The 57671-nt window shown below is 69.1% G+C and carries 46 protein-coding genes and 1 pseudogene (1 of these 47 running past the window's edge); 15 read left to right on the top strand and 32 right to left on the bottom strand.

Annotation, left to right across the window (positions count from 1 at the left end):
- Positions 1-231: 231 nt before the first annotated feature.
- The 4 genes from map to FZ029_RS22500 are packed head-to-tail and all read left to right on the top strand — an operon-like array spanning position 232 to position 2716.
- Entirely contained in the window at positions 232-1053 is an 822-nt protein-coding gene (gene map, locus FZ029_RS22485) for a type I methionyl aminopeptidase (protein ID WP_149272017.1), read from the top strand.
- The gene (locus FZ029_RS22490) at positions 1050-1640 is read left to right on the top strand and encodes an NUDIX hydrolase (RefSeq protein ID WP_149272018.1); all 591 of its coding nucleotides are present in this window, start codon (positions 1050-1052) and stop codon (positions 1638-1640) included. Before map ends, FZ029_RS22490 begins: the two co-directional genes overlap by 4 nt.
- A gap of 37 nt (positions 1641-1677) precedes the next feature.
- Positions 1678-2271: a Uma2 family endonuclease gene (locus FZ029_RS22495; RefSeq protein WP_149272019.1), complete on the top strand. Its 594-nt coding sequence runs from the start codon at positions 1678-1680 to the stop codon at positions 2269-2271.
- A complete protein-coding gene (locus FZ029_RS22500) occupies positions 2264-2716 on the top strand; it encodes a cupin domain-containing protein (protein WP_149272020.1) in 453 nt (150 codons plus the stop codon). Before FZ029_RS22495 ends, FZ029_RS22500 begins: the two co-directional genes overlap by 8 nt.
- Before the next feature lie 292 nt (positions 2717-3008).
- On the opposite strand, the gene FZ029_RS22505 is transcribed toward FZ029_RS22500, so the two are convergent.
- Together FZ029_RS22505 and FZ029_RS22510 are read right to left on the bottom strand one after the other, a co-directional pair.
- Complete coding sequence (locus FZ029_RS22505) at positions 3009-4592, bottom strand: multicopper oxidase domain-containing protein (RefSeq protein ID WP_149272021.1); 1584 nt, start codon at positions 4590-4592, stop codon at positions 3009-3011.
- A 71-nt stretch (positions 4593-4663) separates the two neighbouring features.
- Positions 4664-4891 (bottom strand): hypothetical protein, encoded by a 228-nt coding sequence (locus tag FZ029_RS22510; RefSeq protein WP_149272022.1) that lies wholly within the window; start codon positions 4889-4891, stop codon positions 4664-4666.
- Positions 4892-5176: 285 nt separating this feature from the next.
- On the opposite strand from FZ029_RS22510, the gene FZ029_RS22515 reads away from it, so the two are divergent.
- Positions 5177-5449 carry a hypothetical protein gene (locus FZ029_RS22515; RefSeq protein ID WP_246457480.1) on the top strand — a complete coding sequence of 91 codons (273 nt, stop codon included), beginning with the start codon at positions 5177-5179 and terminating at the stop codon, positions 5447-5449.
- Positions 5450-5454: 5 nt separating this feature from the next.
- Here the strand turns inward: FZ029_RS22515 and pbpC are convergent, their stop codons facing one another.
- The 5 genes from pbpC to cutA form a co-directional block, all read right to left on the bottom strand.
- Positions 5455-7524 carry a penicillin-binding protein 1C gene (gene pbpC / locus FZ029_RS22520; protein ID WP_247892448.1) on the bottom strand — a complete coding sequence of 690 codons (2070 nt, stop codon included), beginning with the start codon at positions 7522-7524 and terminating at the stop codon, positions 5455-5457.
- A gap of 18 nt (positions 7525-7542) precedes the next feature.
- Positions 7543-12756 carry an alpha-2-macroglobulin gene (locus FZ029_RS22525; RefSeq protein WP_149272023.1) on the bottom strand — a complete coding sequence of 1738 codons (5214 nt, stop codon included), beginning with the start codon at positions 12754-12756 and terminating at the stop codon, positions 7543-7545.
- Positions 12757-13185: 429 nt separating this feature from the next.
- Positions 13186-14094, bottom strand: a complete 909-nt coding sequence (locus FZ029_RS22530; RefSeq protein WP_149272024.1) for a LysR family transcriptional regulator — start codon at positions 14092-14094, stop codon at positions 13186-13188.
- Positions 14091-15329: a gephyrin-like molybdotransferase Glp gene (glp, locus tag FZ029_RS22535; protein WP_149272025.1), complete on the bottom strand. Its 1239-nt coding sequence runs from the start codon at positions 15327-15329 to the stop codon at positions 14091-14093. Before glp ends, FZ029_RS22530 begins: the two co-directional genes overlap by 4 nt.
- Positions 15330-15635: 306 nt before the next feature.
- Positions 15636-15980: a divalent-cation tolerance protein CutA gene (gene cutA / locus FZ029_RS22540; protein ID WP_149272026.1), complete on the bottom strand. Its 345-nt coding sequence runs from the start codon at positions 15978-15980 to the stop codon at positions 15636-15638.
- Between the two features lie 129 nt (positions 15981-16109).
- Here cutA and FZ029_RS22545 point away from each other — a divergent pair, with 129 nt between their 5' ends.
- On the top strand, positions 16110-16427 hold the full coding sequence (locus FZ029_RS22545) for a hypothetical protein (RefSeq protein WP_149272027.1): 318 nt from the start codon (positions 16110-16112) through the stop codon (positions 16425-16427).
- Positions 16428-16461: 34 nt separating this feature from the next.
- On the opposite strand, the gene FZ029_RS22550 is transcribed toward FZ029_RS22545, so the two are convergent.
- The 5 genes from FZ029_RS22550 to FZ029_RS22570 form a co-directional block, all read right to left on the bottom strand.
- Entirely contained in the window at positions 16462-17676 is a 1215-nt protein-coding gene (locus FZ029_RS22550) for a hybrid sensor histidine kinase/response regulator (RefSeq protein WP_149272028.1), read from the bottom strand.
- 314 nt (positions 17677-17990) lie between these two features.
- Entirely contained in the window at positions 17991-18203 is a 213-nt protein-coding gene (locus tag FZ029_RS33115) for a DUF1127 domain-containing protein (protein ID WP_188052019.1), read from the bottom strand.
- A gap of 208 nt (positions 18204-18411) precedes the next feature.
- Positions 18412-19413 (bottom strand): class II fructose-bisphosphatase, encoded by a 1002-nt coding sequence (glpX, locus tag FZ029_RS22560; protein ID WP_174757304.1) that lies wholly within the window; start codon positions 19411-19413, stop codon positions 18412-18414.
- Between the two features lie 106 nt (positions 19414-19519).
- On the bottom strand, positions 19520-20824 hold the full coding sequence (locus tag FZ029_RS22565; protein WP_149272030.1) for a homoserine dehydrogenase: 1305 nt from the start codon (positions 20822-20824) through the stop codon (positions 19520-19522).
- Positions 20824-22098: an LL-diaminopimelate aminotransferase gene (locus FZ029_RS22570; RefSeq protein WP_109151472.1), complete on the bottom strand. Its 1275-nt coding sequence runs from the start codon at positions 22096-22098 to the stop codon at positions 20824-20826. Before FZ029_RS22570 ends, FZ029_RS22565 begins: the two co-directional genes overlap by 1 nt.
- 303 nt (positions 22099-22401) lie before the next feature.
- Here FZ029_RS22570 and FZ029_RS22575 point away from each other — a divergent pair, with 303 nt between their 5' ends.
- Positions 22402-24477 (top strand): nitrate- and nitrite sensing domain-containing protein, encoded by a 2076-nt coding sequence (locus FZ029_RS22575; protein WP_149272031.1) that lies wholly within the window; start codon positions 22402-22404, stop codon positions 24475-24477.
- Between the two features lie 165 nt (positions 24478-24642).
- Here FZ029_RS22575 and FZ029_RS22580 read toward each other — a convergent pair whose 3' ends face one another.
- Positions 24643-25710, bottom strand: coding sequence for a response regulator (locus FZ029_RS22580; protein ID WP_149272032.1), 1068 nt, complete (start codon positions 25708-25710; stop codon positions 24643-24645).
- Between the two features lie 167 nt (positions 25711-25877).
- Between FZ029_RS22580 and FZ029_RS22585 the strand changes: the two genes are divergently transcribed.
- From FZ029_RS22585 to FZ029_RS22600, 3 genes are all read left to right on the top strand, one after another.
- On the top strand, positions 25878-26450 hold the full coding sequence (locus tag FZ029_RS22585; protein ID WP_149272033.1) for a peroxidase-related enzyme: 573 nt from the start codon (positions 25878-25880) through the stop codon (positions 26448-26450).
- A 72-nt stretch (positions 26451-26522) separates the two neighbouring features.
- Positions 26523-28274, top strand: coding sequence for a signal peptide peptidase SppA (gene sppA / locus FZ029_RS22590; protein WP_149272034.1), 1752 nt, complete (start codon positions 26523-26525; stop codon positions 28272-28274).
- 176 nt (positions 28275-28450) lie between these two features.
- Entirely contained in the window at positions 28451-30007 is a 1557-nt protein-coding gene (locus FZ029_RS22600) for an MDR family MFS transporter (RefSeq protein WP_149272035.1), read from the top strand.
- Between the two features lie 19 nt (positions 30008-30026).
- Here the strand turns inward: FZ029_RS22600 and FZ029_RS22605 are convergent, their stop codons facing one another.
- From FZ029_RS22605 to FZ029_RS22625, 5 genes are all read right to left on the bottom strand, one after another.
- Positions 30027-31115, bottom strand: a complete 1089-nt coding sequence (locus FZ029_RS22605) for an AI-2E family transporter (RefSeq protein WP_149272036.1) — start codon at positions 31113-31115, stop codon at positions 30027-30029.
- Positions 31116-31342: 227 nt separating this feature from the next.
- The gene (locus FZ029_RS22610; protein WP_149272037.1) at positions 31343-32773 is read right to left on the bottom strand and encodes an ATP-binding protein; all 1431 of its coding nucleotides are present in this window, start codon (positions 32771-32773) and stop codon (positions 31343-31345) included.
- Between the two features lie 16 nt (positions 32774-32789).
- Positions 32790-33470, bottom strand: coding sequence for a response regulator transcription factor (locus FZ029_RS22615; protein WP_149272038.1), 681 nt, complete (start codon positions 33468-33470; stop codon positions 32790-32792).
- 205 nt (positions 33471-33675) lie between these two features.
- On the bottom strand, positions 33676-35271 hold the full coding sequence (locus FZ029_RS22620; protein WP_149272039.1) for a DegQ family serine endoprotease: 1596 nt from the start codon (positions 35269-35271) through the stop codon (positions 33676-33678).
- A gap of 157 nt (positions 35272-35428) precedes the next feature.
- Complete coding sequence (locus tag FZ029_RS22625) at positions 35429-35848, bottom strand: secondary thiamine-phosphate synthase enzyme YjbQ (protein WP_149272040.1); 420 nt, start codon at positions 35846-35848, stop codon at positions 35429-35431.
- A 154-nt stretch (positions 35849-36002) separates the two neighbouring features.
- Between FZ029_RS22625 and FZ029_RS22630 the strand changes: the two genes are divergently transcribed.
- Positions 36003-36476, top strand: a complete 474-nt coding sequence (locus FZ029_RS22630; RefSeq protein WP_149272041.1) for a carbon monoxide dehydrogenase subunit G — start codon at positions 36003-36005, stop codon at positions 36474-36476.
- Between the two features lie 109 nt (positions 36477-36585).
- On the top strand, positions 36586-37194 hold the full coding sequence (locus FZ029_RS22635) for a nitrogen fixation protein NifQ (protein ID WP_247892449.1): 609 nt from the start codon (positions 36586-36588) through the stop codon (positions 37192-37194).
- Between the two features lie 20 nt (positions 37195-37214).
- Here FZ029_RS22635 and FZ029_RS22640 read toward each other — a convergent pair whose 3' ends face one another.
- The 13 genes from FZ029_RS22640 to FZ029_RS22700 all read right to left on the bottom strand — a co-directional run bounded on the left by FZ029_RS22640 (position 37215) and on the right by FZ029_RS22700 (position 53659).
- Positions 37215-37553, bottom strand: coding sequence for a hypothetical protein (locus FZ029_RS22640; RefSeq protein ID WP_136705415.1), 339 nt, complete (start codon positions 37551-37553; stop codon positions 37215-37217).
- A complete protein-coding gene (locus tag FZ029_RS22645) occupies positions 37550-37954 on the bottom strand; it encodes a response regulator (RefSeq protein WP_149272043.1) in 405 nt (134 codons plus the stop codon). Before FZ029_RS22645 ends, FZ029_RS22640 begins: the two co-directional genes overlap by 4 nt.
- A 135-nt stretch (positions 37955-38089) precedes the next feature.
- A complete protein-coding gene (locus FZ029_RS33335) occupies positions 38090-39508 on the bottom strand; it encodes a response regulator (RefSeq protein WP_211104193.1) in 1419 nt (472 codons plus the stop codon).
- An 18-nt stretch (positions 39509-39526) separates the two neighbouring features.
- Positions 39527-40930 carry a diguanylate cyclase gene (locus FZ029_RS22655; protein ID WP_149272044.1) on the bottom strand — a complete coding sequence of 468 codons (1404 nt, stop codon included), beginning with the start codon at positions 40928-40930 and terminating at the stop codon, positions 39527-39529.
- A 12-nt stretch (positions 40931-40942) separates the two neighbouring features.
- Positions 40943-41380, bottom strand: coding sequence for a response regulator (locus FZ029_RS22660; protein WP_149197249.1), 438 nt, complete (start codon positions 41378-41380; stop codon positions 40943-40945).
- On the bottom strand, positions 41380-43041 hold the full coding sequence (locus tag FZ029_RS22665) for an ATP-binding protein (RefSeq protein WP_149272045.1): 1662 nt from the start codon (positions 43039-43041) through the stop codon (positions 41380-41382). Before FZ029_RS22665 ends, FZ029_RS22660 begins: the two co-directional genes overlap by 1 nt.
- Entirely contained in the window at positions 43038-45560 is a 2523-nt protein-coding gene (locus FZ029_RS22670) for a PAS domain S-box protein (protein WP_149272046.1), read from the bottom strand. Before FZ029_RS22670 ends, FZ029_RS22665 begins: the two co-directional genes overlap by 4 nt.
- A gap of 211 nt (positions 45561-45771) precedes the next feature.
- Positions 45772-48255 carry a methyl-accepting chemotaxis protein gene (locus tag FZ029_RS33970; protein WP_149272047.1) on the bottom strand — a complete coding sequence of 828 codons (2484 nt, stop codon included), beginning with the start codon at positions 48253-48255 and terminating at the stop codon, positions 45772-45774.
- Between the two features lie 499 nt (positions 48256-48754).
- On the bottom strand, positions 48755-50095 hold the full coding sequence (accC, locus tag FZ029_RS22680) for an acetyl-CoA carboxylase biotin carboxylase subunit (RefSeq protein WP_149197676.1): 1341 nt from the start codon (positions 50093-50095) through the stop codon (positions 48755-48757).
- A gap of 19 nt (positions 50096-50114) precedes the next feature.
- Positions 50115-50564: an acetyl-CoA carboxylase biotin carboxyl carrier protein subunit gene (locus FZ029_RS22685; RefSeq protein WP_109151492.1), complete on the bottom strand. Its 450-nt coding sequence runs from the start codon at positions 50562-50564 to the stop codon at positions 50115-50117.
- 22 nt (positions 50565-50586) lie between these two features.
- Complete coding sequence (gene aroQ / locus FZ029_RS22690) at positions 50587-51036, bottom strand: type II 3-dehydroquinate dehydratase (protein ID WP_149197253.1); 450 nt, start codon at positions 51034-51036, stop codon at positions 50587-50589.
- A 152-nt stretch (positions 51037-51188) separates the two neighbouring features.
- Positions 51189-52079, bottom strand: coding sequence for a transporter substrate-binding domain-containing protein (locus FZ029_RS22695; RefSeq protein WP_247892450.1), 891 nt, complete (start codon positions 52077-52079; stop codon positions 51189-51191).
- Positions 52080-52186: 107 nt separating this feature from the next.
- Positions 52187-53659 carry a dynamin family protein gene (locus tag FZ029_RS22700; RefSeq protein WP_149272048.1) on the bottom strand — a complete coding sequence of 491 codons (1473 nt, stop codon included), beginning with the start codon at positions 53657-53659 and terminating at the stop codon, positions 52187-52189.
- 208 nt (positions 53660-53867) lie between these two features.
- On the opposite strand from FZ029_RS22700, the gene FZ029_RS22705 reads away from it, so the two are divergent.
- Together FZ029_RS22705 and FZ029_RS22710 are read left to right on the top strand one after the other, a co-directional pair.
- Positions 53868-54548: a hypothetical protein gene (locus tag FZ029_RS22705; protein WP_247892451.1), complete on the top strand. Its 681-nt coding sequence runs from the start codon at positions 53868-53870 to the stop codon at positions 54546-54548.
- A 542-nt stretch (positions 54549-55090) separates the two neighbouring features.
- Positions 55091-55342, top strand: a pseudogene (locus FZ029_RS22710) (helix-turn-helix transcriptional regulator); the annotation flags it as partial.
- Between the two features lie 620 nt (positions 55343-55962).
- Here the strand turns inward: FZ029_RS22710 and FZ029_RS22715 are convergent.
- Entirely contained in the window at positions 55963-56607 is a 645-nt protein-coding gene (locus tag FZ029_RS22715; RefSeq protein ID WP_149272049.1) for a DUF882 domain-containing protein, read from the bottom strand.
- Positions 56608-56987: 380 nt separating this feature from the next.
- Between FZ029_RS22715 and FZ029_RS22720 the strand changes: the two genes are divergently transcribed.
- Positions 56988-57671: the 5' portion of a L,D-transpeptidase family protein gene (locus FZ029_RS22720; RefSeq protein WP_149272050.1), read on the top strand. The gene runs 636 nt beyond the window's last position; only the first 684 of its 1320 coding nucleotides appear in the window; the start codon lies at positions 56988-56990; the stop codon falls past the right edge of the window.

Genomic DNA, 57671 nt, shown 5'->3' on the forward strand with positions numbered 1-57671 from the left:
GGTGTTTTTGTCAGGTGGGCGGGGGGGGGGGGGGCGGGAGGGTGTGAAGATGGAGGAGACCATGGGGGGGGGGCCCCCCCCCCCCCCGGGGGGGGGGGGGGGGGGGGGGGGGGGTCGCGCGGCGGCCCTTTACCGAGAATCCACCCTGTGCTTCCCCCTCACCCCGACCCTCTCCCCGGGGGGGAGAGGGGGGTAAGTGAAAAGAGGATTTACGTGACGGATGAAGGTCTGATGGACAGGGAAGGACGGCGGATCGTGCTGCACGGTCCGGAAGGGTTCGAGGCGGTGCGGAAGGCCTGCCGGCTGGCGGCCGAGACGCTGGACTACATCGCGCCCTTCGTGGTGCCGGGGGTCAGCACCGGTCGGCTCGACACGCTGATCGAGGAATTCCAGCGCGACCGCGGCGGCATTCCAGCGACGCTGGGCTATCAGGGCTATCCGGCCAGCAGCTGCATCTCGCCCAACCATGTCGTCAACCACGGCATCCCCAGCGACGACAAGAAGCTGGTCGAGGGCGACATCGTCAACATCGACGTCACGGTGATCCTCGACGGCTGGTACGGCGACAGCAGCCGCATGTATTTCGTCGGCGAGAAGATCGGCGTGAAGGCGCGCAAACTGGTCGACCTGACCTATCGCTGCATGATGGCCGGCATCGCCCAGGCCAAGCCGGGCAATCATCTGGGCGACATCGGCCATGCCATCCAGACGATGGCGGAGGCGGCGCGCTGCTCCGTCGTGCGTGATTTCGGCGGGCACGGCATCGGTCAGGTCTTCCACGGCGCCCCGCATGTCGACCATTTCGGCAAGCCCGGCACCGGTGTGGAACTGCGCCCCGGCATGATCTTCACGGTGGAGCCGATGATCAACGCCGGCCGGCCGGAGGTGAAGATCCTCTCCGACGGCTGGACCACGGTCACCCGCGACCGTTCGCTGTCGGCGCAGTTCGAGCACCAGATCGGCATCACCGAGGACGGCTGCGAGATCTTCACGCTCTCCCCCGCCGGCTTCACCCAACCTCCTTATGGGCCGCCCTATGGGAACGCCGCATGAGCGACGACCAGAAGCCGTGGGAGGTGGTGGACAGCCGCGAGTTGCTGGACGCCAGCCCGTACCTGAAGGTGCGGGCGGAGACGGTGCGGCTGCCGGACGGGCGGACGGTGGAGAATTTCTATCAGCTGGACCAGCCCGACTTCGCGCTGATGTATGTCGAGACCGAGGACGGCCGGGTGGTGATGCTGCGCACCTACAAGCATGGGGCGCGGCGCGTCAGCCTGACCTTCCCGGCCGGCGCCATCGACCCCGGCGAGGAGCCGCTGGAGGCCGCCAGGCGCGAACTGCTGGAAGAGACCGGCTATGTCGCCGACGACTGGACGGCGCTGGGCGGCTTCGTCGTGGGGGCGAACTCCAAGGGCAGCACCTGCCACATGTTCCACGCCAGGGGCGCCCGCAAGGTGGCGGAACCGGATCTGGGTGACCTGGAGGACATGCGGATCGAGCTGCACAGCGCCCGCGATCTGATCGACGCGGCGGCGCGCGGCGATTACGCGGTTCTGCCGGTGATCGCCATGCTGGGGGCGATGCTGATGCCCGAACTGCGCGAGGGGCTGGGCATGGCGGCGCGGACGCGGTCGGTGTAAAAGGAAGGGCGACTTTTCACCGACCGGGAGGGCGGGCATGGCCCTGCGCAAACACCGCCGGATGACACTGGACGAGTTTCTCGCCTGGGAGGAGCGGCAGGACAGCCGCCACGAATTCCTCCAGGGCGAGATCGTCGCCATGGTCGGCGGGACGGTCGCCCACAACCAGATCTCCGGCAACATCTACGCCGCCCTGCGCGCGGCGCTGCGCGGCTCCCCCTGCCGGGCGTTCCAGGAGACGATGCGGATCCTGGCCGACGAGTCGGTGTTCTATCCGGACGTCTTCGTCACCTGCGCTGCGCTGGACGACCGCGACCAGCTGGCGACCGAGCCCATGGTGATCGTCGAGGTGCTGTCGGACAGCACGTCGAGCTACGACCACACCACCAAGAGCGCCGCTTACCGCACCCTGCCCTCCCTGACCCAATATGTGCTGGTCCATCAGCGCGTGGCGGTGGTGGAAAGCTTCCGCCGGGCGGGCGACGGCTGGACGCACGAATTGATCTCCGGGCGGGAGGGCGCGCTGTCGATCCCGGCGCTGGAGGTGACGCTGCCGCTGTCCACGATCTATGAGGACACGCGGGTGACCTTCGACCTGACCATCCATATGGGCGACACCGACGATGCCTGAACACGCCTTGTCCGCCGAGCGGCTGATCGAGTTGTTGGGGCTGCAGCCGCATCCGGAAGGGGGCTGCTACGTCGAGACCTATCGGGCGCCGGGGGATGGCGGGCGCGGGGCGGTCACCGCGATCTATTTCCTGCTGCGGGCGGGGGAGCGGTCGCATTGGCATACCGTTGATGCCGTGGAGATATGGCTCTGGCATGGCGGGGCACCACTGGAGCTTTCGATTTTCGAAGAGGGCGGCGCGGTCGAGCGCCGCAGGCTGGGAATGGACCTCGTCGGCGGCGAACGGCCGCAGGCGGTGGTGCCGGTCGGGGCGTGGCAGGCGGCGCGGAGCCTCGCCGAAGGGCCGGACGGCTGGTCGCTGGTGAGCTGCACCGTGGCGCCGGCCTTCGAGTTCGCCGGGTTCAGGATGGCGCCGGAGGGCTGGGAGCCGGGGGAGGATTTGTGAGGGGCGGATGATCGCCCGCCCTCCCCCGGTGTTCAGGCCGCTACGGCATGCACACATTTCCAATCATTGCTAATCCTCTGGAATAAAAGGAACTTCCCGTCATCCCCGCGGAGGCGGGGATCCAGAGTTTCCAGTGCAAAGGCTTGCCAAGTCTGGATTCCCGCCTTCGCGGGAATGACGGCCGAAGAAGTGATGTTATTCCAACACTTTACATGACGCTGAGATCTGTGCTTGCCATAGGTTCAGGCCGGGAGAGGGGGGCTCGCGGTTCAACGCCGCACGTCAACCCTCCTCAAACGAACCCCTCATAGACCACCTCGGTCATCATTCCCGTCTCCATGTGCAGCAGGTTGTGGCAGTGCAGCGGCCAGCGGCCGGGGTTGTCGGCGTCGAAAGCGACGGTCACGCTGGCCATCATCGGCACCAGAACGGTGTCGCGCACCGCACCCGCCACCGGCCGGCCATCGATCGCCACCACCTGGAAATGGTGGCCGTGCAGGTGCATCGGGTGCGCCATCATCGACGCATTCTCGAAGGTCAGCTCCACCCGCTGGCCCTGGCGGACCAGCAACGGCCGGTGCTCGCCGAAGGTCTTGCCGTCCAGGCTCCAGACATAGGGCATCATCGACCCGGTCAGTTGCATCCGCCGCGTCTGGTCGGCCGCCCGCACCGCCAGCGGCGTCACGGCGCCCAACCGGCGTTCTAGCGACAGGTCCAGCGCATCGGTCACCGCCTGCCCGGTGTCGGCGACCTTCTCCACCGCCGCACCGGGGGTGGCAAGGATGATGCCGGTGCGCTGCACCGCGCCTTCGCGCAGGGCCAGGATCGGGAAGGCGCCGCCGTCGGCGGGTAGGGTCAGGCGGATGTCGAGCCGCTGCCCCATCGACAGGCCGAAACGGCTGCCCGGCACCGGATGCACCGGGTTGCCGTCGGCGGCGATCACCTGTCCGCTCAGGCGCCCGAGGTCGAGATGGAAGGCAGTGGAGGTGGCGCCGTTGATCACGCGCAGCCGCACCCGCCCGCCCCGCTCCACCCGCACCACCTGCGGATCGGCAAGGGTGCGGTCGTTGGCGAGATAGGCGTCGTAATCGATGTCGTTCAGGTCCATCGCCATGCCGCCGGACATGCCGACCATGTCATGGCCGTTGCCCTGCGCCGGGGAGCCGTGACCCATGGAGCCGTGGTTCATAGAGCCGTGGTTCATGGCCCCCTGCCCCATGCCGCCAGTACCATGCCCGCCATGCCCTCCATGCGCCATCCCGCCGGACGACCCGCCCAGCGACGCCAGAAGCTCGGCCGGGTCGCGGAAGGTGAAGTCGTGCAGCAGGATGACCACCTCCTGCTCGTCGGCGCGGAGATCCTCGTCGCTGCGGACCACCAGCGGGGCGGCCATCAGCAGCTGTTCCTGCATCCCGTGGTGGGAGTGCATCCAATGGGTGCCGGTGCGCGGCGCGAAGTCGTAGCGGACCGTCAGGCCATCGCGGATCGTCGGCCGGTTCATGTCGGCGACGCCGTCCTGGACATAGGGCGGGGTCTGGCCATGCCAGTGGATGACGGTGTCCTCCCCGGCCCTGTTCGTCAGGTCGACCAGGAAGCGCCGGCCGGGATCGAGGGTCAGCCCATGCGTGCCGTCGGGCTGGCGGATGCCGAACATGCTGGCGGCCTTACCGTTCACCTCCAGGGTGCGGCGCTCGACGGTCAGGCGGACGGCATCGCCGGCAGTTGGGCCGGCGGTGGGGCCGGCGGTTGGGCCGGCGGCAGGGTCGACAGCCGGGCCGGCAGCCAGGACGGAGCGGGGAAAGGCGGGCAGCAGGGCGGCACAGCCGCCGGCCACCGCCGTGGACAGCAGACGGCGGCGGGAAAGCGCGAGAGTCATGACGGACTCCGGATGTTCTGGGGAAAATGGGACGGATGGCGGCGCCGCTCAGGACCGGCAACGCAAGGACATCATCCCAGCCGGGGCGGCGGCAGATCGGGCCGCCGGCCCAGCCCCTCGCGCAGCGGCCCGGCGGCCCAGACCAACCGCGGCCCCGCCGATCCGAGCGGCGACGCCAGCTCGGCGCCCGGCAACCCCACCGGCACGGCGGCGCAGGCCATTCCGGCGCAGCAGGGCTGCACCGCATGGTGTGGCCGGCCCGGCGCCTGCCGGCCATGGTCGATCCTGTTCGCGTCCATCGCATGCGAATTGGCGCGCGACGTGACAGCAGCCGGTGAACCCGGCCGCTCGTGCGGGCACGCGGCGGCGGCGGCACCCGACCACAACAGAAGGCCGAGCATCACGAGGACCATCGCCCCCGCGACACCGCCCAACCTCCGCATCCAGTCGGCGACGCGCATCGGCACCGCACCGCTCCCGCTTGTTGTCAGCCTTTTCAGATAGGCCCGAGGGCCGAACCGGTCAACCACCCCCGACCGCAGGACAAGCCCTCTACCCCTTCGGTCCTAGGCGCTTTCCCGAGCATGGAACTGCAACACACCGCCCCTATATTGGCGCTCACCCGAAACCAGCCCGAACTCTTCCAGATGTCCGCCCCCGCCCGTCCGGCCAATTTCCCGCACACCGCGACCCGCCAGCTGCATTGCGCCTGCTGCGGCCGTCCCTTCGTCCGTCCGTCCACGCGGGGACCGGCGCCGCTCTATTGCTCGGTGGATTGCCAGAAGCAGATGCGGGTCCGCACGCGGGTGTGGAGCCAGCGCGACGACGCCCCCTTCGGCCTGCGCCGCGCGTCCTAGCCCGTTTATCTTATCTCGACGGTCGCGCTGTCGCTGCGGCCGTCGGCGTCCAGCACGGTCACCCGCACCACCCCCGGCCCCGCCGGCCGCCACAGCACCTCGCGCGCGATGGGCGACTGGGCGATGCGCCGGCCGTCGATCAGCCAGGACAAAGGGCGCCGCCCGCCGCTGGCGGTCAGGGTCATCGGCTCCCCCCTGCCGTCCGGCCCCAGCGCCTCCAGAACCATGTCGCTGACCGGGAAGGTCAGGCGCAGCCGGTCGGTCTGTCGCGGTCCCGCCAGTTCCACCTCGCCCGGCCGCAGGCGGCGCAGCAGTTCCGGCGGCGCGTCGTTGCGCACCGGCCCGGCGGGGCGGCCGCGCTCGGCCGGCAGCAGGTCGAACACCTCGAACAGCAGCGGGGCGGCGGTGTTGCGGCCGTAATGGTCGGGGCTGGGCGTGCCGTCCGGCCGGCCGACCCACACCCCCACCGTGTAACGCCCGGTGACACCGAAGGCCCAGGCGTCGCGGAAGCCATAGCTGGTACCGGTCTTCAGCGCCACCGGCCCGCTGCCGCGCAGCTCCTGCGCCTGCACCACGCCCGGCGGCGGCGGGGAGCCTTCCAGGATCGCCCGCACCTGCTGCGCCGCAGTCGCCGACAGCAGCCGATGGTCCGGCCCGCCCTGCTGCTCCACCAATGTGCGCAGCGGCGCCACCATCCCGTCGCGCGCCAGCCCGCTGTAGAGAGTCGTCATGTCCCACAGGCTGATCGACGCCCCGCCGAGCGCCACCGGCAGCCCCGGCAGCGCCGCGCCGCTCGGCAGCACCAGCCGGGATCCTGCCTTGCGCAGCGCCTCGGCGAAGCGCAGCGGCCCGACGCGGTCGAGCACCAGCACCGCCGGCACGTTCAGCGAGCGCTGCAACGCCTCCATCACCGTCAGGTCGCCGGTGAAGCTGCGGTCGAAATTGCGCGGCGCCCAGTCGCCGAAGCGGGTGGAGACGTCGGCGATCTGGGTCAGCGGGTGGATGATGCCGTCGTCGAAGCCCAGCCCATAGATGAAGGGCTTCAGCGCCGACCCCGGCGAGCGCACCGCCCGCACCATGTCGATCGGTCCCTGCCGGGTCTCGTCCAGCGCGTCGGGACTGCCGAGATAGGCCAGGACCGAACGGTCGCGGTTGTCCACCACCAGCACCGCCAGCCCGGCCTGCGGGTTCAGCGTCTCCGCCGCCCGGCGGGCCATCGCTTCGATGGCGTGCTGCAGCGTGCCGTCGATGGTGGTGGCGACCACCGGCCGGTGGGGATCGGCGTTGCGCAGCCGGTCGGCCAGATGCGGGGCCGAGGCCGGCAGGGACAGGCGGGCCGCGGGCACCGGCAGGGTCTTCGCCTCCGCCACCGCCTTGGGCGGCAGCGCGCCGGCTTCCGCCACCCGGTCCAGCACCTTGTCGCGCGCCGCCTGCGCCCGCGCCGGATAGCGGTCCGGCCGCAGGCGGGAGGGCGATTGCGGCAGCGAGACCAGCAGCGCCGCCTCCGCCGCGTCCAGCTCCACCGGCGCCTTGCCCAGCAGCATCAGCGAGGCGGCGCGGATCCCCTCGATGTTGCCGCCATAGGGGGCGAGCGTCAGGTACATGCCGAGGATGTCGCGCTTGCCGAAGCGCCATTCCAGCTGCGCCGCCCGCGCCGCCTCGATCAGCTTGGCGGTGAAGGTGCGCGGACGCGGCTCCAGCAGGCGGGCGACCTGCATGGTGATGGTGGAGGCGCCGGAGACCACCCGCCCCGCTCCCAGATTCTGTGCCGCCGCCCGCAGCACCGCCAGCGGATCGACGCCGGCATGGCTTTCGAACCGCCGGTCCTCATAGGCCAGCAGAAGCTCGACGAACAGCGGCGACACGTCGTCCACCGTCGCCGGCAGCCGCCACGCCCCCGCGCCGTTGGTGAAGATGCGCAAAGGCTGGCCCTTGCGGTCGGTGACGGTCACCGAAAGGTCGGCCAGCCGGTCCAGCGGCGGCGGGAACAGCCGGTCGAGCGCCAGCGCCGTCCCCATCAGGGCGGCGACGCCCGCCGCGGCAAGCGCCGACCGCCGCACCCAAAGCTTACGCACCCAAACCCGCGCCAATCGTCACTCCGCCGGATGGACCGTGATCCGCCCGGTGGTCTGGCGGGCGAAGAAGCGCGGCTTGTACATGTCCTCCACCGTGGCGCCCGGCAATTCATAGGTGCCGGGGGTGATGGCGCGGACGATGAAGGCCAGCTTGAAGGTCTGCTGATCCTCCGTCAGGTCCACCGCGGCGACATAGCGGTCGTCGCGCGCCTCGGTCGTGCGGGTGTAGCTGAGATCGCCCAGCCACTGCATCTCCTCCGGCGTGCCGCCGCCCAGCTTGGCGTTCTCGATCTCCCAGCCGGCGGGCAGCGCGTGGGTGACCATGCCCTGGTGGAACAGCTTGGTGTTGGCCTCGCCCTCCAGCACGACGACGAAGACGTCGTTCTGCTTGATGCCGTCGAGGTTCAGCACCTCGCCCTTGCGGGTGAAGAAGTTGCGCTTGATGCGCAGCCCCTCGCGCGCTGCCGGCTGCGGCGCCACCGGCACTCCGGACAGCGACACCGCCTGCCACACCGCCGCCTTGCCGGCATTGGCGACCGGAATGCCGGCCTTCAGCTGGGCCAGCGTCGGGGTCAGATCGACCCGCGTCCCGTCCTTCTTCGCTCCGCCCAGCGTCACCTCCACCTTGGCCGGCGCGCCGCGCAGCAGGGCGTCGGCGGCCAGGACCGACCACGCCTTTTCCTGCGTGTTGGTGCGGCCGGCGGCGGTGGCGGAGGCCGGAAGCCGGTCGATCAGCGCCGGGATGCGGGTACCGGCCATGTCGACCTCGGTCATCAGCGCCACCAGCGCCGCGGAGTCGCGGACCGTGGAGCCGTAATCGACATGCCACTCTTCGCGCGCCAGATGGGAGACCGCACTGTCGAAGGCGCTGGCCGCCCGCTCCTTGTCGCCCATGCGGGCGAGCGCGGCGCCGAGTTGGCCCTTGGCGAGCGGGGTCGGCAGCTTCTCCAACGCGGTGTCGTGCAGGTAGCGCGCCGGACCCGGCAGCGACACGCCGGCCAGCGCCAGCGTATGCAGGGCATAGGCGCGCACCGCCAGATCCCCCGGCTCGCTCGCGCTGGCGATGGCGCGCTGGCGCAGCCAGGTCAGCGCGTCGGTCAGCGGCTTGTCCGGCACCGCCTCGCCCTTCTGCTTGGCGCGGACCAGGAACTCGGTGGCATAGGCGGTCAGCCAGCCGTCGGCCTCGTCATGGGCGCCCCACAGGCCGAAGGCACCGTCGAAGCGCTGCTTGTCGAGCGTGCGGGAAATCGCCTGCTGGACGCGAGCCTCCAGTCCGTCGTCCGGCTTGCGGTCCTTGCCCAGCGCCAGTTCGACGTCGCGCACCACCAGCAGCGGCAGGGCACGGCTGACCGTCTGTTCCAGGCAGCCGAACGGATAGCGGTCGAGCGCCCGCAGGATGCCGCCGACATCGAAGGGCGGCGCGGTGGTGAAGCTGGCCGACCAGTTGGCCGTCCCCGGCAGAAAGGTCGCCAGTTCCGCCCCGTCGAAGCGGACGCTCTCGCCGGGGGCGATCTGGCGGGTGAGGAACTGCGTCTCCACCGCGCGGGCCGGGCGGACGGTGATGCCGTAGTCGTGGCTCAGCGCCAGATTCTCCGGCCCTTTCACCGCCACGGCGACATGGCCGATGCCGGCGGCGACGCCCTTCAGCGGCACCACCAGCGTCTTGCGCTCGCCCTTCGCCAGCGGGACGGAGAGGGTGCCGCCCTCCACCGCCACTGCGTCCTGCGCGGTCACCGCCACCTCGTAGGTGCCGGCCGCCGCTTCGACATTGTGCAGCGACAGGGTCACGCGGCTGTCGTCGCCGGGGGCGAGGAAGCGGGGCAGGATGGCGTCGGCCACCAGCGGATCGCGCACCGTCACCGGCCCGGCGGCGGAGCCGACCCGGCCGCGGCTGTAGGCCACCGCCATCAGGCGAAGCTCGCCGTTGAAGTCCGGCACGTCGAAGCCGATCCGGGCGGTGCCGTCGGCGCCGACCTTCACCGGCCCGTGGAACAGCGAGACCACGGTGAAGGGCACCACCGGCAGCCCGGCGCCGCTGGAATCGCCGCCCTGGCGCATGGCGCCATAGGGGCCGTCGAGCGGGTCGATCAGCCGGCCGTAATCGTCGCGGATGTCCAACCCCAGCCGGCGCTTGCCGAAATAATGCTTTTCCGGCTGCGGGCTGGCGAAGTCGGTCAGCCGCAGGATGCCCTCGTCCACAGCGGCCAGCGTGACATAGGTGTCCTCGATCTTCCCGCCATCGGCGGCGGCGACCTTCACCCCGACCTCCAGCCGGCTGCGCGGGCGCATCACCTGCGGCGCGTCGAGCGCGACGGTCATCGTGCGCACCGACGGATCGACACCGACCCAGGCGACGCCCATGGCGCGCACCGGCTGGCGCTCCCGCCCCTTGACCGGCGGGCGGTAGGCGGTGGCGGTGACGTAGGCGCCGGGGCCCCAGGCGGCATCGACCGGGATTTCCACCGTCGCCCCTTCGGCCGGGACCGACAGGGTGCGGACGTCGAAGATGCGGTCGGTCGCCACCGTCACCAGCAACTCGCCGGCAAAGGGCGGCGCGATGCGGATGCGGGCGGTCTCGCCCGGCTTGTAGGACTGCCTGTCGGTCGAGACCTCCAGCTTGTCCGGGATGTCGGCGGTGTCGTCGCCGCTCGCCCAGCCGGAATAGAAGCGGTAGGAGCTGGCGACACCGGCCGCCTTGTCCGTCACCTCCAGCCGGTAGCGGCCGAAGTCGCGCTTGCCCAGCGCAACCTGCGCCGGCTTGTCGGCGCCGACATCGACGGTGCCGGAGGCCAGCGGCACGTCGCGCACCGAGGCGTTGTAGCTGTAGCGGCCGTCGCGGCGGAACCAGACGAAGGAAACCCGTTCCTCCACCAGCTCCCATTTGACGCCGGGCTTGGCGATGGCGCTGCCGTCCGGCGCCACGGCGACGAGGTCGAAGGCGGCCTCCGCCCCCTCGCCGATGCGGCCGTCGGAAAAGCGCGGGCGCAGGCCCAGCGCATAGGTCTTCGGCCGCACCGGGACCGAGACCGACTTCTTCACCGGGCGCCCGCCCGGCTCCGACAGGGTGACGCGGATGTCGGCGCGCAGCGGCTTGCTGGTGTCCGGCACCTCCGGCAGCGTCACGGCGACGTGCGAGACGCCCTGCTCGTCGGTGGTCGGGAACTCCAGCGGGTCGAGCCGCTCGGTCGGGTTGTCCTGCACCCGGCCGAAACGATAGTCCTTGAAGGCGGGATAGGGCATCGGGTCGGGCTTCAGCGCCACCTCGGCGGTGCCGTCCAGCCCGGCGGCCGGCGGGCCGTAGAGGAAGCGGCCCTGCGCCGTCACCTCGAAGGGCTGGCCCGGCACCAGGATCGGCGCGCTGGCGGTCACATCGAGCGCCAGCTTGACCGGCACGAAATCCTCGACCTGGAAGGAGCCGCGGCCGATCGGCTCGCCCTTCGGGTCGCCATAGACCAGCACCTCCCAGCCACCGAGCGGCGCGGTGCGGGTCAGGCTCAGCGGCAGGAAGAATCCGCCGGCCTCCTGCCCCTTCAGGGCACCGCTGTAATACTCGGTGCCGCTGGGGCGCAGGACCTTCACCGTCAGCGGGAAATTGTCGACCGCCTCCGTCTTGTCGTCGCGCAGCAGGATCGACAGGTTGACCGTCTCGCCCTGGCGGTAGACGCCGCGGTCGGAATAGACGAAGGCATCCATCGGCCCCGGCGTCGGACGCCCGCCGACCCCGCGGTCGCTGAGGTCGAAGGCGGCGCCGGTCAGGTCCTGCATGGCGAAGTCGGTGCCGAGATAGGCCATCACCATCTCGGGCGCGTTGCCGCCGGTCTTCAGCAGGCCGGGCGCGAAGCGGGCGCGGCCGAACTCGTCGGTCTTCACCCGCGCCAGTTCGGTGTTGTTGCGTGCGACCAGCGCCACATCCACCCCCGGCAGCGGCTTGGCATTGCCGAAGGAGCGGGCGAACACGGTCAGCCCGTCGGCGCCGCGGAAGCTGGTCAGGCCGATGTCGGACAGCAGGACCCACTGGGTCGCCAGCGCGTCCCAGCGGTCGGCATCCTCCGTGTCATGCGGACGGGCGGTGACGACATAGAGGCCGGCCTTGGGATCGTCGCCCACCGCCTGGCGGAAGGGGATCGCGGCGGTGGTGTCGCGGTTGCGCTCGCCCTTCACGTCCAGCGTGCCGGTCCACACCAGTTCGCCATTCTCCTGGGCCAGCCGGTCGGCGGTATAGCCGGTCAGCTCGCTGAAGAGGCTGGCATCATATTTGTTGGAGACCAGCGCCCGGTCGGCGATGCGGTAGACCGAGACGTCGAGCCGGTCGGTGTTGACGCTGACCACCGGGATGCCGTCGGCACCCTTGCGCGGCAGGATGTAGGCGGACCCGCGGAAGGCCGCCATCGCCGGCCGGTCGGGCACGCGCACGCGCTGCGTCTCGTCCGCCTTCAACGCCACGCCGTCCTCGCCGGGCAGGCCCTGGCGCAGGGTGACGGTATAGCCGTTGCCATGGGTGACGCCGCGCAGGCACAGGCTGTTCTCGCGCGCCTCGATGGCAGTCTTGGTCGGCGGCTCCACCCGGACATAATCGTCGAAGCGCACGCCCTGCTTGCCGCTCAGCCGGTCGTTGAACTGGAAGCAGACGCGCGGGCTGCTGCCCTCGGCATTCACGGTGACGCCGGTCATCGCCAGCCCGGCCTTGCGGCGCATGGCGACGATGCGCTCCTCCAGTTTCGGCGCCTGGGTGTCGAGCGTCGCCACCTCCATCTTCGGCGCGATCTCCTGGATCGCCTTCAGCGCCTTCACCGCCTCGTCCGGCTTGCCGAACGCCTCGTCCATCAGCGTGGCGATGCGCCAGAGGATGGCGACGCGCTCCTCGTCCTTCGGGTTGAACTGCCCGGCCATGACGGCGCTTTGCAGCGCGCGGTCCTTGTTCGGCGGAGTGGCGGACATCCAGGCCGCGCTCAGCTCCAGCCAGACCGACGGCGAGCCGCCGCCCTGGGTGATGGTCTTCTCATAGGCCTGGATGGCGCCGGCCATGTCCTTGCGGTCGCGGGCGGCACGCGCCTGCTTCAGCAGGTCGGCGATCACCTGCGGCTTGGGCTGCGGCGGCGATTTCAGCAGAAGCCCGTTGGCATAGGCGGTGGCGTCCGACAGCGCCCCCGGCGGCGTGTAGTCGGCATGGACCGGACCGGCCGCAAAAACCATCACCACGAGGACCCAAAGCAGCGTCAGCAGCCGTGCCATCTTGTCGCCTTACAACCGGAAACCGAATCGAACCGGTTATAGCGCCGATAATCAGGCTGTTGCGATAGGCCGAACCGCCGATGCCACTTCTCGATAGGCAGCCAGATCCCCCTCTCCCCCCGGGGAGAGGGTCGGGGTGAGGGGGATGCATAGGGTGGAGTCGGTGGGGAACGGAGAGTGCGCGATCCTTGAAGTTCCTCGCCGCGCGTCCCCCTCACCCTCTCCCCGGGGGGCTATGGCATTCACACAATTCCAAGTATTGCTAAGCGTCTGGAACAAAAGGAGCTTTGCGTCGTCCCCGCGAAGGCGGGGATCCAGGAAACTCCGGAGATCAGCGGCGGATGTGGCTGGATTTCCGCCTTCGCGGGAATGACGGCCGACAAAATCGTTTTATTCCAATGTCTTACGTGACGCTGAGATGTGTGAATGTCATAGCCCCCGGGGGGGAGAGGGAATGTCGTCCACCGCCACGCGCACGAAGGCGCGCTCGGCAAGGCTGCGGTGGCGGTCGCGGTGGCGCAGCAGATGGAAGGGGCGGGACGGCAGGTCCAGACCCTCCAGCGCGACGATGCGGCCGGTGGCCAGATCGTCGGCCAGGATCAGGTCCGACAGCACGCTCGCCCCCACCCCGGCCAGCAGGGCCGCGCGGATGATGCAGCCGCCGGGCAATGTCATGGCGACATCCAGCCCGCCCGGATCCAGCCCAACCCCGCGCACCGCCGCCTCGAACAGCGCGCGGGTGCCGGAGCCGGGTTCGCGCAGGATCCAGCGCCCGGCCGCCAGCTCGTCCCGCCCCACCCGGCCAAGCCCGGCCCAGGGATGGCAGCCCCCCACCACCAGCCGCAGCCGGTCGCCCTCGACCGGCTCGCTGACCAGAGCCGAATCGGTCACCACCCCCTCGGCGATGCCCAGCTCGGCCCGGCCGTCGCGCACTGCCTCGGCCACCTGCTCGGTGTTGCCGATGGACAGGTCGACCCGGATGCCGGGATAGGCGGCGGCGAAGCGCAGCAGCCGCGGCGGCAGCCAGTGATTGCCGACCGTCTGGCTCGCCGCCAGCCGCAGCGCGCCGCGCGACAGGCCCGACAGCTCGGCCAGCATGGTCCCGGCCTCTTCCACCTTCGCCAGGATGGCGCGGGCCTGACCGTGGAGAAGCTGGCCGGCGGCGGTCAGTTCCACCCGCCGGCCGATGCGGTCGAACAGGCGCAGGCCATGCTCCGCCTCCAGCGCGGCGATGGCGGCGCTGACCGCCGGCTGCGACAGGTGCAGCACCTCGGCGGCACGGGTGAAATGCAGCATCTCCGCCACCGTGGCGAAGATGCGCAGCTGTTCCAGCGTCACGCGAACAGACCGGTGAAGGGCAGGAAATCGACCAGATCGCCGGGATTGACCGCGGTGGCCTCCGCCGGCATGTCGACCAGCCCGTCGGCCTCCACCATGGAGGTCAGCACGCCGGAGCTGTTGCTGGGGAACTTCACGGCGACCGGGCGCCCGTCGGCGCCGCGCTCCAGCCGGGCGCGCAGGAATTCGCGGCGGCCGGGCTTCTTGGTGAAGGTGAAGTCGGCGACCACCAGACTGCGCGGCGTGGCGATGCCGGTCGCGCCGGACAGGCGCAGCACCAGCGGCCGGCCGACCAGCAGGAAGGTCACCATCGCCGACACCGGGTTGCCGGGCAGCCCCAGGAAGGGCGTATCGCCGACGCGGCCCAATGCCAGCGGCTTGCCCGGCTTGATCGCCAGCGTCCACAAATCGATGGATCCCAGCGCGTTCACCGCCGCCTTGACATGGTCCTCCTCGCCCACCGAAACGCCGCCGCTGGTGACGATCAGGTCGCCACTGCCTGCCGCCTCGGCCAGGGCGGCGCGGGTGGCGTCCGACCGGTCGGGCAGGATGCCGAGGTCGCGCACCTCCACCCCCAGCGCATCGAGCTGGGCGGCCAGCGTGTAGCGGTTGGCGTCATAGATGGCATGGTCGGGCTTGGGCGTCCCCGGCTCCCGCAACTCGTCGCCGGTGGAGAACAGCACCACGCTCAGCCGCTTGCGCACGGTCAGGCTGGAGCGGCCGACCGCGGCGGCGAGCCCGACCTCCTGCGCGCGCAGGCGTTGGCCGGGATGCAGCACCACCGCGCCGGCGGTCATGTCCTCCCCCGCCGGACGCACGTTGGAGCCGCGTTTCAGCGCGCCCGGGACCAGCACGGCGTCGCCGTCGGTCCGACAATCCTCCTGCATCGCCACGGTGTCGACCCCGGCGGGGACCGGCGCGCCGGTGAAGATTCGCACCGCCGTTCCGGCCGCGACGGTCCCCTCGAACCGGGAGCCGGCCGGCACGCGCCCGACGACGTCCAGCCGCCGGAAGCCCTCCCCCGCCTCGGCGGCGTAGGCCCAGCCATCCATGGCGGAGACGTCGGCCGGCGGCACATTCACCGGCGCCACCACCTCCTCCGCCAGCACGCGGCCGAGCGCCTGGCGCAGCGCCACCTCCTCCGTCCCGGTCACCGCGCCATAGCCCTGCGCGACGCGCGCGACCGCCTCGTCCAGCGACAGGGGAATGGGGCCGTGTGCGGAGCAATCGTCCATGATCTCGGTGTCCTTAAAAAAGGTGTGGCGGCGCCCTTCCTATCGCCAACTGCAGCCCGCGACTTTGATCGGCGTCAAGGCTCTGTTTGGACATGGCGGCAATTCGGCCGATAATCGCCCTCTCCCGCCCCGGGAGAGGGAGGGGACCCACGCCGAAGGCGTGGGGTGGGTGAGGGATGGTCCGGACATGGATCCCATTATCCTTGGATCAACCCTCACCCTTCCCATGCTGCGCATGGGCCCCTTCCCTCTCCCGGGGCGGGAGAGGGAGTATGGTGCGGCGCCCCTGTTTGCGTTGCCGAACTCCTACGCCGTCTCGGCCCGCAGCCAGTCCAGATAGCCGGGATCGCCCCGCCCCAGCGCCAGTTCGACGACGCAAGGGCTGTCGTAGCTGTGCAGCTCGCGCACGCGGGCGGCCAGGCGGTCGAACAGGGAGGATCGCGTCTTGGCGATCAGCACCGCCTCGTCGGCCTGCTCCACCGCGCCGTTCCAGCGATAGACGGAGGTCATGCCGTCCAGCACGTTGGCGCAGGCGGCCAGCCGCTCCTCCACCAGAGCGCGGCCGATGCGCAGGGCCTCCTCCTTCGAACCGGCGGTGATGTAGGCGAAGACCAGATCGTCGTTATGGGTTTCCGCACTCGTTTCCGGCATGGGGAAAGCCACCTCCTTTTCGATGCACCTGTGCGACGCTTTCGCGTAGGATGCCCGCACTTTGCCACAGCCCCCATGGGGGCCGGCAATCCCCTGTCCGATCCCGTATCCGCAAGAGCAGCCCGTCCCATGGCCAAGTCCCGCCGTTCCTCGTCCCGCAGCGCCCCGTCCGACGTTCAGGGGGCATGGCTGCGCCGCGGGCTGGACCAGCCGGGCGGCAAGCTGCCGCTGTTCGACGAGCGCGGCCAGCGGGTGAAGAAGGCGACGGTGGAAGCCTGCCTGAAGGCCGGCTGGGCGGAGCGCTGGTTCGACAATCCGCTGAAGCCCGACTGGCTGGTCTGCCGCCTGACCGAAACCGGCCGCACGGCGCTGGACGGCCATGGCCGCGGCGACGCCGCCCCGGTCGGCGAGCCGCAGGACGACGCGCGGCAAGGCGCGCTGATTTAGAAGAGAAAAGCGGCGATCGGCCCGAAAGCGCCGCCTACTGTGCCGCCGCTTCCGCCAAGCCGTTCCCGCGCTTGATCCGCAACTGCCGGCTCACCTCCGCCTGGAGCTGGCGCGGGGTCACCGGCTTGTGCAGGACGGCGACGCCGTGGGCGGAGGCATCGGCCAGGGTATCGGCGCCGGTCTCGCCGGTCAGGATCAGGGCGGGAACCTCAGCCCCATAGCGTGCGCGCACGCGGCGGATCACCTCGGTGCCGACGCGCCCTTCGCGCAGGCGGTAATCGGCGATGACGATGTCGGGGACCCGCCCCAGCGACTCCAGCCGGTCCATCGCCCGGTCGGCGCTGTCCGCGGCGACGACGCGGAAACCCCATTCGGTCAGCACCGACTGCAAGCCCAGCAGCACCACCGCGTCGTCGTCGACCAGAACCGCCAGCCGCGGCCGGTCGATGGCCGGCGGCCGTTCCGGACCACCCGGCCGTCCGGCCAGGAAGCGGGCCGGGGCCAGCGGCACCAGGACGCGGAAGGCCGACCCCTGCCCGTGCACCGACCGGACCTCGACGGGATGGTCGAGCAATTGCGACAGCCGCCGGACGATGGCGAGCCCCAGCCCCAGCCCGCGCAGCCGGTCGCGCTCCGGATTGCTGACCTGATGGAACTCTTCGAAGATGCGGTCGAGATGTTCGGGCGGGATGCCGATGCCGGTGTCCTGCACCTCGATCGCCAGCCGGTCGCCGCCCGGCGCGGCGTCGATGCGGCAGCGGATGCGGATCGCGCCGGCCTCGGTGTAGCGCAGGGCGTTGTCGACGAGATTGCGCAGCAGCTGCATCAGCAGGCCGCGGTCGCTGCGCAGGACCGCCTCGCAGCTCTCCACCCGCCAGACCAGCCCCTTGGCGGTCGCCTGCTCGCCATAGGCGGCGTCGAGCGCATCGGTGATCTCGCTGATCTCGAAGGTGTCCAGCACCGGCGTCACCACGCCCGCTTCCAGCCGCGACACCTCCAGCAGCCCGTCGAGCAGGCCCTTCATGGTGTCGAGCCCCTGGTCGAGCCGGGACAGCAGATCGCGCCCGTTGTGGTCGCCGACATGGCGGGCGAGTGCGGCGGACAGGAAGAACAGGGCCTGGAGCGGCTGGCGGAGGTCGTGGCTGGCGGCGGCGAGGAACTTCGATTTCGCGAGATTTGCGCGCTCGGCTTCCTCCCGGGCGGCATCGCGCTCCGCTTCCAGCGACTGAAGGCGATGAATGAGACTCATGCTTCGTCCACGGCTCTCACGGAGGATGATGGGGTTCCCGAAGGCGCCCCGTTTCCATTTTCGAACAGAACCGGGGTTAATGTTAAACTGCATTAACCATAATCATGCTGCAGCGCGCAACCCCTCCCAGGCATATGCGCCGCATGGGCAGGGTACATGAAGAAAAGGTTAATGGTGGTTCATATGCGAAAGCCCCGGCATTCTTCCGGGGCTTTCCGCATTCGGGACTCGTTCGGCCGCCCTGCGCCAAACGCCATGGGCAAACCTTTCGATATCCGCGCCTTCCGATTTTCGGGCCAGCTGGCGCCGCGTCCTCAGAACCCCCGGCGAACCGCCATGTGGATTTCGCCGCGGGTCAGTCCGATGTCGGACAGTTCGGCATCGGACATATGGTGCAGCTCATCTTCCGCACGGTGAAGTTCAATCCGTTCGCGGACCCAATGAACGACACGTTGAAAGAGGGTGCTTTCCTTTGTTCCGGCGGCAAACAATTCACCGGACGAAGACTGCATCGAAGAGTAGGCCATGTTGATCTCCTGCGCTTGGCACCGATTACATGAGCCTATTTTGCCTTTTGCACCTGCGAAATCAATGGCCGACCCTCTGCGGCCCGGCGTCGGCAGACCTGCGCGAATTCGATAGAACATTCGTGGGCAAATCAACGCGGGCATAAAAAAACGCGCGGGGGTCTCCCCCCGCGCGTCTTTCGGAACAACGGCTTAAGCGCCGATCCGCTTACTTCACGCTGACTTTGCGCGACAGGTTGTGGTGCGCCTCGATGTAGCGGACCGTGCCCGACTTGGAGCGCATGATGACCGAGTGGGTGTAGGCGCCGCCCGGGAAGCGGCGGACACCCTTCAGCATGGCGCCGTCGGTGACGCCGGTGGCGGCGAACATGACGTTGCCGCGCGCCAGCTCATGCAGGCTGTACTTCTTGTCGAGGTCGGTGACGCCCCACTTGGCGGCGCGGGCCTTCTCGTCGTCGTTGCGGAACAGCAGACGGCCCTGGAACTGACCGCCGATGCAGCGCAGGGCCGCGGCAGCCAGCACCCCTTCCGGCGCACCGCCGGAGCCGACATACATGTCGACGCCGGTGCCGGCCTGGCTGGTGGCGATGACGCCCGACACGTCGCCGTCGTTGATCAGCATGATGCGGGCGCCGGCTTCACGGACGCGGGCGATCAGCTCGGCATGGCGCGGACGGTTCAGGATGCAGACCAGCAGCTCCTGCACCTCGGTGCCCTTGGCGGCGGCCAGCGCCTTCAGGTTGTTGGCCGGCGTCTCGTCCAGATCGACGATGTTGTCCGGCAGGCCGGCGCCGACGGCGATCTTGTCCATGTAGACGTCGGGGGCGTTCAGGAAGCCGCCCTCCTCCGCCATGGCGATCACGGCCAGCGAGTTCGGGCCGCCGGTGGCGCAGATGGTGGTGCCTTCCAGCGGGTCGAGCGCAATGTCGACCTTCGGGCCAGAGCCGATGCCGGCACCGACCTTCTCGCCGATGTAGAGCATCGGGGCTTCGTCGCGCTCACCCTCGCCGATCACCACGGTGCCGTCGATGTAGAGCGTGTTGAGAGCCTGGCGCATGGCGTCGACCGCGGCCTGGTCGGCCAGCTTCTCGTCGCCGCGGCCCATCAGCAGCGAGGCCGACAGCGCGGCGGCCTCGGTCACGCGGACGGCCTCCAGCGCGAGGTTGCGGTCCATATGGGACAGATCGACATGCGTAGACGGCGTAGACATCGTGTGCTCCCCCCGACTCTTCGGTCGTATCAGGCTGATATTGGTTATTGTGGGAAACGGGGCAGGTCAGGACTGTCCTGTTCGGGAAAGGGCTTAGAACTGCCTATCAGAACTGTTCAATCCGGATCATCCGCGGCGGCTCCAGCACGTTGTCGCTGGCCGCGATGGTCGCAAGCGCGCGCTGCATGGCCGCCTCGTCGGTGTCATGGGTGGTGAGGACCACCGGAACGCCTTCGTCCGGCGAACGGCCACGCTGCAGGAACTGCTCCATGGAGACGTTCTGGTCGCGCATCGCCGCTGCGATATCCGCTATCACACCGGGGCGGTCCACGACCATCAGGCGGACGTAGTACGACCCGCGGCGCGATTCCATCGGCGACGGGGTTGCCGCGCCCAGCCGATCGGCCGGAACGCCGAAGGTGGGCGTAGACCGCCCGCGGGCGATGTCGATCAGATCGGCCACCACCGCCGACGCGGTCGGGCCGGCACCGGCGCCGCGGCCGACGAACAGCACGCGGTCAGCGAAATCGGCCTGCGCCACCACGGCGTTGAACACGCCGTCGACCGACGCGATGGGCGCGTTCTTCGGCACCATGCAGGGATGCACGCGCTGCTCGACGCCCTTGTCGGTGCGCCGGGCGATGCCCAGCAGCTTGATGCGGAAACCCAGCTGGTCGGCATAGTCGAAATCGACCGCCGAGACCTGCCGGATGCCCTCGATGTAGACGGCGGAGAAATCGACCGGCGTGCCGAAGGCGACGGAGGCCAGGATCGCCAGCTTGTGCGCGGCATCGACGCCGTCGATGTCGAAGCTGGGATCGGCCTCGGCATAACCCAGAGCCTGGGCATCGGCCAGCACATCGGCGAAGTCGCGGCCGGTGGTCCGCATCTCCGTCAGGATGTAGTTGCAGGTGCCGTTCAGGATGCCGTGGATTTCCGACACGGAATTGGCGGCCAGACCTTCGCGCAGCCCCTTGATGATCGGGATGCCGCCGGCCACCGCCGCCTCGAAGGCGACGGTCAGGCCGCGCGATTCGGCCTTTTGCGCGATCTCGGTGCCATGGACGGCCAGCAACGCCTTGTTGGCGGTGACCACATGCTTGCCGGTCTCCAGCGCCGTGGCGACGGTGTCGCGCGCCGGGCCTTCCGACCCGCCGATCAACTCCACCACCAGATCGGCGCCGGATTGGGCGGCCATGGCGACGGGATCGTCGAACCACTGCACGCGCGACAGGTCGACACCGCGGTCCTTGCCCTTGGAGCGCGCGCTGACCGCGACCACCTCGATCCGGCGGCCGCAGCGCTGTTCGATCAGCGAGGCTTGGGCGTCCAGCAGCTTCAGGACACCGGCGCCGACCGTACCAAGGCCGGCGACGGCGATTTTCAGGGGGGCTTGCTGGGCGTTCGGCATCAGGCTTTCGCTTTCTCGGATTCCAGAAGGGCGGCGCGGGCCACCGGGTCCTTGCTCGCCGCAACGCCGCCGGCGTTGGAACGGAAGAACTCCTTGATGTTGCGGGTCGCCTGACGGATGCGGTGGACGTTCTCCACCATCGCCAGACGGACATGGCCGTCGCCGTATTCACCGAAGCCGATGCCGGGCGCCACCGCGACCTCCGCCTGCTGCAGCAGCAGCTTGGAGAATTCCAGCGAGCCGAGATGGGCGAACTGCGGCGGGATCGGCGCCCAGGCGAACATCGACGCCTTCGGGCTCGGGACTTCCCAGCCGGCGGCGGCCAGCCCCTCGATCATCACGTCGCGGCGCTGCTTGTACATGTCGCGCACCTGCTGCACGCAGTCCTGCGGACCGTTCAGCGCGGCGGCGGCGGCGACCTGGATCGGCGTGAAGGCGCCGTAGTCCAGATAGGACTTGATGCGGGCCAGCGCGGTGATCAGCGTCTTGTTGCCGGTGGCGAAGCCGATGCGCCAGCCGGCCATCGAATAGGTCTTCGACATCGAGGTGAACTCGACCGCGATCTCGCGCGCTTCCGGGATCTCGAGGATTGACGGCGGCGGGTCGTTGTCGAAGAAGATCTCGGCATAGGCCAGATCGGACAGGATGTAGATGCCGTGCTTGCGGCAGAACTCGACGATCGGGCGGTAGAAATCCAGCCCGACCACCTCGGCCGTCGGGTTCGACGGATAGTTCAGCACCAGCGCCAGCGGCTTCGGCACGCTGTGGCGCACGGCGCGCTCCAGCATGATCATGAAGCTGTCGATGTCGGTCGACGCCCCGTTCTCCATGCCCACCGGCAGGTGACGCACCGAGGCGCCGGCCAGGATGAAGCCGAAGGGGTGGATCGGATAGCTGGGGTTCGGCACCAGGATGATGTCGCCCGGGCTGGTGATCGCCTGGGCGAGGTTCGCCAGACCTTCCTTCGAACCGATGGTGACGATGCACTCCGTCTCCGGATCGACATCGACGTTGAAGCGGCGCTTGTAATAGGCGGCATGGGCCTTGCGCAGGCCGGGGATGCCGCGGGAGTTCGAGTAGCGGTGCGTCTTCGGATCGCGCACGGCCTCGACCAGCTTGTCGACGATGTGCTGCGGGGTCGCCTGGTCGGGATTGCCCATGCCGAGGTCGATGATGTCGGCGCCATTGGCCCTAGCTCGCGCCTTCATCGCGTTCACTTCGGCGAAGACGTAGGGCGGCAGGCGCTTGATGCGATGGAATTCGTTGTTCGACATGGACGCTCCGGAAGACCGCTCCGGTCACGCCACGAACCCAAGAGACCTGCGGACCGGGACTGACGTTCTACCGCCGCGACGCGACGGAAGCGAGGCAAATTTCGCGTCACGCGCCGTCGCAACCCTGCTTTGCCCCCCGGACCCGCGGCGATCGGCCGTCGGCTGCGTTTCTTGAATGACCAATCAATTCCCTCAACCATGTCATGGTTATACCTAACTGTGTCTTAACTCATTAGCTTGCATTCCTTCCCATGCCGGAGCCACCCGCCGGGCTCCGATGGTTCCGTTTGCTGGAGAGTTGAGATGGTATCGCTGCTGAAGGCCGCCGACGGCCTGCTCGGGAACATGCGCTTCGCAAGGAAGATGGCGCTTGCCCTGTCGGTCCCGATGGCGGGCGTGGTCGTGCTGTCGTCCCTGCTGGTGTGGGAGCAGGTCGACGCCAGCCGCCGGGCCGCCGACCTCGCGTCCGTCACCCGCCTGTCGGTCGGCATGACCAGCCTTGTGCACGAACTGCAGAAGGAGCGCGGTTCCTCCTCCATCTACATCAGCGGCAAGCGGGACGAAGACCGCCGGCGCATGGACGGCGTACGCGCCGCCGCCGATGCGAAGCTGGCCGACCTGACCCGGCAGTTCGCCGATGTTCGCATCCGCGATCCCCATGTCGCCGCGGCGATTGCCGGCGCCCGCGACGCACTGTCGCAGCTGTCGCGGCTGCGGTCCGGGGTGGACAGCACGGCCCAATCCTCCATGGAGGTGGTCGCGAGCTACAGCGCGATGATCCGCAAGCTGCTGGATGCCACCGGGCAGGCGCGCTCGCTGTCCGACGACAGCGACCAGTTGCGCGCCGCCGACGCCATGGTCGCCCTGTCGGAAGCGAAGGAGCGGCTGGGCCAGCAGCGCGCCGTCGGCGGCGGCGCCTTCCGCAAGGACCGCTTTCCCGCCGATGCGCATGAGCGCTTCATCGAGCTGTCCGGCGAGTACAAGGCGCTGATGACCGGCCTGAAGGCGAAGCTGACCGCCGAAGAGGCGGGTTTCTACGACCGGACGGTCGCCGGCCCGGCCATCGCCGAGGTGGAGCGGATGCGGCGCATCGGCATCGCTTCGGCCTATGGCGGTGCCGACAACCAGGGGGTCGATGCCGGCAAGTGGTTCGACACCATCACCGTCACCATCGACATGCTGCGCAGCGTCGAGACCCATGTGGCGGACGACCTGATCGCGCTCGCCAACCGCGACGCGCAGGATGCGATGACGCGGCTGACCGGCGTGGCCGCCGGCCTTGCCACCCTTCTGGTGGTGATGACGCTCATCGCCTATCTGGTTGCCCGCAACATCACCCGGCCCATCGCCCGGCTGAACGGCGACATGGGGCGCCTGGAGGCCGGCGAACGCGACCTGTCCATCCATGGCGCCGGGCGTGCCGACGAGCTGGGCGCCATGGCCCGCAGCCTGGACCATTTCCGCCTCAGCCTTGCCGAGGCCGACCGGCTCGCCGCCGAACAGCGGCAGCACCAGGAGGACCGCCTGCGCGAGGCCGAGCGGCTGGAACGGCTGGTGGCGGAATTCGACCGTCACATCGAGACGGTTGCCGAACAGCTGGCGGGCGCCGCCAGCGGCCTGCGCGGCAATGCCGAACAGATGAGCGGCATCGCGTCGCAAACCGAAAACCATGTGCTGTCGGTCGCCCGCGCGTCCGAAGGCGCGTCCGAGAATGTCCAGGCCGTGGCCGCGGCGACGGAGGAACTGACCGCGTCCATCTCGGAGATCGGCCGGCAGATGACGGGGTCGACCGAGATGGCGGAACGGGCGGTCAACGACGTCCGCCGCACCGCCGGCATCATCGCCGACCTGAACGGCGCCGCCCAGCAGGTGGGCGAGATCGTGCGGATGATCACCGACATCGCCAGCCAGACCAATCTGCTGGCCCTCAACGCCACCATCGAGGCCGCCCGCGCGGGCGAGGCCGGCAAGGGATTCGCCGTGGTGGCGCAGGAGGTGAAACAGCTCGCCAGCCAGACCGCCAAGGCGACGGAGGACATCACCGCCAAGGTCGCGGAAATCCAGTCGGCGACCGACCACACCGTCCAGGCCATCGGCGACATCGGCACCGTCGTCACCCACATCGAGGAGAACATCTCCGCCGTCGCCGCCGCCGTGGAGGAGCAGAACGCCGCCACCGCGGAGATCGGCCGCAATGTCCGTCAGGCCGCCGACGGCACCGACCAGGTCTCCCACAACGCGTCGCTGGTCGGCACCGAAGCCGGTCGCGCCGGCGCCATGGCGAAGGAGGTTCTCACCATGGCCGATGCGCTGAAGCGGAGCACCGACAGCCTGCGCGGCGACGTGGCCGACTTCATCGGGAAGATCCGGGCGGCGTGACGGGGGTGGGGAGGTGTCGACTTCCGGATGCCCCCTCCCCGACCCTCCCCCGCTAATGCGGGAGAGGGTGCCTAATGCGAAACGGCGGCAGTTCCCTCTCCCGCATTAGCGGGGGAGGGCTAGGGAGGGGGCAATCATTGCAAGGTCCACTCACGAATGCCCCCCTCACCGCACCCCGGTCGCCTTCGCGTATTTCCGTTTCGCCACCTCCAGCGACGCCAGCAGTTGCTGCCCGGTCGCCCCGCCGTCGCCGCTGACGCGGCCGGTCATCACCGCCTTGATCGCGTCGACATGGGCCTTGAACAGCAGATGCTCGTTGGCGGTGACCGTGGTCAGGCCGCTGCGGGTGGCCTCGTAGAGCGACTTGGCGATGTGGGTGATCAGGGGATAGCCGAAGATGCCGCCCTGCCCGCGCATCTCGTGGGCGGAGCGGTTGACCTGGGCCAGCAGGGCGGGCACCGACTCCGGCTCGCGCGGCAGGCGGTCGACGCGGCGGCCCATCTCCTCCACCTCCGCACCGATCCACACGGCATAGTCGCCGGCGCGGTTCAGGATTTCCTCCTCCGCGGCGGCGAGCACCTCCGGCGGCAGGGTCGGCACCGGATCGCGCGGGGCGAGGCCGACCTTGGCGCCCAGCCGGTTGGGCAGGTCGAAATATATGACGGGGAAGCGGTCGATGCCGCGCGCCTTCGACGCGCTGTGCACCACCAGGATTTCCGACGGCGCGGTCGTCCGGCAGTCCATGGCGACCGGCTTGTCGGCGCGGCGGCGGTCGGGACCGAAATAGCCCTTGGCCAGCACGAAGCGGCGCGGCCGGGCGATGGCGAACAGCAGCCGGCTGGCGATGGTCTGGGCGGAAAACGGCTTGGCGATGAAGTCGGTGGCGCCGAGATCGCGCGCCTGCTCCACATACTGGCGGTCGGCGGCACCCGACAGCATCAGCACCGGCAGGAACTTGTCCGGGCTCTTCGGGCTGTAGCGGATCCAGCGCAGCAGCATCAGCCCGTTCACCTCGGGCATCACCAGATCGGACAGGATCAGGTCGACCGGGGCGGTGCCCGGCGGCAGGGCCGCGCGGCGCTCCTCCAGCCAGCGGATGGCGTCGGCGCCGCTCGCCACCCCCTCGACCCGGCCGATGCCGATGGCGCGCAGGGTGGCGGTCAGGACCGAGCGGATGAAGCCGCTGTCCTCCACCACCAGGACCGAAAGAAGATCGAGCTTCGGCTGGGTCATCGCCCTCTGCTTCGGCAACCGGGCCATTTTGCCGCATTCAAATTCCACTTCTGGCACAACCGCGCCCGATTGGCGAGCGGCAAGCGGAACGGAAGACAAACCGGCCGGCCGCGGTTACCCTCCCCCCGCCGGAAGGCCCAACAATCAATCAGGAGAGGAACCGCCCGATGCCGCAACCCGATCATGTCATGGCCTTGCCCCTGCCGGAGAAGCCGGACCTCGATCCCGACATGCAGGCGCTGTTCGACAAGTGCGATGAGAAGCTGGGCTTCGTGCCCAACGTGCTCCAGGCCTACAGCCTGCGGCCGAAGAAGCTGCGCAACTTCGCCATGCTCTACAACGAGCTGATGCTGGGCGAGAGTGGTCTCAGCAAGCTGGAGCGCGAGATGATCGCGGTCGTCGTCTCCTCCGCCAACCATTGCTACTACTGCCTCGTCGCCCATGGGCAGGCGGTGCGCAAGCTGTCCGGCGATCCGGAACTGGGCGAGATGCTGGTCGCCAACTACCGCGTCGCCCCGCTGGACCCGCGCCAGCGCGCCATGCTCGATTTCGCCTGGAAGCTGACCGAGAACCCGATGGCGGTGGGCGAGGCCGACCGCGAGGCGTTGCGCGCCGTCGGATTCAGCGCGGAGGACATCTTCGACATTGCCGACACGGCCGCCTTCTACAACATGTCCAACCGTCTGGCGACCGCGGTGGACATGATCCCGAACCGCGAGTACCACAGCCAGGATCGTTAGGGGCAGGATCGTTAGGGGCAGGATCGTTGAGGTCTTTCATCGCCTTCGTCGAGGCCACACAGGGTAGGAATCATGGCGATCGTCCGTTTCTTCGTCCGTCTGTTCGCGCTCGTCGGCCTGCTTCTGGTGGCCGGCGCGGTGACGGTGGCGGTGCTGGTGGTGCGACATGAACCTACCCTGCCCGATGCGGTGGTGCTGGACCTCGACCTGACCAAGCCGCTGGCGGAGAGCGACAGCAGCCGGATCGGCAGCCTGTTCGAACACCAGACCACCCTGCGCGAGGTGCTGGACGCGCTGGACGGCGGACGGCGCGACCCGCGGGTGAAGGGCGTGCTGGCCCGCTTCGGCGACGACAGCATCGGCTTCGCCCAGACCCAGGAGCTGCGGACCGCCATCGAGCGGTTCCGCGCGTCGGGCCGTTTCGCCGTCGCCTTCGCCGAGGAATATGGCGGGGCCGGGGCCGGCAACCGCTCCTACCTGCTGGCCAGCGCCTTCGACGAGGTCTGGCTGCAGCCGATGGGCACGCTCGGCATCACCGGCCTGTCGGCGGAGCTGCCCTTCGCGCGCGGCGCTCTCGACCAGCTGGGCGTGCAGCCGAACTTCGCCCAGCGCGAGCAATACAAGAGCTTCGCCGAGACCTTCACCAAATCCGGCATGACCCCGGCCAACCGCGAGATGATGGAGGCGCTGGTCACCGATCTCGGCAACCAGCTGGTCGACGGCATCGCCAAGAGCCGGCGCTTGGCCCCCGCGATGGTCAGGGCCGCCATCGACAAGGCGCCGCTGCTGAGCAAGGAGGCGCTGGACCAGAAGTTCGTCGACCGGCTCGGCTATGCCGACGAGGCGCGCGACGAGGCGCTGAAACGCGCCGGCGCCGGGGCGGAGGCGATGGAGCCGGCTGATTACCTGTCGGTCGCCGGCAACCCGAACGGCAAGGGGCCGACCATCGCCCTGATCCATGCCGTCGGCACCATCACCGGCGGCGAGAGCGGCAAGCCGGCGCTGGGCGGCACCTCCGCCGGGTCGGAGACCATCGTCGACGCCATCGAGGAGGCGGCCGACGATCCCGACGTGCGCGCCATCCTGTTCCGCATCGACAGCGGCGGCGGCGCCGTCTCGGCGTCCGAAGCGATCCGCCGGGCGCTGGTCAGGGCGCGGCAGAGCGGCAAGCCGGTGGTCGCCAGCATGGGCGACACCGCGGCGTCGGGCGGCTACTGGATCGCGCTCGCCGCCGACCGCATCGTCGCCTCCCCCGCCACCATCACCGGGTCGATCGGCGTCGTCGCCGGCAAATTCGCCATCGGCGGCCTGTCCGACAAGCTGGGCATCCAGTGGGACCGGGTGCAGGGTGGGCGCAACGCCGGCATGTGGTCGCCGCTGCGCCCCTTCGACGACAGCGAATCCGAACGGCTGAACGCCATCATCGACGACACCTACGCCAACTTCCTGCAGCGGGTGGCCGAGGCACGGCACATGACGCCCGAACAGGCGCGCGGCGTCGCCAAGGGCCGCGTCTGGACCGGCGCCCAGGCCCGCGAACTCGGCCTCGTCGACGATCTCGGCGGGCAGGAGCAGGCGCTGACCCTGGCCCGCACCGCCGCCGGCCTGTCGCCCGACGCCCCGGTGACGCTGGCCCCCTACCCGCCGCCGAAATCGATGACGGACCAGCTGCTGGATCTGGTGGCCGGCAAGGGCGAACTCGTCGGCGCGCTGGCCGCGGTGGCGGAACTGCGCCCGCTGCTGGCCCACCTGCGCCCCCTGCTCTCCGCCACCCAGGCAGACGGCGTGCAGGCCCGCATGCCGGCGATGACGCTGGAGCGTTGAGCCGTTTGCATGGACCAGATCCCCTCTCCCCCCCGGGGAGAGGGTTAGGGTGAGGGGGTCGCGCGGCGGCCCTCCGACAAGAATCCACACTGTGCATCCCCCTCACCCCGACCCTCTCCCCGGGGGGAGAGGGAGATGCTTCCGCTCAAAGACATCAACGTCCGAGACGATCGACCATGACAGAGACCGCCGCCAGCCCGTCGCAAGCCGCCGACGACCATCCCGTCTTCACCCACCAGGAAATCCTGCGTGTGTTCAGCGGGGTGGCGCTGGCGATGCTGATGGCGGCGATGGACCAGACCATCGTCGCCACTGCGTTGCCGACGATGGCCAGCCAGTTCGGTGGGCTGGAGATGCTGCCCTGGGTGGTCACCGCCTATCTGCTGACCTCCACCACCACGACGCCGATCTACGGCAAGCTGTCGGACCTCTACGGCCGCAAGCGGGTGCTGCAGACGGCGATCCTGCTGTTCCTGGTCGGATCGGTTCTGTGCGCGGCGGCGCAGAGCATGACCCAGCTGATCCTGTTCCGGGGCTTGCAGGGGCTGGGCGGCGGCGGGCTGATGTCGCTGGCCTTCACCATCATCGGCGACGTGGTCGCCCCGCGCGAACGCGGGCGCTACCAGGGCATTATCGGCGGCGTCTTCGCGCTGGCCAGCGTCGCCGGACCGCTGCTGGGCGGCATCTTCACCGAGACCATCGGCTGGCACTGGATCTTCCTCATCAACCTGCCGCTGGGCGTCGCGGCGTTCGCCATGACGCGCAGCACCCTGTCGCGACTGCCCGCCGGCCGGGCGAAGCCGCGCATCGATCTGGCCGGGGCGGCGCTGCTGACCGGTGCGGTGACCAGCCTGCTGATCGTCGCCACCCGCGGCGAAGCCATGGGCTGGGGCAGCCCGGCGGCGCTCGGCCTGCTGGCGGCCGGCCTCGTCATGCTGGTGGTCTTCCTGTGGCACGAACGCCGGATCGAGGAGCCGATCCTGCCGCTGCACCTGTTCCGCCGCCCGGTGGTGGCGGTGGCGACGCCGGTGGTCGCCGTTTCGGCGATGGTGCTGTTCGCCGGTATCGTCTATTTGCCGCTGCACCTCCAGCTGGTGCAGGGGACCAGCGCCACCGTGTCGGGGCTGCTGCTTCTGCCGCTGGTGCTGGGCATGACCTTCGGGTCGGTCGGCGGCGGACGGCTGATCGCGAAGACCGGCCGCTACAAGGTCTTCCCGCTGGCCGGGCTGGCGCTGTCGGGCGTGATGTACGCGCTGCTGGGCACCCTGCCGGAACTGGCCGCGGACGGCCTGTGGTCGACGCTGATCCTGGTGCCGCTGGGCATGGGTCTGGGGCTGGTCATGCCGGTGATGACGGTCGCCGTGCAGAATGCGGTGGAGCAGCGCGACCTCGGCGCCGCCACCGCGTCGGTCGGCTTCTTCCGCTCACTCGGCGGGTCGGTCGGCGTCGCGGTGTTCGGCGCCGTCTTCAACGCCGTGGTGTCGGACCGGCTGGAGGGCGCCGGCCTGTCCGGCCGCGCCGTGCTGGACCATGGCGCCTCCGCCCTGGCCACCCTGCCCCCGGCCGCCCGCGCCGGCGTGGTGGCGACGCTGGAGCACGGTTTCGCCACCCTGTTCCTGCTTGCCGCGGCGCTGGCGGTCGTCTCCTTCGCGATGACGCTGTTCCTGAAGGAACTGCCGCTGCGCTCCGCCAATCCGGGCCGTTCCAAAGCCGCCCCGGCGGCGAAGGGATGACCGGTCGGGAGTGACCGCGTCAGGACTTGTCGCTGGGGAAATGCCGCTCCTCCCCCAGCCTGTCCTCGATGTAGAGCAGGTTGACCAGGACCAGCACGACCACGGCGATCGGCGTCGCCAGGAACATGCCCATGATGCCGAACAGCACGCCGCCGGCGGCGATGGCGCCGATGGTGACCACCGGCGGCAGGTCGACCACCCGCTTCTGCAACAGCGGCGTGATCAGGTTTCCCTCCACCTGTTGGATGACGAGGTAAAGCCCGGCGACCCACAGCGCGTCCTGCGGCGACTGGGCGAAGCCGATCAGCAGGGCCGGCACCGCCGCCAGGAAGGGGCCGACCAGCGGAATGAACTCCAAGAGCCCGGCCACCATGCCCAGCGCCAGCGCCGACGGGATGCCGAGAAGCCAGAGCCCCACCCCGATCATCGTCCCCACCGCCGCCATCGCCACCAGCTGCCCGATCAGCCACTTCCACAGGCTGTCGCCGGCCACCTCCATCACCTCGCAGGCCCGCTTCTGCCCTCGCGGCGGCACCAGCAGGACCACGCCGCGCTGATAAACCCCCGGCGACGCCGCCAGATAGAGTGCGGCGAACATGACCACCACCGCATCGCCGACGACATAGACAAGGCCGGAGGCGAAGCTGCTCAGCTGGTTCATCCAGGGCCACTCCTTGCCACGCTCCATGATGCGCTGGCGCCAGCCGTCGGGCAGCATGTCCATGGCCTTGGTCACCTGCTCCTGCAACTGGCCGAGCTGTGCCGCCGTCGAGGTGCCCATCAGCCAGACGCCCCCACCGACCAGAAGCACCAGCAACAGCAGCACGATGGCAAGCGCCAGACCATGGCCCAGCCCCGTCCACCGCCGCACATAGCCGGTCAGCCGCTGCAGCAGGATGGCGAACAGCACGCCGGTGAAGATCAGCAGCAGCGTGCCCGACACCTTCCACAGGAAGATCCCCAGCGCCACCACCCCGGCGACGATCAGGACCTTCCAGGTGAAGACGGCCAGCTCCCCGCGCCCGGCGCGCGCCGGTGGCTCGTCCTGCGTCGCCCCGCCGCCCGGCCTGGGGACATGGTGAGCGGTGGGCCTGCTGGGTATCGCCATCTTTCGAATCTCCCGCACTTGGCGCCGCCGGACGGACGGCCCACGGGGAGAACGCGCCAATCCTGCCGACGTTGCGGAAAGTCAGCAGGCTAGGTCGTCGGCGATAGTCCGAAAATGGGTATGGAAGGTGCCGCAGGCGGCCCCATATCAAATGTGACGCCAAGGAGTCATTCTCGCTGATGTCACTTGAAGAGCCCGCCACCCGGCGGGCTTTTTTTTGACCGCCTTTACCGCCGCGCTTCCGGCGGGAATATCAGGGTGACCTTCAGCCCCGGCTCGTTGTCGCTCAACTCCAGCCGGGCGCCGTGGAGCGTCGCCACCGCATCCACCAGACTGAGCCCCAGCCCGTTGCCGGGCGAGGCGCGGGCAGTGTCCAGCCGGACGAAGCGCTGCAGGACCTTGTCGCGCATCTCCGCCGGGATGCCGGGGCCGCTGTCGGCGACCTCGACGCTGGCGGCGCGGCCGGGGGCCGGGCCATCGAGCACCAGCGTGATCGTGCCGCCCTCCGGCGTGTATTTGATGGCGTTGTCCAGCAGATTCGACACCGCCTGCGCCAGAAGCTGGCCGTTGCCGCGGACGGTCGGCTTGCCGCGGACGACCACCGACAGGCGCTGCCCGCGCTCATCCGCCACCGGCTCGTAGAGGTCGGCGGCCAGTTCCACCACTTCGGCCAGATCGACCGGAACGAAGTCCTGGCGCTTGGCCCCCGATTCCGCCTCGGCGATCGACAGCAGGGCGGTGAAAGTGGCGAGCAGCCGGTCGGCCTCGACGATGGTGTCCTGCAGGACGCCGCGATAGACCTCCGGGTCCTCCGTCTCGTGCAGCAGCGCCAGTTCGATGCGGGAGCGCAGGCGGGTCAACGGCGTGCGCAGGTCGTGGGCGACGCTGTCGGTCACCTGCCGCATGCCGGTCATCAGCCGTTCGATGCGGTCCAGCATGGCGTTGAGGTTGCCGGCCAGCCGGTCCATCTCGTCGCCGCCGCCGAATCGCGGCACGCGGTCGCTCAGGTCGCCGCTCATGATCTGGCGGGTGGTGCGGTTGATCGCCTCGATCCGCCGCATGGCACCGCGGCTCATCAGCAGGCCGCCCCCAAGCCCCAGCAGGGCGGTGGACCCCAGGATCCAGCCCAGCGAGCGGAACATGCGGGTGCGCAGCTGGTCGATCTCGCTCATATCGCGGCCGACCAGCAGGCGGAACTGCCCCGGCAGCGTGAAGGTTACGGCCTGCGCCGTCGACGGGCGGTCGGTGACCCCGCCGTAATCGGCGACCTTGAAATGGGTCCAGCCGCTGGCGTTGGGCACCGCCGCCGGCCAGCCCGACAGGTTGCCGGCCAGGATCGTCCCGGCCGGCGTGGTCAGCAGATAGATGGAGTTGTTGTTGGCGACCGCGCTGCGCGTCCGCACCACGTCGATGAGGCCGGACAGTCCGTAATTGCGGTAATGGTCCTGCAGGCCGGCGACCTCCAGCGCAATGGTCTCGCCGATCTCCTGTTCGAGGAAACCCGCCGTGGTGCGGTAAACGACACCGAGGATCAGCCCGACCGACAGGACGAACATCGCCAGATAGAGCAGCGCCAGCCGGAACGCCGTGGCCCGCACCAGCCGAAAGCCCGCGGCGACGAAGCCGTGCAGGCCGGCGGCCGCGCCGTCATGCTTCATGGAGGTGCACCGGGACTCACGCCTCCGCCGCGCGCAGGCTGTAGCCGGCGCCGCGCACGGTGTGGATCAGGGGGGTGGGAAAGTCCTTGTCGATCTTCTGGCGCAGGCGGGCGATGTGCACGTCGATCACGTTGGTCTGCGGATCGAAGTGATAGTCCCACACATTCTCCAGCATCATGGTGCGGGTCACCACGCTGCCGGCATTGCGCATCAGGTATTCCAGCAGCGAGAACTCGCGCGGCAGCAGGTCGATCGCCTTGCCGGCGCGCCTGACGCTGCGCGACAACAGGTCGAGTTCCAGGTCGCCCACGGTAAGCCGGGTCTGCGGCTGCCCCGCACCGCGCCGGCGCACCAGCACCTCGATCCGGGCCAGCAGTTCGGAAAAGGCGAAGGGCTTGGTCAGGTAGTCGTCGCCGCCGGCCTTCAGCCCCTTCACCCGGTCATCGACGCTGCCCAAGGCCGACAGGAACAGCACCGGCGTGTCGTTGCCGGCCGCCCGCAGCACCTGGACCAGCGACAGCCCGTCGCGCCCCGGCAGCATGCGGTCGACGATCATCACGTCGTAATGCTCGGCCCCGGCCAGGAACAGGCCTTCCTTCCCGTCGTTGGCGACGTCCACCACATGGCCGGCCTCCTTCAGCCCCTTCGCAAGGTAGCTGGCGGCCTGGCGATCATCTTCGATGACGAGAATCTTCATGAGCACGAGTGTAGCCTCCCAAAACAGCCCGGCCAAGCACCTCCCTCTCCCGCCCCGGGAGAGGGAAGGGGCCCGCGAAGCGGGAAGGGTGAGGGGTGATCCAAGGAGCCATGCGCTTCTGGTTCCTTGGATCACCCCTCACCCTCCCCACGCCTTTGGCGCGGGTCCCCTCCCTCTCCCGGGACGGGAGAGGGAGAGGTTTGCCTCACGCCTTCAGCTTCAGCGCGACGAAGGACTCGTTGCCCTGGCGGTTGATCAGCATCAGCAGCGCCTTCTGCCCCGCCTTCTCGGCCTCCGCCACCCGGTGGCGGATGTCGGCCGGGCTTTTCACCTCGCTGTCGCCGACCCGTTCGATCACGTCGCCGGGGCGGATCGGCACATCGACGCTGGAGGACAGGCCGGTGACCACCACGCCCTGGACGGCATCGTCGATGCCCAGCCGCTTGCGCGCCGCCCGGTCCAGCGGGGCGAGCTTCAGCCCCTTCACCGGCGCGACCTCCTCCTGCTCGGCGGAGCCGTTGCCGGTGTCGGCCGAGGCGACCTGCGTCTGGTCGGACAGGCGGTCGATCCGCACCGGAACCGTCTTTTCCCGGCCCTCGCGCAGGATCTTCATCTCGACCGTATCGCCGGCCTTGGTCTCCGCCACGTTGCGGGTCAGGTCGCGCAGGGTGTTGACCGGCTTGCCGGCATAGGACAGCACGACGTCGCCCTGATGCAGGCCGGCGCGCTGGGCCGGGCTGTCGGCGGTAACGTCGGCCACCAGGGCGCCCTTGGCGCTGGGCAACCCCACGCTATCGGCAATATCCGGCGTCACCTCCTGGATCTTCACGCCGAGCCAGCCGCGCTCGACCTTGCCGTTCTCCTTCAACTGGGCCACCACCTCCTTGGCGAGGTTGGCGGGAATGGCGAAGCCGATGCCCACCGAACCGCCGTTGGGCGAATAGATGGCGGTGTTGATGCCGATCACATGGCCGCTGAGGTCGAAGGTCGGGCCGCCCGAATTGCCGCGGTTGATGGCGGCGTCGAGCTGGAAGTAATCGTCGTACGGACCGCTGTGGATGTCGCGGCCGCGGGCCGACACGATGCCCTTGGTGACGGTGCCGCCCAGCCCGAACGGGTTGCCGACCGCCATCACCCAGTCACCGACACGGGTCTTGTCGCTGTCCGCCCATTCGACCGAGGGCAGCGGCTTGTCCGACTTCACCTTCAAGAGGGCGAGGTCGGTCTTGGCGTCGCGGCCGATCAGCTTGGCCGGCATGGCGGTGCCGTCCTGCAGGGTGACGGTGATCTCGCTGGCGCCGTCGATGACATGGTTGTTGGTCACGACATAGCCGGCCGGGTCGATGATGAAGCCGGAACCGAGCGCCCCCATCTTGCCGCGCGGCGCCTGTTCCTGGTCATCCTGGCCGCCGGGGCCGCCGCCAGGGCCGCCGTTTTGGCCCATCTGGTCCTGGAACTGGCGGAAGAACTCTTCGAACGGCGAGCCGGGCGGGAAGCCGGGGATCTGCGGGCCGCGCTGCGCCCGCGGCTCGGCCTTGGCCTCCTGGGTGGCGGAGATGTTGACGACGGCGGGGCTGACCTTCGCCGCGAGGTCGGCGAAGGTCGAAGGCGTGTCCTGCGTCATCGTGACGGCGGGCGGCGTGGCGCCGTTCTGCTGGGCCTGCGATGCCGCCCAGCCGGCCAGCGCCGGAGCCGTCAGAACCGTGGAGCCCAGCAGCAGGGCGGCGACGGTCCGGCGAAAACGGCCCGGACGTTGGGGCTGGTTCGGGGTCTGGCTCTGGGTGGGAGGAAGGGTGGACATGACGGCGACACTCCAATCAGGCGATTCCGACTTCCGGGAGGCGATGGCCGGCCTTCAGACCGCCGCGCCGCCTCACCGCTGTTGTCGTGAACATAGGGAACCGCCCTTCACCGCCGCCTTGCGACCGGATGAAAGATATTTCAGGCAAGGAAACGACTCAGTCCCCGATCAGGTGCAGCGCGATCTCGCGCCGGTGCGGCCGGGCGCGGTGTTCGAACAGGTAGATGCCCTGCCAGGTGCCCAGCGCCGGTTCGCCGCCAATCACCGGGATCGACAGGCTGACGCCGGTCAAGGCCGAGCGGATATGGGCGGGCATGTCGTCCGGCCCTTCGGTGGTGTGGGCGTAGAGCGACGGGTCTTCCGCCACCAGGCGGCGGAAGAAGCGCAGCAGGTCGGCCTGCACGTCGGGATCGGCATTCTCCTGAATGGTCAGGGACGCCGAGGTGTGGCGGCAGAACACCGTCAGCAGCCCGGTGTCCATCCCCTGTTCGGCCACCCAGCGCCGCACCTGGGCGGTCACCTCGACCAGCCCGGCGCCGCGGGTGGGGACGGTCAGCGTCGTGGCGGCTTGTCGCATGGATTTCGATCTCCTCGGATTTCGCTGGCTTGGCTCGGCGGGCAAGCAATACCAGATGTGATGGCCCGAACGGATTTGCCGGGATGATTCGGCCCGGCCAAATTGTTATTGGGCCAAACTGTTGTACCGGGACGGCAAGGGAGGAAGACCGCGCATGGACATCACCGGCACCCACAGCGTCCCCGGACCGCGCGACCGCGTGTTCGCGGCGCTTTGCGATCCGGCGGTGCTGATGCGCTGCATCCCCGTCCTGGAAGAGATGGAGCGGCTGTCCGCCACCGACTATGCCGCGCGGGTGCGTACCACGCTCGGTCCGATGAAGGCGCGTTTCTCCGGCCGGCTGCGGCTGGAGCCGGAAGACGGCGCCCACCGCTACCGGCTGGTCGCCCAGGGCAGTGGCGGGCTGGCCGGCGCGGTGAAGGGCGAGGCGCTGGTGGTGCTGGAGGAGGCGGACGGCCGCACCCTGCTGACCTACAGCCTGTCGGTGGCGCTGGGCGGCGCCGTCGGCCGTCTGGCGGTGAAGCTGGTGCAGGCCAAGACCGACCGCGTGCTCGCCGGCTTCTTCGAACGTTTCGCGGCGGAGATCACGGCGGAAATCACGGCGGAGATCGGCGACCGCGCCGGCTGATGCGGCGCAATGCCGCAGCACCAACGGCCAAACTGCGCCTTTCGCAAGTGCAGCATCATGGGTCAGGATAGCAGGCGTCGCGGGTGCTCTTTGCCGGTGGAGATGCCGAGTGGTCCTGTCCCAGCCCGCTGCCCAAACCCCTGGCCAAACCGCAACTCCGGATGACGCCACCGCCGATCGCATGATCTTCGGCCGGATCCTGGCGCTGGCCGCCGCCGATCCGGTGCGGACGATGACCCAGGCGCTGGCCTTGACCAAGGCGGATTTGACGGAGCTTGCCGCGCGTCACGCCCCGCAACTCGCCGATAGGGTCGCCGCCCTGCCCGACGGCGACGAGTCCGGCGAGGACGCCATCGAGGAAGCCGACCTGCGCGCCTTCCTGGCCGAGCATGGCGCGCGGGGTGTCGACGAGGAGCGCTGGCTCGCCGCCATCCTGGCCCGGCGGTCGCTGGAGCCGAACCATCTGTGGCAGGACATGGGCTTCCACGACCGCGGCGAACTCAACCTCCTGTTCCGGCGGCATTTCCCGGCGCTGGTGGCGATGAATGCCGGCGACATGAAATGGAAGAAGTTCTTCTATCGCCAGCTTTGCGAGCGCGAGGGGCTGATGCTGTGCAAATCCCCCAACTGCGAGGTGTGCGACGACGTGGAGGTCTGTTTCGGCGAGGAGGCCGGCGATCCGCTGTCCACCCTCTCCCGCCTCGCACGCGGCGGATAATCGGGGACAGTTGAGAGGTCTCAGCGCGGCTGCGCGCCCAGATCCTCGAAGGTCAGACCCTTGTCGGTGCGGCGGAAGCGGCCCTTGCCGTTGACGGTCAGCGGCGGCTGGCCCGGATGCGGCACGAAGGTGGCGGCGTAATAGCAGTCATATTGGCCGCCGTTGTCCTGCCCGCCCTTCAGCTTCGCGTCGACGCATCCCTGTTTGCGGAAGTCCTCGAAGGCGCGGAAGCCGGCATTGCCCTGCCGCTCCAGCGTGCGGCGGGTGTGCGCCTCCACCAACTTGCGCATGTCGCCTTCCGACGGTTCGCCGGAGCAGGCGGCGAGCAGCAGCGTGGCGAGCAGGATTGCGGACCTCACCGTCCCCCCAGCAGCCGGTCCACCCGCTCCTTCAGCGCCGAGAAGGAGGGCGGCTTGACCACGAAGCCGTTGACGCCGAGCGCCATCGCCTGCTTCACGATCTCCGATTCGGTGTGGTTGGTCAGGAACACCACCGGGGCGCGCGGGTTGGCGGCCTCCGTGCTGGCGCGCAGGCGGGCCAGGAACTGCAGGCCGGACACCGGCTTCATGTCGATGTCGCAGACGATCAGGTCGGGATTGACGCGGATCGATTCATGCATCGCCGTCTCACCGTCATCGGCCTCCGCCACGTCGCGGAAACCGATCTGGCCCAGGATCTGGACGATGGTGCGGCGGACGAAGGGCTGGTCCTCCACGACCAGGATACGATGCCGGGAATAGTCGATCGCCTGCAAGTCCATCCACAATCCTCCGGCCAGATCACCGCTTTCCACTGATACCGTCCGAACCGGCGGCCGGCAACCGATGCTCGGTTACCATGGAGTGGAATATGGTTTTGGCTCTGTAAAATTTTCGACAATTTGTACCGCGCGCCGCTATCCGCCGACCTGCACCCGGCCGGGGAACAGGCGCTCCAGCACCGCACGCAGACGGTCCATGGTCAGCGGCTTGTGCAGGCAGTCGTCCATCCCGGCGTCGCGGCATTGCGCGTCGTCCTCGGCATCGGTGCCGGCGGTCAGCGCGACGATCGGCACGCGGCCGGCCTCGCCGGGAAGGGCGCGGATGGCACGGGAGGCCTCAAGGCCGTCCATCACCGGCATCTGAATGTCCATCACGATCAGGTCGAAGCGCTTGTCCGTCGCGGCGGCCAGCCCCTGCGCCCCATCGTCCGCCGTCGTCACGGCATGGCCCAGCGCCTTGAAGAAGCCGGCGGCGACCAGGCGGCCGATCGGGTTGTCCTCCACCAACAGCACCGACAGGGCGGCCGGCCGCTCCATCCGGCGGACGGGAATGCGGATGACCACCCCCTCCCCCGCCCCGCTCTCCGGGCTTTCGGGCAGCAGGCGCCCTCGCAGCCGCCGCAGCGCCGGCTGGATCGCCGCCAGCAGCAGCGGGCGCAGCCGCGCATCAACCCGGCGCCGCACCGACAGCTCGGCGCCGTCGCCGGCCGGGCGCAACGCCAGCGACACCGAAGCCCCCGCCTCCGCCGTCAGCAGGGACAGTAGCGCCCGCAAAGCCGCGGCATCGCCGGTGAAGCACTCCTCCGCCCCGCTTTCCACCGTCGCCGCCCGGACGCCGTCCGCCAGCGCCGCGAGCGTCAGGCTTTCCTCCACAGCGGCCTCGCGCCCGACCGGTCGCAGGGCCGACAGCGTGGCGCGCAGGGCGGCCCCCGCCATCTGGACCGCGACCAGCCGCTCCTGCTGGCGCGGCAGCAGCGGCGATTCCAGCGCGGCCGAGGTCAGCGCCATCATCGGGTCGAGCGCCGCCGCCACCGCGGTGCCCGCGGCATCGAGCAGCGATTGGGCCTCTCCCCGCGCCCGCTCCGCTTCGGCCAGCGCGAGCCGCAACCGGTTCTCCCGCATCTGCCGCCGGCGGGTGGCGGACACCACGGCCCGCAGACACCCGGCAGTGACGTCGCCGGCCGGCAAGGCATCCTGCGCCCCCGCCGCGATGAAGCCGGCGACGTCCTGGCCCCGCGCGTCACCCTGACCATCCCCTTCGCCGTCCGGCAGCAGGACCACCACCGCCGGCGCCGGATCCAGCCGGGCCAGCGCCTCGACCGCCGCCACGGCGGGGGCGTCCAGCAGCACCACCGTCTCGCCCGACGCCGCACCACCGCCGCGCAGGCGGTCCAGCGCCGCGGCCACGGTCTCCACCCGCGCCAGCGCCCCGAAGACCGGAGCGTAGCGCCGGGCAAGCGCCGCCTGCGAGGACACAAGAAGAACCGGCTCCGGCGTCTTCGCCGTTACTGCCGCCGTTTCAGCCGTCCGCTGGGTCATGGGTCCTTCGGTCATTTTTCCTCGAAGATGCCGTCAGCTCGCCATCGAGATGGGGCCGGACGCGGAGGCGAAGGCCGGACCCGGATAGCCGTCGCTGACGACGATGCGGTTGCGGCCCGCCGCCTTCGCTTCGTACAGCGCCCGGTCGGCGCGGCCCAGCGCGCGTTCGATGCTGGAATCCTCGTCGCCGCACATGGCGACGCCGATGCTGACGGTCATGCGCAGGCTACCGTGCCCACGGTCGCCGGGGACGATCGGCACCTCGGCCAGCGCCAGACGCTGGCGCAGCCGTTCGGCCACCTCCGCCGCCGAAGCCAGCGGGGTTTCCGGCAGGATGATCGCGAACTCCTCGCCGCCCAGCCGGCCGATATGGTCGGTGTCGCGCAGCTCGTCGCGGCAGACCTCCGCCAGCCTGACCAGGGCATGGTCGCCCACCGCATGGCCGTGGGTGTCGTTGATCGCCTTGAACCGGTCGATGTCCAGCATCAGCACCGACACCGCCCGGCCATAGCGGCGCAACCGCGCCATCTCGACCTCCGCCAGTTCCAGGAAGCGGCGGCGGTTGTTCAGCCCGGTCAGCGGATCGGTGGTCGCCATGCGGCGCAGTTCGCTCTCCACCCGCTTGCGTTCCGACACGTCGCGGATCACGGCGGTGAACAGCAGGCCATGGGCATGGTGCAGCTTGGCGATCGACACCTCCGCCGGGAATTCCTGGCCGTCGGCGGTCAGGCCCAGGACCTCGCGGCGGTTGGTCATCACCCGGGCCTGAAGCTCCGACACGCTGAAATCGGCGATGTGCGCGTCATGGTCCGGCCGGAAGCGTTCGGGGATCAGCAGCGACAGCGGACGGCCCAGGATGTCGTCGGCGTCATAGCCGAACAGGCTTTCCGCGGCCCGGTTGAACAGGGTGATGTTCAGGTTGGCGTCGGTGGTCAGGATGGCGTCCTGCGCCAGCCCGATGATGCCCTGCAGCCGCTCCTCCGACAGGCGCAGCTCCTCCTCCAGCCGCTTGCGGGCCATGGCGTGCTGGACGGCGCGCCACATCAGCGGCCCGTCGGTCTGTCCCTTGACCAGATAGTCCTGCGCGCCGTGGGCCAGGATATCCAGCGCGAAATCCTCGTCGTCATAGCCGGTCAGCACCACCAGCGGCAGCGACGGCGCGTCGGCGTGCAGGCGGGTCACCGTCTCCAGCCCGAAACTGTCGGGCAGCGACAGGTCGAGAAGCACGACGTCGCAGGCGTTGCGGTGCAGCCACGCCCGCGCCTCCTTCAGCGAGGTGGCGCGCGCCACGCTGGCGCGGCGGGCATAGGGCGTCAGCGACCGGGTGACCAGCCGCGCGTCGGCATCGTCATCCTCGACCAGCAGGATGGCGGTGCGGCCGTCCTCCCGATCGGACGTGCTGGATAAAAGCGGCTTGCGGGACAAGGCGATGGACATGGCGGACCTCCCTCACCGCGGCAGCCGGACGACGCGGAACCAGTATTCCTCGATGCTCTTCACCGCATCGAAGAAGGCGTCCATGTCCATCGGCTTGGTGATGAAGCTGTTGGCGCCCAGCAGATAGCTGGCGTTAACGTCGCGGTCGACGTCGGATGTGGTGAGGATCACCACCGGAATGGTCTTCAGCTCGTCGTCCGCCTTCATTTCCTGCAGCACTTCGCGGCCGTCCATCCGCGGCATGTTGAGGTCGAGGAGGATCAGGTCCGGGCGGGCGGCGGCCCCGAAGGAGCCCTGGCGGCGCAGATACTCCATCGCCTCCACCCCGTCGCGGACATGGGAGACGTTGCACAGGATGCGCCCATCGCGCAAAGCGCGCTTGGCGAGGCCGGCGTCGGCAGGATCGTCCTCGACCAGCAGGATCTCGAAGGGGGTGGTCAGGTCCTGCATCACGGGAATCCTCGGAAGGCGGGGGTGGGCAGATGGATGGAAAAGACGCTGCCGATGCCGGGGCTGGAGACGACGGTGATGCGGCCGCCCAGCCGCTCCACCATCTTGCGGGCGATGGCCAGCCCCATGCCGGTGCCGGGATGCTCGTCCCGCGAATGCAGGCGCCGGAACACCTCGAAGATCTGGTCGCGGTAGCGCGGGTCGATGCCGATGCCGTTGTCGCGCACGTCGATCACGTCATGGCCATTGACCCGCCGGTGGGAGACGTGAACCTCCGCCGGGCGGTCGGGATGGCGGTATTCGATGGCGTTGCCGATCAGCACGATGAAGATCTCGCGCAGGCGCCGCTCGTCGCCCTGCACATCCGGCAGGTCCGCCGCCGTCACGGTGGCCCCCGCTTCGGCGATGCGCCGCTTCAGCGCCGTCAGGGCGGCCTTCAGCGCGTCGCCCGCCGGCGCGACGACGCCGCCCAGCGGCACCCGGTCCTCCGCCAGGAACAGCTGGACGTCGCGCAACAGCATCTTCAGCCGTCCGGCACCCTCGACGATCTCGCGGATGAAGCCCTCGCTCTCGTCGTCCAGCCTGCCCTTCTGCTGCTTCTCCAGAAGCTGGGCATAGCTGGCGATGGCGCGCAGCGGCTCCTGCAGGTCATGGGCGGCGGCATAGGCGAACTGTTCCAGCTCGTTCTTGGTGCGGCCAAGCTCGGCGGTGCGCAGGTCGACCTGCCGTTCCAGCGAATAACGGCGGCTGACAGCCATGAAGGTGATCGCCTCCGTCAGCAGGGCCAGCAGCAGAAAGGCGGCCTGGAACCCACGGAAGGCCGGGTCGGCATGGGCGAGCCCCTCCCAGCTGCTGCGCGGAGCCAGCGCCAGATCCCACTGGCCTTCCGGCAGGTTGATCCCCTCGACCAGCGGGTCGTTCCTCAACGCCAGGGCATCGCCGGCCACCGGCTGCCCGGCATCGGTCACCAGGGCGAAGGTCAGATGCGGCGGCACCCGGTCGAACCGCACCTCCTTCAGAATCGCGTCGACATCGAACACCAGCCCGACCGCGCCCCAGGGCTTGGCCGGCCCCCCCTTATCCAGCCCATAGACGATCTGGCGGGCGATCAGCCCCCGCCCGCCCTGCAGCAGGCCGACCGGGCCGTGGATGGTCACGTCGCGGCTGATGATCGCCCGCTGCACCGTCTCCGCGAAGCCCGGACGGGCGTCCTTCAGCAGGTCGTTGCCCAGGACCTTCTCGTTGCCTTCGACCGGATAGACGATGCGGACCACGAAATCCGGAGCGGCGGAAATGTTGCGCACCCCCACCACCGAGCGCCGCAGGCTCTCCGCATAGCGCGGGAACTGGTCGGCGAAGTTGCCGGCGCCCGATGCCACCTCGACGAAGGCGGTCAGGCCGCGGACCAGGGCGAGACGCTCGTTCAGTGCGCTGGACAGGGTGCTGGCCAGCGAAGAGGCGGTCAGCGCCGCGCTGGCGCGGTATTCGGCCACCAGGACGCGGACATAGACGTCGCCCATCCAGAGATAGCTCAGCACCAGCACCAGCGTCACCGCCGCCTGGACGGCGGCGAGCTTCCAGATGCGCCGTCCGTCGGACAGCAGCCTGCGCAGAAGGACCGGAAGCGGCGGGCGCATGGCGGACGATTGCTGCACCGTCATGGCGGGCTCGGCGCCTCCCCGCCCGTCTCTCCCTGTGCATCCAGGGCCGGCAGGACCATGCGGAACAGGCTGCCGCAGGGACGCCCGTCCTCATCGCGCAGGTCGTCCGCCTCATCGGCAGGAGGATCGTCGACCCACAGCCGGCCGCCGTGATGCTCGACGATCTTCTTGCAGACCGCCAGACCGACGCCGGTGCCCTCATATTCGTCGCGGCGGTGCAGACGCTGGAAGATGCCGAAGACCCGCTCGCGGTCCTCGGCGGCGATGCCGATGCCGTTGTCGCGGATGTCGATCCGCCAGACCGCGACGCCGTCCTGCCGATCCGCCGCCATGGCGACGCGCACGATGGGCGGACGGCCGGGCTCGCGGTACTTCACCGCGTTGCCGATCAGGTTCTGGAACAGCCGCATCAGCTCGTTGTCGTCGCCGGCCACTGCCGGCGCCACACCATCACCGGCCACCGCCGGCGGTATGGCATCGCCGGCAATATCGACGGTCACCGTGGCGCCGGCGTCCTGCACCGCCACCTCCAGGTTCAGCAGGGCGAGACGCAGCGGCTCCTCCAGCGGCACCGGCCGGAAGGGCTTGGCCTTGCGCCCGACCCGCGAATATTCCAGCAGGTCGACGATCAGCCGGTCCATGCGCTGGGCGCCGTCGCGGGCGAAGTCGATGCACTCCCGCGCCTCCTCGTCCAGCGACTTGCCCAATCCCCGCTCCAGCAGGGTCAGGTAGCTGGTGATGACGCGCAGGGGCTGGCGCAGGTCGTGCGAGGCGACGTAGGCGAAGGCCTCCAGCTCGGCGTTGGAGCGTTCAAGCTCCCGCGTCTTGCGGCGAAGGGCGTCGGCGGCAAGGCAGCGTTCGGTGATGTCGTGGACCAGCGACATCAGCATGGTGCGGCCATGCACGACGATGTTGCTGATATAGACCTCGACATCGCGGATCTCGCCGGAGGCCAGCCGGTGGCGGAACTGGAAATGCCGCTGCCCGGCGCTGCCCGCGTGATGCAGGTCCCGCTCCACCACGCTGCGCGGGGCGGCATTGATGTCCTGGACATGCATGCTGCGCAACCGGTCGAGCGGGTAGCCGTAGAACTCCGCCGCCGCCGGGTTGGCGTCGACGATCCGCCCGTCGGCCGGGTCGACCAGCAGCTTGACCGCGCAGCTGGCGACGAAGATCTGCTCGAACAGCTGCTGCCGTTCCAGCAGCGCCTGTTCGGCATGCTTGCGCTCGCTGATATCCATCACCGCGCCGACGATGCCGGCCGGCTTGCCGCCGGTCCGGCAGTAGACCGCCTTGGAGAACAGCACGTCGCGCAGCGTCCCGTCGGCGCAGCGCAGCTGCGTCTCGTAGCTCTGCGGCTTCTGGTCGGCCAGCAGGGCCTTGTCCACCGCCTCGTCGGCCTCGGCGATGTGCGGCGGGGCGAGATCGAAGACGGTGCGGCCGAACAGCGCCTGCCGGTCGATGCCCATCCAGCGTTCGAAGGCGCTGTTGGCGTCGACGTAATGGCCCATCACGTCCTGCACGAAGATCGGCACCGGCACCGTGTCCAGCAGCACGCGCTGGAAACCGGCGCGGTCGTTCAGCGCCTGTTCGGCGCGCCAGCGGACGGTGACGTCCTCCACCACCCAGACATAGCCGCGCTCGGGTTCGCCCGCCTTCACCGATCGGCCGATCAGACGGCAGCGGATGTCGGCGCCGTCGGCGCGGCGCATCACCACCTCCTCGTCGAACTGGCCGCCGGCCTGCATATACGGATAGGCGCGCCGGCCCAACTCCTCGAACACCCGGTCGTCGCCGTAGATGACGCGGGCGCTGCAGCCGACGATGTCCTCCAACCGGTGCTGGAAGGTGGCGGCCACCGACTTGTTGACGCGGCGGATCACCCGGTCGCGGTCGACCAGCAGGACGCCCACCGGCGCGTTGTCGAGAATGGCGTCCAGTTGCAGGCGGCTTTCGGCCAGTTCCTCCTCGATCCGTTTGCGGGCGGTGATGTCGACATGGGTGCCGATCATGCGGGACGGACGGCGCTCCTCGTCCCAGGCCACCACCCGGCCGCGGTCGAGAATCCAGAGCCACGCTCCCGATTTGGTGCGGACCCGGTGCTCGCATTCATAGACCGGTCGCTCGCCGGACAGATGCGCCGCCAGCACCGACTCGACCAGCGGCAGGTCCTCGGGATGCACGCGGGAGCGCCAGAATTCGACATGCGGCGGCACCTCGCCCGGCGTGAAGCCCAGCATCGTCTGCCATCGCGGGCTGTACCACACCGCGCCGCTGGCCATGTCCCAATCCCACAGCCCGTCGCCGGCGGCGTCGGTCGCCTGATACAGCCGCGGAACCGCCGATGCCTGCCGGCCGCGCCGCCAGCGCAGGCGGGTGCGGAGCGTCCGTCCGGTCCCCGGCATGGCGTTCGACGACCCGGTATCGGAGGGGCCGGCGACCGGCTGGAAGCGGCCCGACCGGGGAGCGTCCTGCTCGGGACACTCCATCGGGGGGGACAAGGCTGTGGTGTTGACCATGGATGCGGCCGGCCCTCGATTCCGTGCAAGCGGCGGGACACGTGAGCGAGCACAGGATCCCGGCGACAAGTCTAACAATACCCCTTCACCCCCTAAGGACTCCCTTGCAAAATTGTCACAGAGGAGCACACCTCAACCTAGGGAATGGAAAAGACACGCAAAGTTCCGTGCCGAACACTGTTGGTGGGGCGTCGGACACTGCCGGAATTGTTCAGGCGGCCACGTCGACCGGCGGACGATCCTTCGTGGCGATTTCGACGGCCCGGACAAAGTCGCGCGACATCGTCTCGCCATCGAAGGCGAGATGGATGCGGTTATGCTCCACCGCCTTGACCGCGACCGTCGCCTCGGCGCCATAGCGGTCGAAGCGCAGCTTGCCGGTGGCGCCCGCCAGGGAACGGCCGTCGGTGGCCGTCACCGGGTCGATCATGGCGCCGCCGATCGACAGGTTGCGCACGGTCACCGCCAGACGGTCGCCGTCGATCAGCAGCGTCCCCGTCTCGTCCACCTGATAGCGCGGCTTGCGCCGGCGGTCGGCGTCGCCGGTGGAGGTGCGGACGATGCGGACCAGCACCTTGCGCAGGCTCTCGATGGAGCGGGCGACGTCGCCGGAGCCGTGCTTGACCTGCGTCGCCTGCTCGCCGGTGCGGTCGGCTTCCTCCGACACCGCGGCGATGCGGAAGGACACCTCCTGCGCCGCGGTGGAGGTCTCCACCACGTTGCGGCTGATCTCCTGGGTGGCGGCCGACTGCTCCTCCATCGCCGCGGCGATCGAGCCGGCGATGTGGTCAATTTCGGCAATGGTCTGGCCGATCTCCTCCACCGCCTGCACCGCCTGATCGGTCACCGACTGGATGGCGGTGATCTGGCGGGTGATCTCTTCGGTGGAGGCGGCGGTCTGGTTGGCGAGGTTCTTCACCTCCTGCGCCACGACGGCGAAGCCCTTGCCGGCCTCCCCCGCCCGCGCCGCCTCGATGGTGGCGTTCAGCGCCAGCAGATTGGTCTGGCCGGCGATGGACTGGATCAGATTCACCACCTCGCCCACCTTCGCCACCGTCTCCGACAGGGAGCGGATGGTGGCCTGGGTGTGGTGGCCGCTTTCCACCGCACGGCGGGTAACCGCGTTGGAATGGGCGATCTGCGAGGAAATCTCGCGGATCGAGGCGGCCAGCTGCTCGCTGGCGGCGGCGACGGTCTGGGCGTTGGCCAGCGCCTGGCCCGCAGCCGACGCCACGGTCTGGGCGTTGATGCTGACCCGCTCGGCCGAACCGGACATGCCTTCGGCGTCGTTGGCCATGGCGCCGGTGCGCTGGGCCACCTCCTCCACCGCGCGGCCGGCCTCGCGCTCCACGGTGGAGGCCATGGCCTCCAGCGCGCGGCGGCGCTCCTCGTCGGCATGGCGGGCGCGTTCGACACGCTCCTGCACGGCGTAGCACAGCCGGGCCTTCAACCCGCGCAGCTGCCCGGCGATGGGATGGAACTCGACCGCCGCCGGCAGGTCGATGATGTGGGCCTGGTCGTTGCGGGCGATGGCGTCGAAATCGGCCGAGAAGTCGGCAAGCGGCCGCCGCACGGTGCGCAGCAGCATGAAGCCGCAGAGCACGGCCGCCACCAGCACCGCCAGCCCGGCGGCCACCGCGAAGACCAGATGCCAGCGGAAATCCGCCAGCGCCCCCTCATATTCGGTTCGGGCCACGGACAGCTGCAGCTGCAGCAGGTCCTTGTTGGTCCGGAAGGCGGCCTCGAACAGCGGATCGATGCGGTCGCGGACCAGCACCTCCAGCCGCAGCGAATCGCCCTGGCGCGCCAGCTCGACCGCCGGCTTCAGCCCGTCGTTGAAGAAGGCGGCGCGCTGTTTGGCGAAACGCTCGGCCAGCTCCTTCTCCTCGGGCGTCAGGTAGGTGGTGAGATAGTCCGCCCACAGCCGGTCGATGGTGGCGGCATTGGCGAAGATGCGCTGCTCGCGGCCGGCCATCACCTTGGGATCGGTGCCGTCGCGGGCGTCGATGATGAGGTGCTGCAGCGTCTGCACATTGTCGCGCATATGGTCCAGGATCTCGCCGATCTGCACGGCGGGAACCGTCCGGTCCTCATACACCGTCTTCAGCGAGGCGTTGCTGTCGGACATGCCGCGCAGCGTGACGCCGCCAACCACCAGCATCGACAGGACCATGAAGGCGAAGATCAGGGTCAGCCGCCCGGTTATGCTGGTCATCCAGCGCCGCAGCCTCGCGGCGCCGCCCCGCGCCACCGCCTGTCCGTCGCGCACCATCACATGGCCCGCCCGTCCTTCGCGGATGTCGGCATAGAGCCGTTCCGTCGCCGCCACCTGCTCGCGCGACGGCTTGGTGCGGATGGAGATGAAGCCGGTCACCGTCCCGTCCTCCACCACCGGCGTGACGTTGGCGCGGACCCAGTAGAAGTCGCCGGTCTTGGTCCGGTTCTTCACCAGCCCTTCCCACGGCCGCCCGTCCTTGATCGTCGCCCACAGGTCGGCGAAGGCCTCCTTCGGCATGTGGGGATGGCGGATCAGGTTGTGCGGAGCCCCGATCAACTCGTCTTCGGCATAGCCGCTGATGTCGACGAAGGCCTTGTTGACGAAGGTTATGCGGCCGCCCGTGTCGGTTCGCGACACCAGCAGCACGCCGTCTTCCATCTCGATTTCGCGGTCGGTGATCGGTTCATTGAGACGCATGGACGGAACCTCGTCGGGCAGGGGGCAGGTTCGGCGGCGCAATGGGAGAGCCACCGGGATGCGGACCAGGGGAACACAACGCCACCGGAAGGAAGCGATGGTTCGGCACAGCTAACGGAATGGAGTTTCGTCTACTCTGGGTAGGCACCGCCCCGCACTGATGCAGATCAAGTCAGCAAGAGGTGTGCCATGCACGCGCGGCCGGCCGAAAAGCGGACTTCCGGGATAACCCCTATGGACGGCAACGCCCGAGGATACGGCGGGCTGCCGCCGTCCGGCGGGGTCATATGCATTCAGCGTCGCAGTTTGCGAGAAAAAGCGCGGGCGAACCGTCGGATTGCCAGATTGCAAAGGACCGAATCGCGGCCGGAGAATAGAACCGGCTTCATCAGCGAAACTTCATAAAAGAAAAGCCCCTCTCTCGACTTAAGGGAGGGGCTTTCAACACTGCGACAATTCGCCGCAGCATTTGCGGGTATGTAATATAGACGCGGCGCTGTCAGGACTTCGCCATCAGTTGTTCCAGCCAATGGATGTCGTAATTGCCGTCGATGAAGGCCTGCTGGGCGATGATGCGGTCGTGCAGCGGCAGCGTGGTCTGGATGCCGCCGATCACATATTCCTCGATCGAGCGGCGCAGGCGCATCAGGCACTCGTTGCGGGTGGTGCCGTGGACGACCAGCTTGGCGATCAGGCTGTCGTAATGCGACGGCACGCGGTAGCCGTCATACAGCGCCGAGTCGACGCGCACGCCCAGGCCGCCCGGCGCGTGATAGCCGTCGATCTTGCCCGGCGACGGCATGAAGGTCTCCGGGTTCTCGGCGTTTACGCGGCATTCGATGGCATGGCCTTCGAAGCGGATGTCCGACTGGCCATAGCCCAGCGGCGCGCCGGCGGCGACGCGGATCTGCTCGCGCACCAGATCGATGCCGGTGATCATCTCGGTGATGGTGTGTTCGACCTGCAGGCGGGTGTTCATTTCGATGAAATAGAACTGCCCGTCCTCGTACAGGAACTCCATCGTGCCGACGCCGCGATAGCCGATGGCCGCCGCCGTCTTCGCCGCCAGATCGCCGATGAAGGCGCGCTGTTCGGCGTTCAGCGCCGGGCTCGGCGCCTCCTCGATCACCTTCTGGTGCCGGCGCTGGACCGAGCAGTCGCGCTCGCCGAAATGCACGCAGGTGCCGTGGGTGTCGCCCAGGAGCTGGATCTCGATGTGCCGCGGGTGGCCGAGATACTTCTCCAGATAGACCTCGTCGTTGCCGAAGGCGGCGCGCGCCTCGCCACGGGCCAGCTGATAGGCTTCCTTCAGCTGGTCGGGGTTGCGGGCGACCTTCATGCCCTTGCCGCCGCCGCCCGCCGCCGCCTTGATCAGCACCGGATAGCCGGTCTCGTGGGCGACCTTCTCCGCATCTTCCAGCGACGTCACCGGACCGTCGGAGCCGGGCACCACCGGCAGGCCCTGTTCCATCACCGTCTTCTTGGCGGTGACCTTGTCGCCCATGATCCGGATATGCTCCGGCGTCGGGCCGATGAAGGTGAAGCCGTGCTCCTCCACCATCTCCGCGAACTGGGCGTTTTCCGACAGGAAGCCGATGCCGGGATGGATGGCGTCGACGTTGGTGATCGACGCCGCCGACAGGATGGCCGGAATGTTGAGGTAGCTGTCGCGCGCGGACGCCGGGCCGATGCACACGCTTTCGTCGGCGAGGCGGACGTGCATGGCGTCGGCGTCGGCGGTGGAATGCACCGCCACGGTCTGGATCCCCATCTCGCGGCAGGCGCGGTGGATGCGCAGAGCGATCTCACCACGGTTCGCGATCAGGACCTTTTCGAACATCGCCAAGGGAATGCCCCGCTTACTCGATGATGAGGAGAACTTCGCCGAACTCGACCGGCTGGGCGTCGGACACCAGCACCTCGGCGACGGTGCCGCCGCGCGGGGCCTTGATCGGGTTCATGACCTTCATCGCCTCGATGATCATGATGGTCTGGCCGGCCTTGACCACGTCGCCCGGACGGACGAAGGGCGTGCCGCCCGGTTCGGCCGCCAGATAGGCGGTGCCGACCATCGGCGAGGTCACCGCGCCCGGATGGTTCACCGGCTTGCCCGCCGGAGCCGCGGCGGCGGCGACCGGGGCGGCCGCCAGGACCGGGGCTGCCTGGACGGCGACCGTCTGGGCGGCGGTCGGGCGGGTGACGCGGATGCGCTTTTCGCCCTCGGCGAACTCGATCTCGCTCAAGCCCGTCTCACGCAGGAGGTCCGCCAGCTTGCGGACCAGATCGCCGTCGATGTCGAAGCTCGCCATGATGTCAGTCGTTCCCGTTTCCTTAATCGCGGTCGATGATGTTCGCGATGGCGTCCAGCGCCAGAAGATACCCGTGCGGCCCGAACCCGCAGATCATCCCCCTCGCCACCGGCGAGATGTAGGAGTGATGGCGGACCGGCTCGCGCTTGAAGATGTTCGACAGATGGACCTCGATCACCGGCAGCTCCGACAGAATCAGGCTGTCCATGATCGCGACCGAGGTGTGGGTGTAGGCGCCGGCGTTGATGACGATGCCGTCATTCTCCGTGCGCGCCTGCTGGATCCACGAGACCAGTTCGCCTTCGTGGTTGGACTGCCGGAAATCCACGGTCAGACCCAGCTGATCGGCACGCTCGTGGCAGGAGGCCTCCAGGTCGTCCAGGGTCATCGACCCGTAGATTTGCGGCTCCCGCACGCCCAGCATGTTGAGGTTCGGCCCGTTGAGGACCAGAATCGACGCGTCGATGGCCACGGCCCGCGCCCCTTTTCCATGATCGAAACCGCGCGTTTATAGCACGAAGCACCGTCCTGTCCATGGCGACGGGGGCCTATGGCGCGGAAAAGCGCGGCATCAGGCCGGAAAATCACCTCGCCACCCCAAAGACCGCGCGAAAGCGAGGGAAATCAGGGATGAGGCCGAACCGTGTGGGCGGCCAGCAGCTGGCGGTAAACCCCCTGCTGTTTCAGCGTCTTCAGCCCGTCGTTGAAGGCGGCGACCATCGCTTCCGCCCCCGGCGTGGCGCGCCCCACCACCAGATGCAGGGTCACCGAGGCGAAGGGCTGCTCCGATATCCGGATTTCTTCGGTCAGACCGGCACGGGCGATGACCGCGGCGGCGCTGTATTCGTCGATCACCAGGGCATCGGCCCGGCCGGCCGCCACCATGCGCATGCAGGCGCCGAGGTCCGACGGCGTGTGACGGGTCAGCCGCCCCAGTTGCACCAGCTCTTCCAACTCGGCCGGCAGGGCGTAGCCGACCGGCTGGCAGACCGTCCGCCCGCGGAAGTCCGTCACGCCGTCGGAGCCGCCTTCGGCGCCGGGGCGGCCACGGCCATGGAACTCCATCGCCGACCGCCTCGACAGATAGACGAACTGCCGCACCTCGACCACCGGGTCGGAGAACAGCACCTCGCGCTCCCGTTCGGGGGTGCGGACATAGGGGAAGGTGGCGAGGAAACGGCCCAAGACCACGCCGTCATAGCCGCGCTTCCACGGCATGAAGCGCACATCGTACCTGCGCCCGCCGACCGCGAAGGCCTGGCGGACCAGCTCCGTCACCAGACCGCCGCCCGGCAAATCCTCGCCGGTGTAGGGGGCGTAATCATTGCCGGTCACCAGATCCAGCCCGGTGTAGGGCGCCGGCGCCGGGGCCATATCGGGGCCCGCGCGGGAATGCGCCTCCAGTGCCGACGGCCGAACAGGCGCCGCGCACAGCAGCAGCCCGGCCATGACGGCGCCCAGCGCCGTCCGCCCCCTCCCGCCTGTCGCGCCGCTTGCCGATTCCCGCACGTCCACTGGCCGTCCACCGGTGAGTCCCGCGCCGCCGTCCGGCGGTCGAGCACAGATCTAACGACCCATCCATCGTGCTGTAAAGGGTGGCCGAGGTCCTATACGGCCCGCGGTCATTCCGCCGCGGCGGCCGGGCCCGGCGCTGCTTCCCGGGCGCGGCGACCGGCGGGATCGGTATAGAGGTCGTTGACACGCTGGACATGCACCGCCGTCGCCTCGCGGATGGCGAAGATCGCCCTGCGCGCCCGCCCGCCCCAGCCGGCCGGCTGCTTGGCGAAGATCGAACGGAAGAAGCGCGTGTTCTTCAGGAAGGCCGCCCTCAGGTCCAGGTCGACGTCGCCGAAGCGGTCGCTCAAGGACAAGGCGATGCGGCGGGCGAAGAACTGGCGGATCTTGAAATGCCCGGCCAGGAACAGCCCGCCCAGCAGCACGGCGGTGCCGATCAGGTGCAGCGGAAGCCCGCCGTCGGCATTCTCGAACATCCAGCCGACGAAAGCGCCGAATCCGCCGCCCACCGTCTGCACCACCGTCCCCAGCAACACCAGCAGCAGCGCGCCCCAGACCACGTCGCCGGTCAGCACGCGGCGGCGCCACGTCGCCATCGCCTCGCGCAGCTTGGGCAGCACCTCGCCCTCCAGCTCCTTGGTCAGGCTGTCGATCGAGCCGATGATGCGATAGGCGCGGGCGACCTCCACCTCGTTGATGCGGGTGTGGATCTCGGCAAGGTCGTGGTCGCGGCGCGCCTCGTAGCGGGCGCGGCGGCCGTCATCCTGGATGTCGACGGCGGAGCGCTGGTCGTAGATGGCGTAGAAGCGGCCCGACACCAGCCCGGCCTGGGCGATGGCGCGCTGCCAGGCGCCGAACACCGCCTCCAGATTGTCCTCCTTGGCCGTGGTGTCGACCTGATTGAGGATGTAGCAGACCTTGCGGGCGTCGGCGCGGTTGACTGTCTTGGCGACCAGGTGGCGCAGCGTGTCCTGCATGGCGCCCGGTTCCGGATGGCGGGCGTCGAAGAAGACCAGCACGAGGTCCGACAGCTCGACGATATGGTCCACCAGCCGCAGGACCGAGCGGCGCTGGTCGTCGGCGTCGAAGCCCGGCGAATCGATGAAGATCTTGCCCTTGGTCCGCGGGCCGGCCAGCGTCTTCAGTTGCAGGTAATTGTCGATCCGCTTGCCCTCGCCGGCCGCGACCTTCTCGATCTCGTCGGCGATGCGGTAGAAGGGAAAGCGCGGGTCGGCGTTCAGCGCGGTGCCGGGCAGCGCCTCCTTGCGGGTCTCCGGCCCGTGGCAGATGACGGTGAACTTGTCGTCGACCGCCTGGTTGCCGGTGTTCTGCAGCACCTCGCCCAGATAGCCGTTGAGGAAGGTCGACTTGCCGGCCGAGAAGGTGCCGAGAACCGCGACCATCGGCCACCAGGGGATGCGGGTGGTCAGCGATTCATGGCGGTCGATCAGCCCAAGCCCGGCCAGGATGCGGTCGAAGGCGCGGAAGGTCGGAAGGACCGGCAGCAGGTTGGGGTTTTCCGCGCGCAGATGGGCATCCAAGGCCGCAAGGCGCTGCTGAAGGGCTTGCCGGGGGGTCATGGGCGGGCGAATTCCACTGTTGCACGGGCCGGGAAGACGGGCCGGGGAGAGGACGGCGGCCCGAATAAGGACGGGCTTTCTCTAGCACGGGCGGGACCGGCACCGGACATGAAATCTCCCTCATCATCCATGCGGAGACTCCGGCCGGGCCGTTGGGCGGACCGTTTGGCGGGGGGCCGGCGGGGTGAGGGAACAAGGTGGCCGATCTTTGCGTTCCCTCGCGATGGACGACACCGACGGCGACCGCGACAGTCCTTCCGCCTCCCTGCCCGCCGGGCCGGAGCCCGAGCATCGGCTGACCGCCGAAGAACTGGCATTCCTGCTGCGCGACCCGATGCTGCTGGCGCGCGAGGCGGAGCGCGCCGCCCGCTCCAACCGCAGCCGCACCGAGCGCCGCGCCGCCGACCCGGCCTATGCCGAGCGGCTGCGCGCCGGCGACCGCGAGCGCCAGCGGCGGCGCCGCCTGCGCGACTCTATCGGCCGTCCCGAACCGCCGGAGCAGCCGGCCGCCGCCCTGCCCGACCTGACCCTGGCGCAGGCGGCGGAGCGGCTGGTCGACCACCTGAACCGCGACGCCTCCGCCCAGGCGGCGCAGCTGCGCGCGCGGCCCGACCGCATCCGCCTCTATGCCGAGACCTTCGTCGCCTACCGCACCCTGTCGGCCGACGGTGTCCGCCCGACCCGCGGCGCGCTTGCCGCCCTGCTGAAGTCCCGTTTCGGCCGCAGCGTCACCCCGTCCCAGGTTCAGAAGCTGCGCGACCATGTGGAGGGGTTTGCCGCCGCCGGCGGTCCCTGGGCAGCAGCGCCAGCGTTCCGGGCCAACGCCCGGAAGGGGAGTGGCGGCAAGGCCGATACGGACAGTCACGCACCACGGCCCCCGCGGCCCTGAATCCGCCGTATCGGGCGCCGATCGGCGCCGCGCTGATATGGTTAATTATGTATTAATAATGGTCCGACCAACGGTGCCGGGCCGCGACAGCCGATCGCCGATGCGTGACGCGGTGTATCGGCCTGTCGAACAGAAAGTTGTTCTGCAAGCGTCCGAATATTTACCACAACCAGAAGGTTTCTGATCACCATTTGTGGCAGTGCAAACTCTATCCGGTCACGATTGTCGAATTCCTGTAAACAAAAAGCTGTCGACCCAACCATTGGGCGAGCCGGAAGATTCCGGGATTTCCGCAAAAGGGTTGAATGCAGGGATCGGACAAGCCCTTCTGGCATTTGATCCTCATCGCCTGCGGAATAATACAAAGCTGTAACAGCACAACTCTCGCGAATGCTGCGGCACCATCGACGCCTATCGGAATATGGCGGTCGTGCACCAATATTCAAAAGTTTTCTCTTGAACATACCCAAGGAATGTGTGAACAATCTTTTCATTCTCGCAAAGAGAGGCTGCGGAAGACTGGGCATCGGAGACCAATGGACATGAGTGAACCGACGGCGCGCAAAAGAGGACGACGCGGATCGCCGGAATCCTGGTCTGTAGACGCCCATGTCGGGCAGCGCGTGCGGATGCGCCGGACCCTTCTGGGAATGAGCCAGGAAAAACTCGGCGAGGCGATCGGCCTGACCTTTCAGCAGGTTCAGAAATACGAACGCGGCTCCAACCGCATATCGGCCGGAACCCTGTACCGCCTCGGACAGGTGCTGGATGTTCCGGTGAGCTTTTTCTTCGACACCTACAGCGATGCCGACGGCCTGCGCCGCTCGCGCGGCGGCTTTCAGGAGTCGGACGACAACGACACCCAGATCAGCCGGCGCGAGGCGCGGCTTCTGCGCCTGTGGCGCGCCGCCCCCTCCCATGTGTCCGACGAGATGCTGTCGCTGCTCTCCGCCCTGTCACCGGAAATCAAGGAGCCGCCGGAAGGCCCCGACGAGGGCGAGGACGGCGATCCCGACTCATCGACGTCCCAGGACCCGATGCAGTCATCCGATGGCGGCAGCAGCCTGGCGGGCAGCGAAATCGTCGCCGTGGCCCCGGAGAGGGAAAACGCCCGCAAGGCCGGCCGCATGGTCCGCAGCGATGCGCCGCGGATCAAGCCGGTGAAACCCGCCGATGGCTCCAGCGAGAGCAAGGCACGCCGCCGTCATGGCGCGGTTTGGGATCCGACCGACATCCTGCGTGCGACCAAGCCGTCGCCGCGAAGCTGAAGGCGACAGGACGACCGACAGGACTCCGGCATGTCATCCGCACATCAAAAAGGCTCCGCATCGATCGATGCGGAGCCTTTTTGCATGGAATGACGCACCCGGGGCGACGGTTGTGACGACCGGCCGCCAACCCGTCGAACGGGTGCCTACCAGCTGCGAACCGGGCCGACGTCGAGATGGACGAAGCCGCTGCGCGGGTAGTAACCGACGCCGCCCGACTGCATCGCCTTCGCCATCTCCGAGATAGCGCGCAATTGGGTGTCGGGCAGGCGGATGTCGATGGCCATCCCGCGGGTGTGATAGCTTTCCTTCGCCACCCCGCGCGACCGGCGCCGCGCCATCGCATTGGTGCGGCGGGAGCGGTAACCGCAGATCACTTCGAACGGATCGTCCGACCCGACGCTCTGGTGAACACGGGCGAGCAGGTCGAACAGGCGCGGATCGTAACGACAGACCTGCTTGGCCCGATGGTCGCGCAGCAGCACGTCCAGCTTGCGCAGCGCATCCGGCTTGTAATGGCCGTCGGCCCAATAGACGCCGTCGAACCGCTCTTGCGTGTTGATGTTGTGCAGGCTGATGCGCCGGACGCTGCCGGCAAGGGGAGCGGCCTCCGCGCTGCCCGACCCCAACAGGACCGGCGCCGTCGCCACACCCGTCGCCACGCTGGTGGCGACCCCCGTCATCAATCCCGAAGCGGCCGGAAGGGCCGACGTTACCGCCGCGGCGGCAAAACCCAGGAACCCGCGCCGACCGATGGCCGGAGCGGCACGCTCGTCATCCCCCAAATGCATCCCCGAACCTCGTCGTTTTACGTTTTTGGCCGTTCTACGCTGTGGCCGTTCGGCGTTTGGCGGGTCGCGTGGCGCCCGCGGCTGGTATAACCTTATGACCAACGCTGGTCCGAAGCGTCCCGTCTGGTGTGAATCGTCTCCGGACGGGTATCCGTATAAGGAAGGTCATCGGTCGAGGCAACCAAAAAATTCTGCACTGTGACCTTCTTGCATAGGCAGGTCATAGGACGGCGGCAGGAAGATCACACCGGGAGAATGATCGACGGAATTTCGCGCCGCACGCCTCGCCTTCCATTATTGCGTTGCATAAATTGTTCGAAAGGGCGGCGGCGCGTTCATTCGTACGCACAGCCGGCCCACTGTGACAGAGGGTATCCGACATGACCGTTTCCGCCGACCTCCGCAAGCCCCGCAAGCTGGCCATGCTGGCGCTCGCTGCCGCATCGGCGCTGGCGCTGCTCGGCGTCGGCCCCGCGGACGCCCTGCCCTACCGCGACACGCTGACGCAATGGGCCGACCGGCTGGACGCCGCCGCCGTGGAGCTGGACCGCAACCCGGTGCAGCCCTCCACCCGGATCGGCGAAGGCGGCCTGATGAAGCTCGGCAGCAGCGGCGAGCGCGTCGGCCGGCTGTCGCAGCGGCTGGTCGAACTCGGCCTGCTGTCGGCCGACAAGGTGTCGGAGGTCTTCACCGCCGACATCGACCGTGCGGTCAAGGCCTTCCAGCTCGCCCAGCGGATGAAGCCGGACGGGCTGGTGGGCGCCGGCACCCGCGCCGCCCTGGACCGCACGCCGGCCGAGGCCGCGGCGCTGATGCGGCAGAGCGCCGTCGCCATGCGCAGCTTCCGCGACACCGCCCCCGACAATGTCCTGGTGGTGAACCTGACCGACCAGACCACCACGCTGGTGCGCGGCGGGGAGGAGGAGCTGACGATGCGCGCCATCGTCGGCCGGCCGTCGCGCGAGACGCCGCTGCTGACCGACCGCATCACCCACGTCATCGTCAATCCGACCTGGACCGTGCCGCCCACCGTCCTGAAGGAAGACAAGCTGCCGATGCTGCGG

The organism is Azospirillum sp. Sh1, assembly GCF_008365135.1.
Classification (GTDB): domain Bacteria; phylum Pseudomonadota; class Alphaproteobacteria; order Azospirillales; family Azospirillaceae; genus Azospirillum; species Azospirillum oryzae.

Excerpts from the sequence above, each read along its gene's own strand:
- map (WP_149272017.1), top strand. The coding sequence starts at position 232 with ATGGACAGGGAAGGACGGCGGATCGTGCTGCACGGTCCGGAAGGGTTC.
- FZ029_RS22490 (WP_149272018.1), top strand. The coding sequence starts at position 1,050 with ATGAGCGACGACCAGAAGCCGTGGGAGGTGGTGGACAGCCGCGAGTTG.
- FZ029_RS22495 (WP_149272019.1), top strand. The coding sequence starts at position 1,678 with ATGGCCCTGCGCAAACACCGCCGGATGACACTGGACGAGTTTCTCGCC.
- FZ029_RS22500 (WP_149272020.1), top strand. The coding sequence starts at position 2,264 with ATGCCTGAACACGCCTTGTCCGCCGAGCGGCTGATCGAGTTGTTGGGG.
- FZ029_RS22505 (WP_149272021.1), bottom strand. The coding sequence starts at position 4,592 with ATGACTCTCGCGCTTTCCCGCCGCCGTCTGCTGTCCACGGCGGTGGCC.
- FZ029_RS22510 (WP_149272022.1), bottom strand. The coding sequence starts at position 4,891 with ATGGACGCGAACAGGATCGACCATGGCCGGCAGGCGCCGGGCCGGCCA.
- FZ029_RS22515 (WP_246457480.1), top strand. The coding sequence starts at position 5,177 with ATGGAACTGCAACACACCGCCCCTATATTGGCGCTCACCCGAAACCAG.
- FZ029_RS22525 (WP_149272023.1), bottom strand. The coding sequence starts at position 12,756 with ATGGCACGGCTGCTGACGCTGCTTTGGGTCCTCGTGGTGATGGTTTTT.
- glp (WP_149272025.1), bottom strand. The coding sequence starts at position 15,329 with ATGGACGATTGCTCCGCACACGGCCCCATTCCCCTGTCGCTGGACGAG.
- cutA (WP_149272026.1), bottom strand. The coding sequence starts at position 15,980 with ATGCCGGAAACGAGTGCGGAAACCCATAACGACGATCTGGTCTTCGCC.
- FZ029_RS22545 (WP_149272027.1), top strand. The coding sequence starts at position 16,110 with ATGGCCAAGTCCCGCCGTTCCTCGTCCCGCAGCGCCCCGTCCGACGTT.
- FZ029_RS22550 (WP_149272028.1), bottom strand. The coding sequence starts at position 17,676 with ATGAGTCTCATTCATCGCCTTCAGTCGCTGGAAGCGGAGCGCGATGCC.
- FZ029_RS33115 (WP_188052019.1), bottom strand. The coding sequence starts at position 18,203 with ATGGCCTACTCTTCGATGCAGTCTTCGTCCGGTGAATTGTTTGCCGCC.
- glpX (WP_174757304.1), bottom strand. The coding sequence starts at position 19,413 with ATGTCTACGCCGTCTACGCATGTCGATCTGTCCCATATGGACCGCAAC.
- FZ029_RS22565 (WP_149272030.1), bottom strand. The coding sequence starts at position 20,824 with ATGCCGAACGCCCAGCAAGCCCCCCTGAAAATCGCCGTCGCCGGCCTT.
- FZ029_RS22570 (WP_109151472.1), bottom strand. The coding sequence starts at position 22,098 with ATGTCGAACAACGAATTCCATCGCATCAAGCGCCTGCCGCCCTACGTC.
- FZ029_RS22575 (WP_149272031.1), top strand. The coding sequence starts at position 22,402 with ATGGTATCGCTGCTGAAGGCCGCCGACGGCCTGCTCGGGAACATGCGC.
- FZ029_RS22580 (WP_149272032.1), bottom strand. The coding sequence starts at position 25,710 with ATGACCCAGCCGAAGCTCGATCTTCTTTCGGTCCTGGTGGTGGAGGAC.
- FZ029_RS22585 (WP_149272033.1), top strand. The coding sequence starts at position 25,878 with ATGCCGCAACCCGATCATGTCATGGCCTTGCCCCTGCCGGAGAAGCCG.
- sppA (WP_149272034.1), top strand. The coding sequence starts at position 26,523 with ATGGCGATCGTCCGTTTCTTCGTCCGTCTGTTCGCGCTCGTCGGCCTG.
- FZ029_RS22600 (WP_149272035.1), top strand. The coding sequence starts at position 28,451 with ATGACAGAGACCGCCGCCAGCCCGTCGCAAGCCGCCGACGACCATCCC.
- FZ029_RS22605 (WP_149272036.1), bottom strand. The coding sequence starts at position 31,115 with ATGGCGATACCCAGCAGGCCCACCGCTCACCATGTCCCCAGGCCGGGC.
- FZ029_RS22610 (WP_149272037.1), bottom strand. The coding sequence starts at position 32,773 with ATGAAGCATGACGGCGCGGCCGCCGGCCTGCACGGCTTCGTCGCCGCG.
- FZ029_RS22615 (WP_149272038.1), bottom strand. The coding sequence starts at position 33,470 with ATGAAGATTCTCGTCATCGAAGATGATCGCCAGGCCGCCAGCTACCTT.
- FZ029_RS22620 (WP_149272039.1), bottom strand. The coding sequence starts at position 35,271 with ATGTCCACCCTTCCTCCCACCCAGAGCCAGACCCCGAACCAGCCCCAA.
- FZ029_RS22625 (WP_149272040.1), bottom strand. The coding sequence starts at position 35,848 with ATGCGACAAGCCGCCACGACGCTGACCGTCCCCACCCGCGGCGCCGGG.
- FZ029_RS22630 (WP_149272041.1), top strand. The coding sequence starts at position 36,003 with ATGGACATCACCGGCACCCACAGCGTCCCCGGACCGCGCGACCGCGTG.
- FZ029_RS22645 (WP_149272043.1), bottom strand. The coding sequence starts at position 37,954 with ATGGACTTGCAGGCGATCGACTATTCCCGGCATCGTATCCTGGTCGTG.
- FZ029_RS33335 (WP_211104193.1), bottom strand. The coding sequence starts at position 39,508 with ATGACCGAAGGACCCATGACCCAGCGGACGGCTGAAACGGCGGCAGTA.
- FZ029_RS22655 (WP_149272044.1), bottom strand. The coding sequence starts at position 40,930 with ATGTCCATCGCCTTGTCCCGCAAGCCGCTTTTATCCAGCACGTCCGAT.
- FZ029_RS22660 (WP_149197249.1), bottom strand. The coding sequence starts at position 41,380 with ATGCAGGACCTGACCACCCCCTTCGAGATCCTGCTGGTCGAGGACGAT.
- FZ029_RS22665 (WP_149272045.1), bottom strand. The coding sequence starts at position 43,041 with ATGACGGTGCAGCAATCGTCCGCCATGCGCCCGCCGCTTCCGGTCCTT.
- FZ029_RS22670 (WP_149272046.1), bottom strand. The coding sequence starts at position 45,560 with ATGGTCAACACCACAGCCTTGTCCCCCCCGATGGAGTGTCCCGAGCAG.
- FZ029_RS33970 (WP_149272047.1), bottom strand. The coding sequence starts at position 48,255 with ATGCGTCTCAATGAACCGATCACCGACCGCGAAATCGAGATGGAAGAC.
- accC (WP_149197676.1), bottom strand. The coding sequence starts at position 50,095 with ATGTTCGAAAAGGTCCTGATCGCGAACCGTGGTGAGATCGCTCTGCGC.
- FZ029_RS22685 (WP_109151492.1), bottom strand. The coding sequence starts at position 50,564 with ATGGCGAGCTTCGACATCGACGGCGATCTGGTCCGCAAGCTGGCGGAC.
- FZ029_RS22700 (WP_149272048.1), bottom strand. The coding sequence starts at position 53,659 with ATGACCCCCCGGCAAGCCCTTCAGCAGCGCCTTGCGGCCTTGGATGCC.
- FZ029_RS22715 (WP_149272049.1), bottom strand. The coding sequence starts at position 56,607 with ATGCATTTGGGGGATGACGAGCGTGCCGCTCCGGCCATCGGTCGGCGC.